Source organism: Methylobacterium sp. Leaf85 (assembly GCF_001422125.1).
Taxonomy (GTDB): domain Bacteria; phylum Pseudomonadota; class Alphaproteobacteria; order Rhizobiales; family Beijerinckiaceae; genus Methylobacterium; species Methylobacterium bullatum.
Map to the genome: position 1 here is coordinate 1 of NZ_LMME01000004.1, position 54,203 is coordinate 54,203.

At 68.6% G+C, this 54,203-nt stretch carries 58 protein-coding genes (1 of these 58 running past the window's edge); 16 read left to right on the forward strand and 42 right to left on the reverse strand.

Features of this window, described 5'->3' with window-relative positions; all coding sequences use genetic code 11:
* The 5 genes from ASF08_RS04140 to ASF08_RS04155 form a co-directional block, all read right to left on the reverse strand.
* Positions 1 to 167: CsbD family protein (locus ASF08_RS04140; protein ID WP_056142052.1), on the reverse strand; the 167-nt coding region annotated here is incomplete at its 3' end.
* A gap of 77 nt (positions 168 to 244) precedes the next feature.
* Positions 245 to 1,051, reverse strand: a complete 807-nt coding sequence (locus tag ASF08_RS04145) for a hypothetical protein (protein WP_056141732.1) — start codon at positions 1,049 to 1,051, stop codon at positions 245 to 247.
* A gap of 173 nt (positions 1,052 to 1,224) precedes the next feature.
* A complete protein-coding gene (locus ASF08_RS04150; RefSeq protein WP_056141733.1) occupies positions 1,225 to 1,728 on the reverse strand; it encodes a CsbD family protein in 504 nt (167 codons plus the stop codon).
* A gap of 94 nt (positions 1,729 to 1,822) precedes the next feature.
* A complete protein-coding gene (locus ASF08_RS24515) occupies positions 1,823 to 1,984 on the reverse strand; it encodes a CsbD family protein (RefSeq protein ID WP_147831283.1) in 162 nt (53 codons plus the stop codon).
* Positions 1,985 to 2,077: 93 nt separating this feature from the next.
* A complete protein-coding gene (locus ASF08_RS04155) occupies positions 2,078 to 3,538 on the reverse strand; it encodes a helix-turn-helix transcriptional regulator (protein WP_056141736.1) in 1,461 nt (486 codons plus the stop codon).
* Positions 3,539 to 3,788: 250 nt separating this feature from the next.
* Between ASF08_RS04155 and ASF08_RS04160 the strand changes: the two genes are divergently transcribed.
* Positions 3,789 to 4,415, forward strand: coding sequence for a sigma-70 family RNA polymerase sigma factor (locus ASF08_RS04160; RefSeq protein WP_018043755.1), 627 nt, complete (start codon positions 3,789 to 3,791; stop codon positions 4,413 to 4,415).
* A 40-nt stretch (positions 4,416 to 4,455) separates the two neighbouring features.
* On the opposite strand, the gene ASF08_RS04165 is transcribed toward ASF08_RS04160, so the two are convergent.
* The 4 genes from ASF08_RS04165 to ASF08_RS04180 all read right to left on the reverse strand — a co-directional run bounded on the left by ASF08_RS04165 (position 4,456) and on the right by ASF08_RS04180 (position 9,629).
* Positions 4,456 to 5,220: a sensor histidine kinase gene (locus ASF08_RS04165; protein WP_056141739.1), complete on the reverse strand. Its 765-nt coding sequence runs from the start codon at positions 5,218 to 5,220 to the stop codon at positions 4,456 to 4,458.
* A gap of 40 nt (positions 5,221 to 5,260) precedes the next feature.
* Positions 5,261 to 6,004 carry a Crp/Fnr family transcriptional regulator gene (locus ASF08_RS04170; RefSeq protein WP_056141743.1) on the reverse strand — a complete coding sequence of 248 codons (744 nt, stop codon included), beginning with the start codon at positions 6,002 to 6,004 and terminating at the stop codon, positions 5,261 to 5,263.
* A 222-nt stretch (positions 6,005 to 6,226) separates the two neighbouring features.
* Positions 6,227 to 9,073, reverse strand: coding sequence for a PAS domain S-box protein (locus tag ASF08_RS04175; RefSeq protein ID WP_056141748.1), 2,847 nt, complete (start codon positions 9,071 to 9,073; stop codon positions 6,227 to 6,229).
* Positions 9,074 to 9,212: 139 nt separating this feature from the next.
* Positions 9,213 to 9,629, reverse strand: coding sequence for a response regulator (locus ASF08_RS04180; protein ID WP_018043759.1), 417 nt, complete (start codon positions 9,627 to 9,629; stop codon positions 9,213 to 9,215).
* A gap of 419 nt (positions 9,630 to 10,048) precedes the next feature.
* Between ASF08_RS04180 and dinB the strand changes: the two genes are divergently transcribed.
* Positions 10,049 to 11,140 (forward strand): DNA polymerase IV, encoded by a 1,092-nt coding sequence (dinB, locus tag ASF08_RS04185; protein WP_018043760.1) that lies wholly within the window; start codon positions 10,049 to 10,051, stop codon positions 11,138 to 11,140.
* A 132-nt stretch (positions 11,141 to 11,272) separates the two neighbouring features.
* Positions 11,273 to 11,659: a phage holin family protein gene (locus ASF08_RS04190; protein ID WP_056141751.1), complete on the forward strand. Its 387-nt coding sequence runs from the start codon at positions 11,273 to 11,275 to the stop codon at positions 11,657 to 11,659.
* A 46-nt stretch (positions 11,660 to 11,705) separates the two neighbouring features.
* On the opposite strand, the gene ASF08_RS04195 is transcribed toward ASF08_RS04190, so the two are convergent.
* The gene (locus ASF08_RS04195; protein ID WP_056141755.1) at positions 11,706 to 12,335 is read right to left on the reverse strand and encodes a 2,3-bisphosphoglycerate-dependent phosphoglycerate mutase; all 630 of its coding nucleotides are present in this window, start codon (positions 12,333 to 12,335) and stop codon (positions 11,706 to 11,708) included.
* 46 nt (positions 12,336 to 12,381) lie between these two features.
* Positions 12,382 to 13,494 (reverse strand): ribosome small subunit-dependent GTPase A, encoded by a 1,113-nt coding sequence (gene rsgA / locus ASF08_RS04200; RefSeq protein ID WP_244474448.1) that lies wholly within the window; start codon positions 13,492 to 13,494, stop codon positions 12,382 to 12,384.
* A gap of 33 nt (positions 13,495 to 13,527) precedes the next feature.
* On the opposite strand from rsgA, the gene ASF08_RS04205 reads away from it, so the two are divergent.
* Positions 13,528 to 13,824 (forward strand): hypothetical protein, encoded by a 297-nt coding sequence (locus ASF08_RS04205; RefSeq protein WP_244474449.1) that lies wholly within the window; start codon positions 13,528 to 13,530, stop codon positions 13,822 to 13,824.
* Positions 13,825 to 13,869: 45 nt separating this feature from the next.
* On the opposite strand, the gene ASF08_RS04210 is transcribed toward ASF08_RS04205, so the two are convergent.
* Entirely contained in the window at positions 13,870 to 14,136 is a 267-nt protein-coding gene (locus ASF08_RS04210; RefSeq protein WP_043764324.1) for a hypothetical protein, read from the reverse strand.
* A gap of 235 nt (positions 14,137 to 14,371) precedes the next feature.
* On the opposite strand from ASF08_RS04210, the gene ASF08_RS25630 reads away from it, so the two are divergent.
* On the forward strand, positions 14,372 to 14,680 hold the full coding sequence (locus tag ASF08_RS25630; RefSeq protein WP_244474450.1) for a hypothetical protein: 309 nt from the start codon (positions 14,372 to 14,374) through the stop codon (positions 14,678 to 14,680).
* 258 nt (positions 14,681 to 14,938) lie between these two features.
* Here the strand turns inward: ASF08_RS25630 and ASF08_RS04220 are convergent, their stop codons facing one another.
* From ASF08_RS04220 to ASF08_RS25280, 5 genes are all read right to left on the reverse strand, one after another.
* Positions 14,939 to 15,199: a hypothetical protein gene (locus ASF08_RS04220; protein WP_056141763.1), complete on the reverse strand. Its 261-nt coding sequence runs from the start codon at positions 15,197 to 15,199 to the stop codon at positions 14,939 to 14,941.
* 359 nt (positions 15,200 to 15,558) lie between these two features.
* Positions 15,559 to 16,440: an aldo/keto reductase family oxidoreductase gene (locus ASF08_RS04225; protein WP_056141767.1), complete on the reverse strand. Its 882-nt coding sequence runs from the start codon at positions 16,438 to 16,440 to the stop codon at positions 15,559 to 15,561.
* 286 nt (positions 16,441 to 16,726) lie between these two features.
* Positions 16,727 to 17,830 carry a helix-turn-helix transcriptional regulator gene (locus tag ASF08_RS04230; RefSeq protein WP_056141770.1) on the reverse strand — a complete coding sequence of 368 codons (1,104 nt, stop codon included), beginning with the start codon at positions 17,828 to 17,830 and terminating at the stop codon, positions 16,727 to 16,729.
* A 389-nt stretch (positions 17,831 to 18,219) separates the two neighbouring features.
* Positions 18,220 to 18,498 carry a hypothetical protein gene (locus ASF08_RS04235; protein ID WP_147831263.1) on the reverse strand — a complete coding sequence of 93 codons (279 nt, stop codon included), beginning with the start codon at positions 18,496 to 18,498 and terminating at the stop codon, positions 18,220 to 18,222.
* A gap of 163 nt (positions 18,499 to 18,661) precedes the next feature.
* Entirely contained in the window at positions 18,662 to 18,814 is a 153-nt protein-coding gene (locus ASF08_RS25280; protein ID WP_200931826.1) for a hypothetical protein, read from the reverse strand.
* A 72-nt stretch (positions 18,815 to 18,886) separates the two neighbouring features.
* Between ASF08_RS25280 and ASF08_RS24520 the strand changes: the two genes are divergently transcribed.
* Positions 18,887 to 19,273: a hypothetical protein gene (locus tag ASF08_RS24520; protein ID WP_156629453.1), complete on the forward strand. Its 387-nt coding sequence runs from the start codon at positions 18,887 to 18,889 to the stop codon at positions 19,271 to 19,273.
* A 111-nt stretch (positions 19,274 to 19,384) separates the two neighbouring features.
* On the opposite strand, the gene pqqA is transcribed toward ASF08_RS24520, so the two are convergent.
* The 3 genes from pqqA to ASF08_RS24525 all read right to left on the reverse strand — a co-directional run bounded on the left by pqqA (position 19,385) and on the right by ASF08_RS24525 (position 20,755).
* A complete protein-coding gene (pqqA, locus tag ASF08_RS04245; RefSeq protein ID WP_018043773.1) occupies positions 19,385 to 19,474 on the reverse strand; it encodes a pyrroloquinoline quinone precursor peptide PqqA in 90 nt (29 codons plus the stop codon).
* A gap of 183 nt (positions 19,475 to 19,657) precedes the next feature.
* The gene (locus ASF08_RS04250; RefSeq protein ID WP_056142058.1) at positions 19,658 to 20,473 is read right to left on the reverse strand and encodes a shikimate 5-dehydrogenase; all 816 of its coding nucleotides are present in this window, start codon (positions 20,471 to 20,473) and stop codon (positions 19,658 to 19,660) included.
* A 99-nt stretch (positions 20,474 to 20,572) separates the two neighbouring features.
* On the reverse strand, positions 20,573 to 20,755 hold the full coding sequence (locus ASF08_RS24525) for a hypothetical protein (RefSeq protein ID WP_147831259.1): 183 nt from the start codon (positions 20,753 to 20,755) through the stop codon (positions 20,573 to 20,575).
* A gap of 525 nt (positions 20,756 to 21,280) precedes the next feature.
* Here ASF08_RS24525 and ASF08_RS04255 point away from each other — a divergent pair.
* The gene (locus ASF08_RS04255) at positions 21,281 to 21,784 is read left to right on the forward strand and encodes a YciE/YciF ferroxidase family protein (RefSeq protein ID WP_018043776.1); all 504 of its coding nucleotides are present in this window, start codon (positions 21,281 to 21,283) and stop codon (positions 21,782 to 21,784) included.
* A gap of 42 nt (positions 21,785 to 21,826) precedes the next feature.
* On the opposite strand, the gene ASF08_RS04260 is transcribed toward ASF08_RS04255, so the two are convergent.
* The 4 genes from ASF08_RS04260 to ASF08_RS04275 all read right to left on the reverse strand — a co-directional run bounded on the left by ASF08_RS04260 (position 21,827) and on the right by ASF08_RS04275 (position 26,389).
* Positions 21,827 to 23,155: an LLM class flavin-dependent oxidoreductase gene (locus ASF08_RS04260; RefSeq protein WP_018043777.1), complete on the reverse strand. Its 1,329-nt coding sequence runs from the start codon at positions 23,153 to 23,155 to the stop codon at positions 21,827 to 21,829.
* 117 nt (positions 23,156 to 23,272) lie between these two features.
* Positions 23,273 to 24,382 (reverse strand): GNAT family N-acetyltransferase, encoded by a 1,110-nt coding sequence (locus ASF08_RS04265; RefSeq protein WP_244474451.1) that lies wholly within the window; start codon positions 24,380 to 24,382, stop codon positions 23,273 to 23,275.
* Between the two features lie 77 nt (positions 24,383 to 24,459).
* The gene (locus ASF08_RS04270; protein ID WP_056141782.1) at positions 24,460 to 25,392 is read right to left on the reverse strand and encodes a hypothetical protein; all 933 of its coding nucleotides are present in this window, start codon (positions 25,390 to 25,392) and stop codon (positions 24,460 to 24,462) included.
* Between the two features lie 169 nt (positions 25,393 to 25,561).
* Positions 25,562 to 26,389 (reverse strand): hypothetical protein, encoded by an 828-nt coding sequence (locus ASF08_RS04275; protein ID WP_056141785.1) that lies wholly within the window; start codon positions 26,387 to 26,389, stop codon positions 25,562 to 25,564.
* Between the two features lie 339 nt (positions 26,390 to 26,728).
* Between ASF08_RS04275 and ASF08_RS04280 the strand changes: the two genes are divergently transcribed.
* Positions 26,729 to 27,841 (forward strand): hypothetical protein, encoded by a 1,113-nt coding sequence (locus ASF08_RS04280; protein ID WP_244474452.1) that lies wholly within the window; start codon positions 26,729 to 26,731, stop codon positions 27,839 to 27,841.
* A gap of 57 nt (positions 27,842 to 27,898) precedes the next feature.
* On the forward strand, positions 27,899 to 28,060 hold the full coding sequence (locus tag ASF08_RS24530; RefSeq protein WP_018043782.1) for a hypothetical protein: 162 nt from the start codon (positions 27,899 to 27,901) through the stop codon (positions 28,058 to 28,060).
* A gap of 26 nt (positions 28,061 to 28,086) precedes the next feature.
* On the opposite strand, the gene ASF08_RS04285 is transcribed toward ASF08_RS24530, so the two are convergent.
* Genes ASF08_RS04285 through ASF08_RS04295 form a run of 3 tightly spaced genes read right to left on the reverse strand, consistent with a single transcriptional unit; the run spans position 28,087 to position 31,479 of the window.
* A complete protein-coding gene (locus tag ASF08_RS04285) occupies positions 28,087 to 29,424 on the reverse strand; it encodes an O-antigen ligase family protein (protein WP_056141791.1) in 1,338 nt (445 codons plus the stop codon).
* 13 nt (positions 29,425 to 29,437) lie between these two features.
* Entirely contained in the window at positions 29,438 to 30,400 is a 963-nt protein-coding gene (locus ASF08_RS04290) for a glycosyltransferase family 2 protein (RefSeq protein WP_056141795.1), read from the reverse strand.
* Positions 30,400 to 31,479 (reverse strand): endo-1,4-beta-xylanase, encoded by a 1,080-nt coding sequence (locus tag ASF08_RS04295; protein WP_056141799.1) that lies wholly within the window; start codon positions 31,477 to 31,479, stop codon positions 30,400 to 30,402. The genes ASF08_RS04290 and ASF08_RS04295 overlap by 1 nt, the downstream gene beginning before the upstream one ends.
* A gap of 268 nt (positions 31,480 to 31,747) precedes the next feature.
* Between ASF08_RS04295 and ASF08_RS04300 the strand changes: the two genes are divergently transcribed.
* The 6 genes from ASF08_RS04300 to ASF08_RS04325 all read left to right on the forward strand — a co-directional run bounded on the left by ASF08_RS04300 (position 31,748) and on the right by ASF08_RS04325 (position 38,675).
* Positions 31,748 to 33,079, forward strand: a complete 1,332-nt coding sequence (locus ASF08_RS04300) for a lipopolysaccharide biosynthesis protein (RefSeq protein ID WP_056141802.1) — start codon at positions 31,748 to 31,750, stop codon at positions 33,077 to 33,079.
* 100 nt (positions 33,080 to 33,179) lie between these two features.
* Complete coding sequence (locus ASF08_RS04305; RefSeq protein ID WP_244474453.1) at positions 33,180 to 34,160, forward strand: DUF6492 family protein; 981 nt, start codon at positions 33,180 to 33,182, stop codon at positions 34,158 to 34,160.
* A 239-nt stretch (positions 34,161 to 34,399) separates the two neighbouring features.
* Positions 34,400 to 34,627: a hypothetical protein gene (locus tag ASF08_RS25285; protein ID WP_056141808.1), complete on the forward strand. Its 228-nt coding sequence runs from the start codon at positions 34,400 to 34,402 to the stop codon at positions 34,625 to 34,627.
* On the forward strand, positions 34,624 to 35,502 hold the full coding sequence (locus ASF08_RS04315) for a polysaccharide deacetylase family protein (protein WP_056141810.1): 879 nt from the start codon (positions 34,624 to 34,626) through the stop codon (positions 35,500 to 35,502). The genes ASF08_RS25285 and ASF08_RS04315 overlap by 4 nt, the downstream gene beginning before the upstream one ends.
* Positions 35,503 to 35,826: 324 nt before the next feature.
* Entirely contained in the window at positions 35,827 to 37,797 is a 1,971-nt protein-coding gene (locus tag ASF08_RS04320) for a GumC family protein (RefSeq protein ID WP_056141813.1), read from the forward strand.
* On the forward strand, positions 37,794 to 38,675 hold the full coding sequence (locus ASF08_RS04325) for a WecB/TagA/CpsF family glycosyltransferase (RefSeq protein ID WP_056141816.1): 882 nt from the start codon (positions 37,794 to 37,796) through the stop codon (positions 38,673 to 38,675). Before ASF08_RS04320 ends, ASF08_RS04325 begins: the two co-directional genes overlap by 4 nt.
* Positions 38,676 to 38,689: 14 nt before the next feature.
* On the opposite strand, the gene ASF08_RS04330 is transcribed toward ASF08_RS04325, so the two are convergent.
* The 3 genes from ASF08_RS04330 to eno all read right to left on the reverse strand — a co-directional run bounded on the left by ASF08_RS04330 (position 38,690) and on the right by eno (position 41,327).
* On the reverse strand, positions 38,690 to 39,346 hold the full coding sequence (locus tag ASF08_RS04330) for a DUF1345 domain-containing protein (protein WP_018043792.1): 657 nt from the start codon (positions 39,344 to 39,346) through the stop codon (positions 38,690 to 38,692).
* A 110-nt stretch (positions 39,347 to 39,456) separates the two neighbouring features.
* On the reverse strand, positions 39,457 to 39,873 hold the full coding sequence (locus ASF08_RS04335; protein WP_018043793.1) for a thiol-disulfide oxidoreductase DCC family protein: 417 nt from the start codon (positions 39,871 to 39,873) through the stop codon (positions 39,457 to 39,459).
* 164 nt (positions 39,874 to 40,037) lie between these two features.
* Positions 40,038 to 41,327: a phosphopyruvate hydratase gene (eno, locus tag ASF08_RS04340; RefSeq protein WP_056141819.1), complete on the reverse strand. Its 1,290-nt coding sequence runs from the start codon at positions 41,325 to 41,327 to the stop codon at positions 40,038 to 40,040.
* Positions 41,328 to 41,681: 354 nt separating this feature from the next.
* Between eno and queF the strand changes: the two genes are divergently transcribed.
* Complete coding sequence (gene queF / locus ASF08_RS04345) at positions 41,682 to 42,149, forward strand: preQ(1) synthase (RefSeq protein WP_018043795.1); 468 nt, start codon at positions 41,682 to 41,684, stop codon at positions 42,147 to 42,149.
* Between the two features lie 24 nt (positions 42,150 to 42,173).
* On the opposite strand, the gene ASF08_RS04350 is transcribed toward queF, so the two are convergent.
* The 12 genes from ASF08_RS04350 to ASF08_RS04405 form a co-directional block, all read right to left on the reverse strand.
* Complete coding sequence (locus ASF08_RS04350; RefSeq protein ID WP_056141820.1) at positions 42,174 to 42,692, reverse strand: hypothetical protein; 519 nt, start codon at positions 42,690 to 42,692, stop codon at positions 42,174 to 42,176.
* Positions 42,693 to 42,845: 153 nt separating this feature from the next.
* Complete coding sequence (locus tag ASF08_RS04355; protein WP_018043797.1) at positions 42,846 to 43,199, reverse strand: hypothetical protein; 354 nt, start codon at positions 43,197 to 43,199, stop codon at positions 42,846 to 42,848.
* Positions 43,200 to 43,303: 104 nt separating this feature from the next.
* A complete protein-coding gene (gene kdsA / locus ASF08_RS04360) occupies positions 43,304 to 44,161 on the reverse strand; it encodes a 3-deoxy-8-phosphooctulonate synthase (RefSeq protein WP_056141823.1) in 858 nt (285 codons plus the stop codon).
* 10 nt (positions 44,162 to 44,171) lie between these two features.
* Positions 44,172 to 44,717 (reverse strand): hypothetical protein, encoded by a 546-nt coding sequence (locus ASF08_RS04365; protein ID WP_056141826.1) that lies wholly within the window; start codon positions 44,715 to 44,717, stop codon positions 44,172 to 44,174.
* A 42-nt stretch (positions 44,718 to 44,759) separates the two neighbouring features.
* Positions 44,760 to 45,233, reverse strand: a complete 474-nt coding sequence (locus tag ASF08_RS04370; protein ID WP_056141829.1) for a hypothetical protein — start codon at positions 45,231 to 45,233, stop codon at positions 44,760 to 44,762.
* Positions 45,234 to 45,477: 244 nt separating this feature from the next.
* Positions 45,478 to 47,019: a Do family serine endopeptidase gene (locus ASF08_RS04375; protein ID WP_056141832.1), complete on the reverse strand. Its 1,542-nt coding sequence runs from the start codon at positions 47,017 to 47,019 to the stop codon at positions 45,478 to 45,480.
* A gap of 93 nt (positions 47,020 to 47,112) precedes the next feature.
* A complete protein-coding gene (locus tag ASF08_RS04380) occupies positions 47,113 to 47,835 on the reverse strand; it encodes a DUF2459 domain-containing protein (RefSeq protein WP_056141834.1) in 723 nt (240 codons plus the stop codon).
* On the reverse strand, positions 47,832 to 50,567 hold the full coding sequence (locus tag ASF08_RS04385) for a valine--tRNA ligase (RefSeq protein ID WP_056141838.1): 2,736 nt from the start codon (positions 50,565 to 50,567) through the stop codon (positions 47,832 to 47,834). Before ASF08_RS04385 ends, ASF08_RS04380 begins: the two co-directional genes overlap by 4 nt.
* Before the next feature lie 97 nt (positions 50,568 to 50,664).
* The gene (locus ASF08_RS04390; protein WP_198290817.1) at positions 50,665 to 51,267 is read right to left on the reverse strand and encodes a PopZ family protein; all 603 of its coding nucleotides are present in this window, start codon (positions 51,265 to 51,267) and stop codon (positions 50,665 to 50,667) included.
* Between the two features lie 135 nt (positions 51,268 to 51,402).
* Positions 51,403 to 52,797, reverse strand: a complete 1,395-nt coding sequence (locus ASF08_RS04395) for a TolC family outer membrane protein (RefSeq protein ID WP_056141841.1) — start codon at positions 52,795 to 52,797, stop codon at positions 51,403 to 51,405.
* 291 nt (positions 52,798 to 53,088) lie between these two features.
* On the reverse strand, positions 53,089 to 53,751 hold the full coding sequence (locus ASF08_RS04400; RefSeq protein WP_056141844.1) for a protein-L-isoaspartate O-methyltransferase family protein: 663 nt from the start codon (positions 53,749 to 53,751) through the stop codon (positions 53,089 to 53,091).
* Between the two features lie 192 nt (positions 53,752 to 53,943).
* Positions 53,944 to 54,203 carry the final stretch of a fructosamine kinase family protein gene (locus tag ASF08_RS04405; RefSeq protein WP_056141846.1) on the reverse strand. Its footprint extends 541 nt past the window's final position, so only the last 260 of its 801 coding nucleotides appear in the window; its start codon lies beyond the right edge, outside the window; the stop codon is at positions 53,944 to 53,946.

Sequence of the window (54,203 nt, forward strand, 5' to 3'; positions counted from 1 at the left end):
ACACCGTCCTTGGCCTCGCCGACGGTGCGCTGGGCCTCGCCCTTGAGTTCCTGGGCCTTGCCCTCGGCGACGAGCTTGTCGTTGCCGGTGACCTTGCCGACACCCTCCTTGAGGTTGCCGACGGCTTCGTTGGCGAGACCCTTCAGCTTGTCTGTGGTGCTGCTCATGGGATGGCTCCTTGGGTTCGGGGTGATCGTCGAAAGGGAAGGTCCGGCCGGTCGCGGTGACCGGCCGGCGATCCGGCTCAGACGCGGCGGGCGTCGTAGCGATCGGTGAGGGTGGCGAGGGTCGGAGCGCCGAGRCGGCCGCCGAAGAAGCCGGCGAGCGCGCCGAGGATCAGGGCGAGCGCGCCGTAGAAGGCGCCCTGGGTGGCSGCGGACTTGGCGGCCACSGCCGCGGCCTCGGCCTTCTGCTTGGCGCTGGCGACGGTCTCTTCGTACTGCTTCCTGTAGTCCTGGATCTGGGTCTTGGCCTGGTCGACCGGGATGCCCTGGGCCTTGGCCAGCGCGTCGGCGGCGCGGTTCTCGGCCTGGGCCTTCTGGGCGGGATCCCCSGTGAACAGGGCGCGGATGGCTGCCACGGCGGCRTCCTTGGCGGCCTGCGGGTCCTGGCCGGCCGCCTGCTGACGRACGCTCTGCTCGATGCCGTCCAGCGGGTTGGTGATCTTGGACAGCGACGGGGCTGCGGCCTGCGCGGCGGTCTGCACGGTACCGCCGACGAGGGAGCCGGCGCCGCCGAGCGTGCTGGTCACGCCCGAGAAGGCGCCGCCGATGAGGCCGCCGGCCGCGGAGGTGAGAAGATAGAGCACCACGAGGGTGGTCACCGCCCAGGAGACCAGGCCGTGCAGGCCGGCGGCGCCCGTCACGGGCTTGCCCGACAGGCGTCCGGCGATGAAGCCGCCCGCGAGAGCGGCGACGATGCCCGAGACGATGAACCAGACACCGGCGCCGAGCGACAGGGTCGAGGCGGCCGGGTTGTCGGCGGCGTTCGCTCCGACGCTGGACAGGCCGATGCCGACGCCGACCATGTTGAGGACGACCTGGGTCACCAGCGGCCGAGGCCGTGGTGGATGAAGTCGCGAGAAGGGGGGAAGTGGACACGATACTGATACTCCGGGTCGTCGGTCGTCCGAGAAGGTCGGTCGTTCGAGGGGGGCTGGTGGAACTCAGGGGGCCGACCGCGCAGTTCCGGCGCGGTCGGCCCGATCGATCGCGGCTTTGCGGATCAGTCGCGCCGGTGGATGAGCAGGCCGATTCCGTAGCCGAGGAGGCCGGCCACGAGCAGGGCGGCCACCGGATGCTCGGCGATCCGGTCGGTGGCCTCGCGTCCGCCCTGGCGCTGGTACCGGCCACCGTTCTCGTAGGCGTCCTCGGCCCGGTCGTAGGCCTCGCGGCCGGCACCGCGGACGGAGCGCTCGGCGCGGTCGTAGGTATCGGCGGCCGCTCCCTGGGCGCGGCGCGCGCGGTCCTCGACGTCGTCCGACCCGATCAGGCTGCCGACCGTGTCGCGAACCCTGCCGCCGATGTCGCGGGCGGTGTCGGCGACGTGCTCGGCCGCGTCGCGGACGGTGTCCTTGGCTTGTCCGTAAAGGTTCTCGGCGGCGCCCTGCGCTTCGCGCGCACGGCCCTCTGCCGAATCCCGCTTCGAGCCGGTGAGGTCGCCCACCGTGCCCTGCACCTTGCCGCCGAGCTCCTTGGCGGCGCCTGTGATGCGATCCGCATCGACCATGATGTCTCTCCTGATGTTGTCGCGCCGATATTCTTGTCGCGAACGGTGTTCGTGAGGTGCGACGTGACGCCCGAGCTGCGACGTGTCACCCGAGCTACGACTTGGGGGTGGTCTTTGGTTTCACGTCGGGCGTCGGTGATTTCTGCTGAGACCTACCCTCGGCTTCGACTTTGGGGTCGCCGACCAACTTTCCGATGGCCTCCTTCACCGAGCCCTTGAGCTTGTCGGAAGTGTCGGTCGTCTTTTGCGCGCTCACGGGGTGCTCCAATGCCTCAGCGATTGACACCGTCCCTCAAGTGGCCCGCCGGTTCCGGGCGGCAATGATGCAGATATACTGGTTATGAGGTTTTTATTTGCTGGTTTCGGATAGCGGGAACCCGTTGTCGCGGCCCCAGACGATGGCCTCGGAGCGCTTGTGCACGTCGAGTTTCCGGTAAAGCGACGCCGAGTGGTTGCGCACCGTGTTCCTGGACAGGTTGAGACGCCTGGCGATGGCGTCGTCCCCGAGCCCTCGGCAGACGAGGTCGAGGATCTGCCGCTCGCGGACCGTGAGGTTCGGGACGATGCCGTCCTCGTGCTCGCTCGCCGGCCGGCGCAGGTTGGCGAGCTTCTCGATCAGCCCGCGGCTGAACCACGAGGTGTCGGCCATCACCGCCTCGATGGCCTCGGACAGTTCGCGCTCCGTGCGCTTGCGCTCGGTGATGTCCTGAAGGACCACGAGGGCGAACGTCCGGTCGCCGATCTCGACGCGCTCGGCCGATACCAGGCAGTCGACATCGGTGCCGTCCTCGTGGCGCAGGCATACTTCCAGGCCGAGCACGTAACCGGTGCGCGCCACCGCCGTCTCGAACCTGATCCGTGCGACATCGTGGACCCAGAGCCGGAGATCGGCCGGCGAGCGCCCGGACACCGTGTCTGCGCCATAGCCGAAGACCCGGGTGAAGGCCTCGTTCGCACCGGTGATGGAGAAGTCTTCGACGCGCGCCAGCAGGGTCGGGACCGGGGCCATGTGGAACGCCTTGGCGAAGCGCTCCTCGCTCCGGCGCAGGGCCGTCTCCGCCTTCCTTCGCAGGTCCAGGTCGGCGAAGGTGAACAGCATGCAGGGCTCGTCGCCCCAGTCGATGGGCTGGCCGGCGACGATGACGTAGCGCGATCCGCCATCCGGCAAATCGAGGCAGGCTTCCATCTGCGGGATGGTGCCCCCGCTGTTCAGGCGTGAGATCGCCAGGTCCCGGCTACGGGCTCCGGCCAGCACGTCGACCTCGTAGACGCTGTGGCCGATCACGGCGTCGCGGGTGTAGCCGGTCATCTCCAGGAAGCCGTCGTTCGCCTTGACGTGGCGCAGGTCCGAGAGCCGGCAGATCACGGCCGGCGCGGGGTTGGCGTCGAAGGTGGTCTCGAACCGTTCCTCGGCCTCGAACTGCCCCGATACGTCCTTCAGGATGAGGGCGAGGCAGCTCGGGTTGCCGTCGCGGTCCGTGGCCACGAGGCTGCGCAGGGAATGGACGAAGTCGACATCGGGCTGGTCGGTCCGCGTCACCTCGACGATGACGTCGTGGAAGCGCTCGCCCGAGACGACCCGTTCCATCGGATACTGGTTCGGGGTGTGGTCGTTGCGGTAGCGCAGGGCGAAACGCTCGCGGTAGGCGTCCACCGTCCCGCCGAGCTCCCCGACGGTCTCGGCCCCGTGCATCGCGAGCGCGGCCTCGTTGGCGTAGGCGATGGTCTGGTCGGGCTCGACCAGGATCACGCCCTCGCTGAGGCCGGCGACGATCTGCCGAAGCTCATGCCTGTCGACGCCGAGTGTCACCTGCGACCGCCTTCCTGACTGCTGGGATGGAACCGAGCCGTAACAGGGGACGACCAGCGACGGTTCCGGATCGCGCAAGATATTATCTGGTATATCTGTATCATTGACGTGAACGCGAGCGATCAGCCACAACCAGACACGCATATTCCACCGTAGAGGGGCGGACACACCCGGTCGTTGTCCGGAAAAAGGACGAATCCTCCCTATGCATGTCAGTATAATCTCCGAAGAACCTTCGCCGAGCGAGGGATTGCCTCGTCATGTCCAGGACCAGATCGGACGGCGACTGGACGAACTCATTCCCAGCGCCAGCGCGGTCGACACCGATACGCGCCTCGGCCGGGTCCTGCTTCGACTGAGGGCCGCCCTGCTCGACGCGGAGGCGGAACGCCAGATCACCAAAGCGTTCGGCGACGACCTCATCGCCCTCGTGCCGCGCCTGCGCCGCTTCGCCCTCCTTCGTACCGGCAACACCGCGGAGGCCGACGACATGGTGCAGGCGACCTTGATGCGGGCCTGGGAACACCGGTCCCGCTTCAAGGACGGCACCAACCTCGTCGCGTGGTTGTTCACGATCCTGCGCAACGCCCACCTGAACCAGCGCAAGCGCCTGCGCCGCGAGATCGAGGACGTCGACGGGGCCATCGCGGGGGCCTTGTCCTCGCCCCCCGACCAGGAGCACCGGGTCGCGCTCGTCGCGTTGCAGGGCGCCCTGGACGCCCTCCCCGCGGAGCAGCGCGAGACCTTGCTGCTGGTGACGGTGGACGGGCTCCGGCACGAGGAAGCGGCCGCCATCCTCGGCTGTCCGGTCGGTACCGTGAAGAGCCGGGTGAGCCGGGCGCGCGAGCACCTCGCGACGGCTCTGGGCCTGTCGTGACGGCGCAGGTGCCCGCCGCCGAGGAGAAGAACGCCGCGCCCTACCGGCGCGAGGCGTCTTTCCATGGCCCGCCCGGCGGGTTTCGCAGAATCCGGGGCACGTCTGCGAAACCCGCGTCGAGTTGGCCGTCCGGCGGGTGGAGGAGCGGCGAGGCGTGGCCGGTCCCGGCATGCAAGGTCCGGCTGGTGAGGGGCAGCGCCAGGCGGAAATGCAGGCCGTCGGGCGCGAAGGTGAGGCTCGTCGCGGCCTTCAGGTTGTAGGCCAGCATCTCTTCCAGCACGACCGTGCCGAATCCCCTGCGACGAGGCTCGTCCTCGTTCAGGGGCACGCCACGCTCCAGCCAGTCGAAGACGAGGTGGGGGGCGCCCTCCCGTTCCTCGATCCGCCAGATCACCGTGAGGCGGCCCGTCGGCGTGGCCAGGGCTCCGAACTTGAGGGCGTTCGTCGAGAGTTCGTGCAGGGCGAGGGCGAGGGGCTCGGCCGCGCGCAGATGCAGCCTCAGATCCGGTCCGTCCACACACGTGCGCCCATCCTGGTAGGCGAGCGCGCTCGTGAGCTCGTCGGTGACGAGGCGGTCGAGATCGACCCCGGCCGTGGGGTTCTGGATGATGACGTTCTGCACCCGTGCCAAGGCGGCCAGCCGCCCGTCGAGATGCGCGGTGTAGTCCTCCAGGCTCTCGCTGAATTCCGCCGAGCGCCGGGCGATCAGCCGCATCGTCGCCAGGGTGTTGCGCACCCGGTGCTGCAGCTCGGCCAGCAGCGCCACCCGTTCCTCGGCGCCCGTCGGGTCTGATCCCATCGTCATCGCAGTTCCACGGGGTGCTTGAGGGGAAACCGGTTCGGCATCACACCGATCCGTCGGCATCGAAGTGACGACCTTCGCGGTCGATGTGCAGGTAGTTCGGGTTGAACAGCGATGCCCTCTGCAGGGCATCGAAGTCGGGAATGGTCAGGCGCCCGCCCTTGAGCACGATCAGGCCGGCACGCCGCAAGTCCTGGAGCGTGCGGTTGATGTGCACGTTCGAGAGACCCAGGGCATCCGCCAGTTCCACCTGGGTCAGGGGGAGCTCATAGCTGGGGCCATCCGTCAGACCGACCCCGCGCAGACGCAGGAACAGTTCGCAGAAAAGGTGGCCGAGGCGCTCCAGGGCGGTGCGCTGGCCGAGGTTGACGGTCCATTCGCGCTGAACCGCCACCGTCACCAGGGTGTTCCACCACAACGCCTTCGTCACCCGCGCATTGTCGTTGGCCACCTGCTCCAGCGCGGCGCGCGAGATCTCGGCCAGTCTGACGGGGGTGAGGGCCACGATGGAATGGTCCATCTCGCGCAGGAGGTAGACGTGGCTGTCGCAGAGGTCGCCGGGCACGAAGAGGGAGATGATCTGGCGCCGGCCATCGTCGAGATGCTTGTAGCGGCACGCCCATCCGTCCAGGATCAGGTTGATGTGATGAGGATCGTCACCCTCGCTGATGATGTCGGCGTGCTTCGCAATGGTCCGCCTTTTGCAGGCCGCGTTCTCCAAGGCCTGCCGGTCGTCGCAGGAGAGCTTCGTGAACTGCTCAAGCTTGCGGATGAAGTAGTGCGGCATTCTTTCTTCCTCGCACATAGGGCACGAATAGGGAATTGTCATTGCAGGGTCATTCACCTGCATTAAAGGCTCGATCCTCGCCGGTTAACCTCATCGGATGGAGGGGTAATAGCTTGCGGAGGGCGGTGCCGGCCGTCGCGTGGTGTTGCGATCGCCGCCGCCCCGTCCGGGGCTCCACTTTCGAGGCGTCTCCTGGCGGCGCATGCGAGCGGGCCGGCCTCCTCATCCTCCGGGATCGGCCGGCTCCGGACTCCGCCGTGAGGCGGCTTTGGTTCTCTCCCGGATCGTGTGTCCCGACACGGGCAGTGCGATGGTGCAGTGGACGCCGTCCGGTTCCATCACGAAGGTCGTTCTGGCGCCGAGCTGGTAGGGCAGCGCCCGCTCGATCAGTTCGCGCCCCGAGCCCCTCCCCTGCGGCGGGCCATCCCGCGCCGGCATCCGCACGCCGCGCTCGCGCCAATCCACATGCAGCCAGGGAGCCCGCTCCGGCTCCGCGAGCTCCACGTGCCAGCGGATCTCGAGATGCGCCTGCGGTTGGGCCAGGGCGCCGTATTTCAGCGCGTTCGTCGCCAGTTCGTGCAGGGCCAGCGCGAAGATCTGCACCGTCGACGAGCGCAGCGCCACCGCCTTCGGTCCGCTCAGGCTGACCCGCGACGCCTCGCCGTCGAGCGCCGCCACTTCGCTTCGGATCAGCTCGTCGAAGCTGACCCGCTCGCCCTCCCCGAGGCGGGACAGCAACCCCTGCACGCGGGCGAGGGCCGCCAGACGCGTGCCGTAGCGCTCCCGGAAGTCGTCGAGGCCGCTGCTGTTGCGCAGGGTCTTGTCCGCCGTGGCGCGCACCACGCCCATGAGGTTGCGGGTGCGGTGCTGCAACTCCGCCACGAGCACGCTCATATGCTCGGCGGTCTCCTTCTCCTCGGTGATGTCCCGGCCGACGCCGCCGATCCAGCACACCGCGCCGGCGGCGTCGCGCATGGGGAAGCCGGTGTCCCGTATCCAGCGGATGCCGCCGTCGCTGGGCCGCCCGACGCGATACTCGAAGGTGACACGCTCGCCCGCCCGGACGCGATGCAGGCTCTCCACCGCCCGTTCGCGATCGTCCGGCACGATCATCTCGGCCCAGCTCACCAGGTGGTCGCCGGCGAGGGCCGAGGTGCGGTCGAGGCCGTAGATCGTCTCGAAGGCCGGGGTGAGATAGATCCACTGGAAGGTCGCGGCATCGCGCATCCAGAGGACGTCGGACGAGGCCTCGCCGAACTGGCTGAGGCGCTCCTCGCTCTCGCGCAACGCCGTCTCGGCGTTCCTGCGCGCCGTCACGTCGCTGGCCGCCCCCAGCCACTCCCTGATCTCGCCGGTGTCGGTGAGGGTCGGGACCGCCCGTGACACGCACCAGCCCAGCGAACCGTCGCTGCGGATCACCGCATGTTCCAGCTCGAAGATCGATCTCGTCGCCATCGCCCGGTCGATGGCGGCACGGACCTCCGCCTGATCGTCGGGACGGATGTAGCGGTCGAGCCAGGTCCTGCTCGGCTGGTCCGAGACGTTTTTGAAGGCGCGCCCCTCCAGCCGCTGCAACTCGGACCAGTCCGGGGTCATCCGGTAGACCACGTCCGAGCTGGCCGTGACGAAGGCACGGAACCGCTCCTCGCTCTCGCGCAGCGCCGCCTCGGCGCGCTTGCGAGGCTGGATGTCCTTGAACAGGAGGGCAACCTGCCGCTGTTCGGCGGTGCCGACGCGGAAGGCATAGACCTCGTACCAGCGCCCGAGGGCGATCGCCCGGCGTTCGAACCGTTCCGCCACGCCGTTCCGCGCGATCCGGCCGAACGTCTCGAACCAGTTCGCCTCCAGCTCGGGGAGCAGGTCTCGCATCGTCCGCCCGGTGGCGTCGCCGAGCCCGGTCTGCTGATCGAAGGCAGGGTTGACGGAAAGGAACCGGTAATCGACCGGCCGCTGCCGGTCGTCGAACATCATCTCGACGATGCAGACGCCCTCGTCGATGGAGTTGAACAGGTGGCGGTACTTCGCCTCGCTCTCCTCCAGCTTCGCGTGCGCCTCCTTCCAGGCGGTCATCTCCCTGGTGGTGGTCGCCACGCCGTCGCCGAGCTTCACCACCGATTGATGGAACCAGCCGTCGCATCGCCCGTGCGCATGGCAACGCTCGGCGACCGAGGGCAGGCCCGTCTCCACGACCTGCCGGAAGACGTCGAAGATGCCGTCCCGAACCACGCCCGGACTGCGTTCGACCAGGCTTTGCCCCCTCACCTCGCCAAGGGTCCGTTCCGCGGTGTGGTTGTTCAGCCGCCAGCGGAAATCGACGATCTCGCCCGAAGCGTCCCGGACGGCCTCGAAGACCTGGATCATGTCCATGGAGCTGTCCAGCGTGGTCTGGAGCAGGTCGCGGCTCCGCTGCAGCCCGGCCGTGCGCTCCCTCACCTCCCGCTCCAGGTCGGCACGATGCCACGCTTCCGTTCCGCGCAGCCCCTGGGGCCGCGCCTCATCGAGGGCACGGGTCATGATGCAGGCGGCGGAGGCAAAGTGCGTCAGCCGCGTGAGCAGCCTGAGATCCTCGCCGTCGAAGGTGCGATCGAGGTCATGCGTGCCGACCCAGAGCGTACCGACCGGCTCGTCGCCGGCATGGAACGGCACCAGCAGGAGCTCCTGGATGGGCGGCTCGACAGAGGCGGCCGCGAGGCGGGCATGCGGGCGCGAGAACAGCAGGGGGGTGTTGCGGGTCACCGCCAGGCCGCAGGGGCTTTCGGCGAAGGGGATGGTGCCGCCGCGATGCGCGGCCCATGATCCAGCGATCGCGGCCCGGCGGACGCGTTTCGGGGCCTCTCCCGGTTCGAGGATGCTGATCCCGGCCGACCCGGCCAGGCCCATCCCGACGAGGAGGTCCGCGATGCGCTGCAGGACGGTGTCCGGGCTGACGGCCAGCTCCCGGGCCAGTTCGGCCAGCGCATGGGCTTGCGCCTCGTAGTCGGGAGGGCGTACGGGACGCGCCACCAACGCGTCGGTGATCGACACCTCATCCAGGCCCGCGAACCCAACCGGCACCACCGTCGGTGTCATGTCTTTCGACGCTCGCCGTTCTCTCGCCGTCGCACCGGTCGAGCGTGCCGAACACAGGGTGACTTCTACTCTCGCGCAAGGATTCGATCAAATTCCCGCGCGAATGACCGTCGATGTCTTATCCGGAGCCGAGCGAATTCTATCCGGCCGCGTCCGTCCGTGAGGCCCTGTCGTCGAGGATGATGTCGAGCGCGTGCAACACCGCCGCGGTATCCATCGGCTTTTCCAGCAGCCGGACCGACGCGAAGCGGCCGAGGATCGTCGCCTGATCGTAGCCGGTGGTGAACAGGAACGGGACGCCGAGGGCGAGGAGCGCATCGGCCACCGGATACACGTCCTCGCCTCCGAGGTTCACATCCAGGATGGCCGCGTTGGGCGGGGACGGCCCATTGAGGAGGTCGAGGGCGCCCTCCACGGTGGCGATGGGACCGAGCACCTCCGCTTCGGCCTCGGCCAAGCCCCGCGCCAGTTCATCGGCCAGGAAGTACTCGTCTTCCACCACCAGGACGCGTCGTCCCCGGAGCGCCTGCCTGGAGTGCTTCACGAAACTCCCCATCACGATCGGTTCCCGCTCGAAGGACGACGGCGCAGCGGGAGTTCCGGAAGAGACGCTTCGTGAGATACTCGGCATGGTCGTTCACCCGTATCCGGTCCGAGAGGGGCAGCGCCAGGGTGCAGGGGAATGCCGTCCTCCTTCATCATGGTGGTCGTTCCGGCGCCGAGCCGGCCGGCGCGTGCTCGACATGCAGCCGGGGACGACGGCCCGGCTCCGGCCGTTCCCCGCGAGGCACGGGAGAACCGGGAGGCATCCTGCGCCCCATCACGGGAAAGTCCAGACCACGGCGCCAGCCCCGGCCGGGTTGACCCGGCCCCCTGAAACCGCGAGGAACAAAGACCGAACACAGCGCCTTCCCCACGATGACTGCTCAACGACGCCCGCTCATTGCCCGCGCACCGATGTGACAGCCCGATCCGATGTCGAGCCCCGGCGACGATACCCCCGTCCGCAAGATCATCCATATCGACATGGACGCGTTCTACGCGTCCGTGGAGCAGCGGGACGATCCGGCCCTGCGAGGCCGGCCCCTCGCGGTCGGCGGGTCGCGCGAGCGGGGCGTGGTGGCCGCCGCCAGCTACGAGGCGCGGGTCTTCGGGGTCCGCTCGGCCATGCCCTCGGTCACCGCCCGGCGCCTGTGCCCCGATCTCCTCTTCGTCAAGCCGCGCTTCGAGGTCTACCGGGCGATCTCGGAGGAGATCCGTGCGGTGTTCGCCGAGCATACCGCGATCATCGAGCCGGTGGCCCTCGACGAGGCCTATCTCGACGTCACCGAGAACCTGCAGGGGCTGGCCACCGCCACCGAGGTGGCGCGGGTGATCCGGGCCGAGATCCTCGCGCGGACCGGCCTCGTGGCCTCGGCCGGCGTCTCCTACAACAAGTTCCTCGCCAAGGTCGCCTCGGACTTCCGCAAGCCCGACGCGCTGTTCGTGATCACGCCCGCGATGGGGCCGGGCTTCGTCGAGGATCTGGCCATCGGCCGGTTCCATGGCGTCGGCCCCGTCACGGAGGCGAAGATGAAGCGCCTCGGCATCCTCACCGGCCGCGACCTGAAGGCCCGTTCCCTGGAAGAGCTGCAGGCGGCCTTCGGCAGTTCGGCGGCCTATTATCATTCGGTGGCGCGCGGCATCGACGAGCGGCAGGTGCGTGCCCACCGCATCCGCAAATCGGTGGGGGCGGAGACCACCTTCTCGGAGGACCTCACCGAGTTCGACGCCATGGCGGAGCGATTGACGCCGCTGATCGACAAGGTCTGGACCTCCTGCACCGCCAAGGGCGTCTCGGGGCGCACCGTCACGCTGAAGGTGAAGTTCTCGGATTTCGTCCAGATCACCCGGGCGCAGTCCTTCGAGGCCCCGGTCGCCGGCCGCGATGCGATGATGCACATGGCGCTGGGATTGCTGCGCACGGTGTTCCCGCTCCGCCGCAGCGTTCGCCTGCTCGGTGTCTCCCTGTCGGGCCTTCAGCAGGGCGAGACGGAGGGACCGCGCCAGCTCGGGCTCGCGATCTGATGGCAGGTACCGGGCAGGCAGGTACCGGGTAGGAATGTGCGGCGATTGCCGCGCAACCCCGGCGGCCCTATCTGGCTTGTCTGCGCACGGACCCGCCGGGCCTGATCGGACCACGTCGATGAGAGGGGATGCATGAGCCGCCGGGATGACAAGAGCCTCCTGCTCCTCGTCGGCGATGCGATCGGGCAAACCCAGATCCTCCTCTCCAAGCACCTCGCCCTGTTTCAGGCCGAGGTCGGATCGGCGGTCGGGCAGGTGGCGCGTCCGCTCATCCTGTTCCTGATGGCGGCCCTCTTCGTCCTGATCGGATTGTTCGTGCTCCTTGTGGCGATCGTCAAAGGGCTGGCGCTCCTCATCGGGTCGGAGGCGATCGCGTCGCTGATCGTCGGCGGTGCCTTCGCCGCCGTGGCGCTCGCCCTCTTCGCCTTCGGGTATCGGCTGATGTCCCTTTCGAACCTGGAGCCGATGCGGACGCGGCGCCAGCTCGCGCGCGATCGGGACGCCCTGAGAGCCCGCTGACGCCGATCCACAGGCGCGCCTCTCCGCCTGCCGGTCCACTCGTGACTCAGGCGGAGATCGCGCGCTTCTCCACCACCCTGCCCCGCTCGTCGAGGCGATAGGCCAGGGTCTGGGCCGTGGCGAGATGCACGTCGGCGACCGCGTCGGCACTGATCCCGTCGAGATGCATGATGAGCGCCCGCAGCGAATTGCCGTGCGCCACCAGCAGAACCTGCTGGCCCGCGAGGACCCGGGATTCGATCTCGTCCCGATAATAGGGAAGCAGCCGGTCGGCGGTCATCGCCAGGCTCTCGCCGCCCGGCGGCACCGCATCGTAGGATTTGCGCCAGGCACGGACCTGCGCGACCCCCCAGCGCTCCTGCGATTCCCGCTTGTTCAGCCCGGCGAGCTCGCCGTAATCGCGCTCGTTCAGCGCCGCGCTCCGGTGGACGGCAAGGTCGGGCTGCCCGAGTTCCGACAGGATGAGGCTCAAGGTGCGCCGGGCCCGCGTCAGCTCGCTGGTGAAGGCGATGTCGAAGGAGAGCCCGACCTCCTTCATGCGGCGCCCGCAGCTCCGCGCCTCGCCGACGCCCCGTTCCGTCAGGTCGGGATCGCGGATGCCGGAGAAGAGGTCGCGCTCGTTGTCGAGGCTCTGCCCGTGGCGGACGATGACGAGGGTTCGGTCGGGAAAGGGCATTCGGGGAGCGATGTCCGCAGGAGGTCGGGTGAAGGCGGGATGAGGGTCAGCGCCGACGGCTGCCGCGCGGCCCGGTGACCACCGGGGTGTTGGTCCGGTTCTCGTCGAGGAGCTTGCGCCACCGGGTCAGGCGTTCGGGATCGAGCGCACCCTCCGCCACGGCGGCCTGAACCGCGCAGCCGGGCTCGTGGGCATGGGTGCAGTCGCGGAACCGGCAGGAGGGCGCCAGCTCGACGATCTCGGCGAACAGCGTGTCGATGCCCTCCGCCGCGTCGCTCACATGCAGCGTGCGCATCCCCGGCGTATCGATGACCCAGCCGCCGCCGGCGATGGCGTGGAGCGAGCGCGACGTGGTGGTGTGGCGCCCCTTGGCGTCGTGTTCGCGGATCCCGCCGGTCTCCTGGGGGAGGTCCTGGTCCGGGCCGGCGAGCGTGTTGACCAGGGTCGATTTGCCCACCCCCGATGAGCCGACGACCGCCACGGTCAGACCCTCGCCGCACCAGGGGGCAAGCTGCGTCACGGCGTCCGGAAGGCGCGGATTGACCGTGACGACGGCGAGGTCGCGCTGCAGGCCCGCGGCCTGCCGCCGGTAGGTTTCGGCATCGGGCGCCATGTCGGCCTTGGTGAGGACGATGACGGGATTCGTGCCCCCCTGGTTGGCGAGCGCCAGGTAGCGCTCCAGCCGGGCGATGTTGAAATCGGCGTTGCACGACGTGACGACGAAGAGGGTATCGACATTGGCGGCCGCCAGCTGCAGCGGGCCTCCGCCTTCGTTGCGTCGCTGCAGCACGCTCCTGCGCGACAGGAGGCGGCACATCGTCCCGGTCTCGGGCTCGACCAGCACCCAATCGCCCACGGCGAAATCGCCGGTCTGGGTATGGACCGGAAGCACGAGCCCCACCGGCCCCGTGAGGGACAGGGCGGTCAGCCGGGAGCGGTGGACCGTCGCGATCCGCATGGGCACGAGACCGGCCTCGGCCGGTTCACGTTGCTCCTCGAAGAAGTCGGACCATCCGAGACGGGTGGGCCGCAGGGGATGGGAATGGCTGGGATCATCGGTCACCGGCCAGCCATGACAGGGCCTTGGCGGATTGACCAGCGCCCCACCCGTCTTCCGGTACCCCTCCCCTTGCTCCCCGGCGGCAAGGTACCCGATCATCGGGGCATCGGATTCGAAGGAATGGGGGTGGCGATGTCGAAGCTCGATGAGAAGCGCGAGGAGATCGCGGCTTTGATCGCGTCGGAACTCGGTCTCGGCGATCCGGCCGGACTGAGCGAGGCCGACCGCGCGGCCGTCGATCGCCAGACCTCGGAGACGATCGAGGGCTGCGCCCTCGACACGGATGAGCCGGCCGATTGCGAGGAGGCGGGCACGCCGCTTCGGCGGCGGCTGCGGGAGTACCGCGCCCTGCTGGAGTTGCGGACCGACGAGGCGGATGCCCGGCTCGCCGAAGAGGGCGAGGTGTTCGGCCGCGAGGACGATGCCTGAATCTTTTCGCACCCGACCCGGCGGAATCGGGGCGCTGCCCTTCGCCTATGTCCGCGAGGGAAGTCCGTTCGCGACGGCCCCGCCCGACGTATCGAGCTTGGCCCGGCACCCGACCGCGTAGACATTGGGCGGCCGGCTGCCGACCTCGCGCTGCCAGCGGCAGGTTTGCGTCAGCCTCAGATAGACGTCCAGGATAGAGGCGTGATCGCCGAATCGCTCGCGCAGGCGGGCGACACGGTAGACGCCCCGGCGCTCGCAGGGGCCGCAGGCGATGACGAGGTGCGAGGCCCTCACGTCGCAGAGGCGCTCCATGTCAGGCCACCGAACCGGGAAATAAGCCCCGCGCGCGCCTCGAGGCAAACCTTCTTGGATAGAGCGAACAGCCGTCGAGCAGAGGTGTGAATCCAGTAGCCTTGCCTGTCGGGCAGGCCTCGACGGCACGGGCGAGAGGGCCACAGGCGATCCGCGCCATAGGGGTCGACAGCATGGTGGACACTCCGCGAGTAAGAACATATAGTGAACATAGAGTTCAAGCGCGGAGGTCAAGATGCAGACGGCCGACCTGTGGATATCGGGGAATCTCACTCCCGCCGGCCTGCCCTCGGGCATGGCGAGGCGGGCGAGTGCCGGTTCGGCGGCCAGCGCGCCGTCGCCCCGCACGAGCGGAGACCGGACCATGCATTTCGACGTGCTGGAGGAGCGGGTCGGGCGCTGGGGCTGGTCCCTGCGCGACGCCTATGGCCAGGAGGTCGCCCATTCTCCGATGCCGTATCCGAGCCGGGTCCAGGCCTCGGCGGCGGCCTTGGCTTTTTCCCAGCTCGTGGCCTACGCCGGCAAGCAGATGCGCCGGCCCTGAGGCCGGACGGCGAAGGTCTGCCGGGACTGGCTTCCCACGCGGTTCATTCGGGCGAACGGGGAATCGGCTCCTTCCCCACAGCGGATGTCGCTGCATGGGAAGAAGCCGATCCGGATCGTGATCCGGGACGACGCGCTACGAGCTCGCCAGGATATCGGCGGAGCCAACGATGGTCGCTGCGAACATCACCGATGCAACGCCGACCATGACGTAGGAAAAGACTGTCGGCATCGATGCCAAGGCGCTGTCCCGACCGGTTCAGCAGCGGCTGCCGCCGGACGTCTGGCCGTATTGCATGACCTCGCGGGTCTGCTGGTTGGCGTTGCCCTCGGCGGCCGAACTCATCGGACAACCGAACGACGAGGGTGCTCGACGATCGGCCCGGATCGAATGGGTGGTGTCGACGTCATAGGGGGTGAACGCGGTGTAACGCGAAGGGCGCTCCATCGCCGTCGTGGGCGCGATCGAGGCCAGGCCCATGACGAGGGCGGTCGAGAGAGCGGCAATGGAAGTCTTCATGTGAGCAACGGCTTTCTTGTCTCGTGAAGCCGCCGCGTCTTGGCTGCTTCTTCTGCTTGAAGCCAATATGAAGTAATAACGTCCTCTCTGGCGTGCCGGCACGCACGCGACGCCGTGGATTAAAGGTGACGGATAGGTCGGGCGGGTGAATTATAACAAATACCAGTGCCATGTGCTTTGGGTCGACAAGCACATGGCGGGGTGTTGTTCTCATAATCCCGGCCTGTCGCGGGAATGAGTGTCGCAGGGCCATTCGTGACGGACGTGCCTGTGCCGACAGCCCGATATCGAGACAGGCCGCCCCGGTCGCGTCGATGCGGGACGCTCAATCACCCAAGCGCCTCCCCTTCCCCGCCGCGTCAGCCTTCCACGGGGCGGGGGGCGATGCGATCGAGCGCCGCCATCGTGTCGTCGGACAGGTCGAAATCCGTCGCGGCCAGGTTTTCGCGCAGGTGCTCCACCGACGACGTGCCGGGGATCAGCAGGATGTTGGGAGAACGGCGCAGGAGCCAGGCCAGCGCCACCTGCATGGGCGTCGCGCCGAGCCCTTCGGCGATCTGGTTCAGGGCCGCCGACTGGATCGGGCTGAAGCCGCCGAGCGGGAAGAACGGGACATAGGCGGTGCCGGATGCGGCCAGGTCGTCGATCAGTGCGTCATCGCCCCGATGCACCAGGTTGTACTGGTTCTGGACACAGACGATCGTCGCGATGGACCGGCTCTCCGCCACCTGCCGCGCCGTCACGTTGCTCAGCCCGATCCGGCGGACGAGCCCCTGGCGCTGGAGATCGGTGAGCACGGAGAGCGGCGCTTCGATGGAGCCTTCGGCCGGCCCATGCACGTCGAGCATGATCCGCAGGTTGACCACGTCGAGAGCCTCGACGCCGAGGTTGCGCAGGTTGTCGTGGACGGCGCCCGTGAGGTCCTCGGCCGAGAAGGCCGGGTTCCAGGACGCGTCGGCTCCGCGCCTGGCTCCGATCTTGGTGACGATCACGAGGTCGTCGGGATAGGGGTGGAGCGCTTCGCGGATGATCTCGTTGGTGACGTGCGGTCCGTAGAAGTCGCTGGTGTCGATATGGTCGACGCCGCGCGCGACCGCTTCGCGCAGCACCGCGATGGCCCCGGCCCGATCCTTCGGCGGCCCGAAGACACCGGGACCCGCCAATTGCATCGCGCCGTAGCCCAGGCGCTTCACCGTGCGGTCTCCGAGGGCGTAGGTCCCGGCTCGTGCGATATCGGTCATGCATCTCGCTCCTGTGTGACGAGCGGGATCGTAGAACCTCGTGATCGGCGTGGTAATACGCCCTCATCCGCACGGGGGGCGCGACAGGGCGAACGGGTCGCGGGACGGCGTCGCAGCCTCGCGAGATCCACCATTGGCCAAAGGCTCTCGGCCGCCAAGATCGGGGAGGCGGTTCGTCTTCGGGCTAGAGCTGCGCCCGACCACGTTGGGTCGGGACACATCTCTAGGCCTTTGTCTTGCCGCGCTCTTTTTCGCCGAACCGGCATCCACTTCGACGGAGAGCGCTCTAGAGCCCGAAATGCCGGCTCAGGACGATCATCAGTTCGGTCTGACTGCCCGTGTCGGTCTTGACGAAGATCTTCTTCAGATGCGTCCGTGTCGTATGGATCGACATGCCGAGCCTGTCCGCGCATTCCCCGGTGCTGTGGCCGGCGAGCAGGGTGTGGCACAACTCGGCTTCCCGAGGCGTGAGCCCGTACGATGTCTTGAGGACATCGGCGTCGAGGTCCCCGCTTTCGTTGAGATCCGTGATCGTGAGGATCGCCCGGCAGCCATCGAAATATTCCAGGCCGGCCTTGCGGAGCGGCTGGGCCCGTAGGGTGAGGGGCCGCTTGGCCACCCTGCGGACGACGACCGGCGCCCGGGACAGGGAAACATCCTGCGGATCGGACCAGAGGGCGGCGGCGACATGGGCGCGAAGCCGGGCGGTCGCCTGCGCATCGGAGGGGATCACGAGTTCTCCCATGCGCACATTCAGATCGGGTCCGAACAGACGTTCCGCGCTGCTGCTCGCCCGCAGCACCCGTCCCGTTCTGTCGAGGAGCAGGCTCGGGCTGCGGACCGTTTCCAGGGCGTCGGCGATGCCCGTGAGGCGCGCCTCGCCGAGGCTATGGGCCAGTTGCGCGGCCCGGTTAAGGGGGGCGATGAGGCGCCGCAAGGCGATCTGGTCGTCCAACGTGTAGGGCCCCTGCTGGATGGTCCGCTGCATCATCATCACCCAGGCATCGTCGCCCGCCTGGACCATCAGTCCGGCGGACCATTGAAAGCCGTGGCTGTGCAAGTAATCGGCATAGAACGGTTCGGACCGCATCGCGTCAGGCGTGGCATAGTCCTGGTCGACGAACAGGCCGGTCCTGAGGAGCTTGGGCACGCCTCTCGAGCGGTAGTCGTTCTTCGACCAGCCGCCGCGAAAGTATCCGTCGGCCAAGGCATCGAGACTGGCGCTCATCGGCAGGCCGGGCACGCGGCCCTTCAACGGGATCGCGACGACCCCCCTCGCGTCCGTCGCGGTCGCGATCCTGGCGACCGCCTTGTCCCAGTCATGCGACTGAAGCGCGGAGGTGACGAGCGAGTCTTCGATGTCCTGCAAAGTCTCGTCGTCGAGGTCCATCTCAGTCCTTCAGCGACACGATACGCTCCCGCGCAATGCCGCACACTATCGACGATAATCAGGACTAACCTGCCCAGATCGGATTTGAAAGACCGACCAGTTTTTTCGCATGGAAAGAATAATATTATCCGTCGAGACAGTATAGGTCGGTCGGATATAACGGTCGTCCGGCGTTCATTATTGAGCCAGGACCCTATCCGGGTCGACTGCCGGATCGTCGTTCGCTGAGATTTCTCATCGTGCGATCGACGAACGATGCGCGCGAAGGCATGGGCGCGAAGGCATGGGCGAACGCGTCGAACGGAATCCATCCGGCCCTATCCGTGCCGCCCGCACCGCCATCGTCGAGGGGATCGGGCCAAGGGCGGCGCCTCGGTTTGTCGCCGCGATCAGGCCGGCTCGTAGGCCGTCGCCGACAGTCCGGTGCTCTCCGACGCCGTGTCCTGCGAGGGGGCACCCAAGGGGCCGGCATGAAGCCGGGCGATCAGCCGTGCCATGTCCTCGGGCATGTCGGCGGCGCAGTCGAGGCCGAAGGCGCGGTCGAGGGCTGGCATCGTGCTGCGCAGGAAAGCGTGGGACGCCTCCGCGCCGGGGCGGGGCGGGGCCGACGTCGTGGACGGAATGTGCAGGACGGGCGTGCCGAGGGTGGTTGTGGGTAGAGCGAGCATGGCTTCCACGGGGGTGCGCGACGCGCCTTGCGCGATCCCTCCGCCGGGCATTCGCGGCGGCCTGTCTCGTAAGGCCGCTCAAGCTAGACCGTACTGGTTGAACCGTAGCTGAAGGGCGCCCGCCGCCTCTGCCGCGATCCTGTCGCCGGTGCCGACAACGGGATCAGATGTAGTGCCGGAAGACGACCTGGCTCTGGGGTTCCTTCGTCTTGCCGCGCTCGGATACGTCGACCGTGGGGCGGCTCTGGATCAGGGATGCCGGCATCACCAGGGTGACGAGGGCGAGCAGCCAGCGGAAGGGACGGGCAACGGTCATGTCGGGTTCCTGGGCTGAGTCGCGGTCGGATCGTCACCTTGAGATCATGCGCCTATGGCGGCTGAATGGTTCATGGCTGGCCGCGATCCGTTTCGCTGTGCCGGCGCGCACATCGGCTCCGCCTCCCCGGGACGGCCCCGTCTTCAGCGGCGGTGCCGCCACGGACGAGGGGGCGAGCGCGATGGACCGCCGCCGGACCTCGTCTCCATCGCGCCGCAACCCGAGCAATTGGGTCCGACACGGATGCAGGCCCTGGTGGCGACGGCCATCGGCCGGGGAAGCTCGCCCCGGGAAGGCGCGGAATCCCTCGCGATCCGCGAGGGCATCGTGCCGGTTCACCTGAAGGCGATCTTCTGCAGGCTCGGCCTCAGGCGCCAGAGCGAACTCGCCATCATCGTGGCTCGCCTGGATGCCATCCTGAGCGGGCGGCGGGAGCGCGAGGGCGGCACCGAGCGCTGAGCGGCTCAGGTCTTAGAGGTACTGAAAACGCAAAAAGCCGCCCGGAGGCGGCTCGTCGCGGAGAGGTGACTCTCATGTCATGCGCTGGAAGCTCGAACGCTTCCGGCTGCTTCAGTTGAAGGTGTCGATCTCAGCCGACTCGTAGCTGGTGACTTCCATGCCGACACACACTTCCTGAACGACGGGGGCAGTCCAAGCCATGATGTTTCTCCTGCGTTGCAAGTCTTCTTTAGAAGACATCTCGATTGCGCGGGCTCACCGCGCTTGAGAGATACCTATTGCCCGCCCCCCGCCAAAGCAAGCCGAAAGACGGAAATATCCTGCAGGATTCCCTTAGTTTTCTCTCATGGAACGGAGCATGAGCTCTCTCGAGCGGAGAGCGCGTCAGGTTCGGGCGAAGGCCGCAGCGTCGGCGACCTGGTCCTCGCCCGGAATCCGCCCGGTATACAGGACGAACTGCTCCAGGGCCTGCAGCACCACGACCTCGTGGCCGGTGATGAGGCGCTTCCCCACGTCTTCGGCCGCGCGCAGGAAGGGCGTCATCGAGGGCAGCGCCACCACGTCGAAGGCGATGGTGCTGGCGGCGATCTGAGGGGCGGGGAAGGCGAGGGCATCGGCCTCCGGGCCTTCCATGCCGAGGGGCGTGACGTTGATGAGGAGTGGGGCCTGCGCCTCGCCGATCTCGGCGCGCCAGGCATAGCCATGGCTGTCCGCCAGGGCCCGCCCGGCCGGCTCGTTGCGGGCCACGACCGTGCCGTTCGGGAAGCCCGCATCGCGCAGGGCCGCGACGACGGCCTTGGCCATGCCGCCGGAGCCGCGCAGGAGGAACGGCGTAAGCGGATCGACCTCGTGCTTTTCGAGGAGCAGGCGGATGGCGATGTAATCGGTGTTGTAGCCGGTGAGGCACCCGGCCTCGTTCACCACCGTGTTGACGCTGTCGATGGCCGCCGCCGAGGCTTCGAGGCGATCGAGAAGCGGGATCACGGCCTCCTTGAACGGCATCGAGACGGCGCAGCCTCGGATGCCCAGCGCCCGTATGCCGCCGATCGCGGCGGGCAGGTCGGTGGTGGTGAAGGCCTTGTAGACATAGTCGAGCCCCATGAGCTCGTAGAGCCGGTTGTGGAAGCGCGACCCGAAATGGCCCGGTCGTCCCGACAGGGACATGCACAGCGTGGTCTCGCGTCCGATCGGCGGCTTCATCGCGGTCTCCGGCTGGCCGAAGGCGCGGTGCGTCCCGCGTTCCGGCACCGGAGCGATACCATGTCCCGTGATGTGTGGTCCCGTGATGCGTGGCGCCCGTCAGAGCTTCCGGCTGCGGCCATCCTCAAGGATCGCCTCGGCATGGTACCAGCTGTCGCCGAAATCCATCCTTGGCAACGCCGTCGGCTGCGACATGCGCCCTGCGAGCTCCACCACGGCGTTGACGCCCTTCCGCATGCCCGTCGAATAGGCACGTGCGGGTGATGCGTTCTTTCTGGGCACGAAAGTGAAGATTTCGGCCGAATTCCGAGGTGGGCTCAAAGTCATGGTTCGACGTCTCCGATGGCTGCTGGGCGTTCATGCCCCCGACGTCTCGTGATGATATGAGCGGTGTCTGATATTTGCACCGGCTAAACGTACGAAAAACAGTACATGCCGGTAATTCGAGCATGCCTTAATTTGTTTCATGCGTCGAACGATGGTGCACTGCCGCGGTTCGGCTCCTCAGGCGCTCCCCTGCCCCGGGCCGATCCGGTTCTCCGGCCCGGCGCAAGACGTCCGTGAGAGGGGCGCGGTCCATCGCCGCGGCGAGACGAATCCCGACCTCCGCCGCCTCATGTCGTCCGGAACCATCGCAGCGTGAATCTCTTGATCCGTCCTAGCAAGCGCGCGACGAAATCATGATGTCACCTGGATCGAGCTTTGCCGTGCACAAATAATTGCGGGGTCACGATGCAGGCCATCGTCGATGAAAGCGCGCCGCGGCCTGTCCGATGCGTCACGAATTCACTCACGGAGGAACGAGCCATGGGCATTTTCACCAAGGACATCCAGACTCTCGACGACCTGTTCGTGCACACCCTGCAGGACATCTATTACGCCGAGAATCAGATCACCAAGGCGCTGCCGAAGATGATCGCCAAGGCGACCGCTCCCGAACTCAAGAGCGGGTTCGAGAAGCACCTCAAGGAAACCGAAGGCCAGATCGAGCGCCTGGAGAGAGTCTTCAAGATGCATGGCCATACGCCGAAGGCGGTGACCTGCCCGGCCATCGACGGCATCATCAAGGAGACCAACGAGGTTTCCGGAGAGATCGGCGACAAGCAGGTTCTCGATGCCGCCCTCATCGCCTCCGCCCAGGCGGTGGAGCATTACGAGATCACGCGCTACGGCACCCTCGTGGCCTGGGCCAAGCAGCTCGGCCGGGACGATTGCGCCGGCGTGCTGCAGCAGACCCTGGACGAGGAGCGCGCCACCGACGAGCGCCTAACACGTTTGGCCGAGAGCCAGGTCAACCGCCGCGCCGCCTGACCCGAGAACGCCGCCCTCCCTGGTCGGAGGGCGGCCCGTCCGTCAGGCCGGGAAGAACTGGTTGGCCGGGCGCGGCAGGCCGAGATGGTCGCGCAAGGTCGTGCCTTCGTATTCGGTGCGGAACAGGCCCCGCCGCTGGAGTTCCGGCACCAGGGTATCGACCACGTCGTCGAGGCCTTCCGGCACGAAGGGGAACATGACGTTGAAGCCGTCGCAGGCCCGCGTCACGAGCCATTCCTCCATCTGGTCGGCCACCTCGGCCGGCGTCCCCACCATGGTGAGCCCGCCATAGCCGCCGACCCGCTGGGCGAGTTCGCGCACCGTGGCCCCGGTCTTCCGGGCATAGCCGACGATCTGGGCCTGGGCGCTCTTGCTGGCATTGGTCTCCGGGAGATCGGGCAGGGGCGCGTCGAGGTCGAAGCCCGAGGCATCGACGCCGAGGCGCACCGAGAGGTTGGCGATGCCGCTGTCCGTGGGCACGAGCGCATCGAGCCGGGCCTTCTTGGCCTCGGCTTCGTCGCGTGTCTCGCCGAGGACGATGAAGGCGCCGGGCAGGATCTTGAGATGGTCGGGATCACGGCCGGCGGCGGGCATCCTGCCTTTCACGTCGGCGTAGAACTCCTGGGCGGCGGCGAGTTTCGAGCCGGCGCCGAACACCATCTCGGCGGTCTCGGCGGCGATCTGGCGTCCGGCCTCCGATGCCCCCGCCTGCACGATCACCGGCCAGCCCTGGACGGGGCGGGCGATGTTGAGCGGCCCCTTCACCTTCAGGAACTCGCCGGCATGGTCGAGGACATGGAGTTTGTCGGGGTCGAAATAGACCCCCTCCTCCACGTCGCGGATGAAGGCGTCGTCGGCCCAGGAATCCCACAGGCCGGTGACAACGTCGAAGAACTCCCGCGCGCGGGCATACCGGACCGCATGGTCGAGATGGGCGTCCCGGCCGAAATTCAGGGCCTCGTCCGGGTTGCCGGAGGTGACGAGGTTCCAGCCGGCGCGACCGTTGGAGATATGGTCGAGGGAGGCGAATTTCCGGGCCACATGATAGGGCTCGTTATAGGTCGTGGAGGCCGTGGCGATGAGCCCGATCCGTTCGGTGACGGCGGCGAGGGCCGGCAGCAGGGTCATCGGGTCGAAGGAGGTCACGGTGGCGCTGCGCTTCAGCGCGGCCATGGGCATGTTCATCACCGCCAGATGGTCGGCCATGAAGAACGCATCGAACTTGGCCGCCTCCAGGCGCTGGGCGAAGCGCTTGAGATGGGGAAAGCTGAAATTCGCGTCCGGATATCCGCCGGGATAGCGCCACCACGCGGTGTGGATGCCGATCGGCCGCATGAAGGCGCCGAGATGCAGGCGACGAGGTTGGCTCATGCGGGGCTGTCTCCGTCCGGCCGATGAAAGCACGGTGTTGGAATACAGCAGCGGCGGGAGAAAAGGGTTCTGGTTTTTGCCGAGCTAGGCAACGACCATGCTGGGAAGCCGCCGCCCTCACGAGCGGCGCTTGCGCCAGAGCAGGATGCCCCGGCAGGCGATGTCCCGCACCCGCCTGTCGAGGGCGGGATAGCGGCGCAGGGTCGCGACCAGCCTCGCCCGCGCCGCGCCCGTCAGGCCGCGCCAGCCGAGCGGCGCGACGAGGTCCACCAGCGGCAGCGGCTCGACCCCGAAACGACGTTTGTAATCGTAGTCGCCGATGCTGAAATCGAACGAGCGGCAGCCCTCTCGGTGAAGGGCCTCCATGGTCTTGTCGATCACGAGGCGGCCCGGCGAGCAGTTCGACCACCCCTCCCCGGCATTGCTGATGCGGATCATGACGTAGGTGTCGGCATCGCGGATGCCGAGCAGCGCGGCAACGACCTCGTCTCCCGCCATCAGGGCGCTGACGACGGCATAGCCGCGGCCGAGCCCTCGTCCGACGAGGCGACGGTAGAAGGCGTCGAACTCGGCCTCGTCGAGGCGGTAATCGGCGCCGAGGCTGCGCATGCGCGCCTCCTGCTGGCGCGCCATCACCTCCAGGACCCGCTGGGCCTCGTCCTGGTCGGTGACGATGCGGAAACCCGTCTCGGGCTCGCGGGAGAACACCCGCCAGCTTCGCTCCAGCTCCTTGCGCACGGTCTTGGCGAGGCTGCGATGATAGGCCTCCCAATCCTCGCCCGTCCTGACCTCGTTGCCGTTGAGCGGGCACGGGCACACGCCCCTGAGGAGGGACAGCGGATTGGGCCCGTCGGCCAAGGTCGTCGGCATCTTGCGCAGGGAGAGAAGGTCGGCGCGGGGCAGCGCGGAGCGGATCGCCCGCCATAGCTCCAGGGCGCCGGCATGGTCCCTCGGGGCTGCGGGGCCGAGGAGCGGCGCGTTGTAATCGGTGAGGCCGAGATCGGCGAAGGCGATGATGCGGCGGGTCCCCGTCTCGTCGATCACGAGGGGAAGATGCAGCGCGAGCGCGCTCGTCGCCCTGTCCCGCGCCGTGACCAGGAGGGGCGTCAGCCCCGCGCGGGCGTGGAGCGATTCGTACCAGGTCTCGATCCAGGCCGGATCCTGGAACGGCGTCGGCGCACCGGTCCATCCGGGCACGCACTCCGTCCAGTCGGATGCGATCGCCACATCGTAGCTCCGCGCTCCGGACGCGCCGGTTCCCGATGGCGCGATGCCCCGGCGATGGGCCGGGAGCGCCGTCCCGCTCACGCCGGAGCGGAGAGTTCGAGGATCTGGCCCGGACGGGCCGCATCGAGGCGGAAATCGACGGCGCGGCGGGCCGCGCGCTCCTTCTTCACCCAGGCGCCGTCACGCAGCAGCTTCTGCATCACCGCCTTCGACCAGTAGCCCGGCCCGGTGATGGCGTGGCTCGCCGGTTCGCGGCCGAAGCGATGGCGCAGCATGCCGTTGGCGAGGTTGACGATCTGCTTGCGGCGGATCGGTTCGTCCACGAAGGAGACCGTCATCGACACGTTGAGGCAGTCGAGGTTCTCGACCCGGTGCGGCGCGTTGAGGGGCCAGCTCAGCATCTGGCCGGGCGACAGCTCCATCACCTGGGCATGGGCGTCGTACCAGGGGGCGTAGGGCATATCGACCTCCACATCGAACAGGGCGATGTCCTCGAGATGCCTCGGCGTCACGAAGGGCGGGGTCGAGGGATAGACGTAGACCCGCTTGGCGCCGATGATCTGCCACAGGTGCTGCCCCGGCAGGTCGGCATGATAATAGACCTGGGCGTTGGGCGACGAGATCAGGATGCCGCAGGTGGATTTCGCCGGCGAGAAGCCGGGAACGCGCCGGGCCAGCTCCTCGAACATGGCGTCGAGCGTGTCGCGGTAGCGCCGGTCGACGGTCTCGACATTGCGCAGGTTGAGCCACATCCGCCCCTGGGCGATGGACTCGATCACCTGCGCACCGGGAAGTCCCCCGGTTTCGCCCTCGCGCCAGAACTTGCGCTGACCGGGCGCACCCATATGGACGAGGCTGTACCGGTCGCGCGGATAGGTGTCGATCAGGTCGGCCAGGGCCTCCCGCGAGAACAGGGGGGATTGGTGCAGCCGATGCTGGAGCCGCAGGGGCTGGTGGCCCCAGAGGGCGCTGTGAGTTTCGTCCCAGGAGGTGAAGATCGGGTCGTTCATGGCTACGGTCAATCCGTATCGTGTCCCGCTGCTCTTCAGACGAGGTGGGTCGGTCCCCCTGCGGGACAGGGGCGATCCATTTCCGGACATCATATCCGACTGAGATGGAATCTTTGCATTCGCGGTGCCGCCGGGACAGGATTTCCGCGCGGGCCGCGTGAATACGTCGTCATGGCACTGCGGATCCTGCCGGGGGCGATGCCGGCCCCTCCCCGCCGACGAGCATGGCCGCGATCCTGCGGACGGCGGAGGACAACCCGGCTCCATGCCGGGGGGCCAGCCGGTCGGGCAGCCTGTCCCCCATCGCGCGCCAGAGATGGTGGCGTTGGTCGTAGGGCGTCGTGTCGAGGAGCCACCGGTGGGTGGACGGTCCGTTGGTGGGGCGCTGGCGCGTGACTGCCGCCTCGGCCGCCATCACCCAATCGGCGAGGGACACGAGGTCCGCATCCGACGCATCGGTCCCGAGCGCGCACCACAACAGGCCGAGCCCATAGAACGGCAGTTCCGTCCCCTCGTCGGCGACGAGGCGGGGTGTCAGCCAGGCGAGGAACGCCGTTCCCGCGTCGTCCAGCTTCTCCACGACGGCGTTCTCCGCGCGGGATCGCGGAAGCCGACCCAGAGCGTGAAGGCTGTCGAGCAGGCTGGCCAGCGTCTGGCTCTGCCCGTCCAGATCCCGGTTGTCCGGCTCGCCCATCGCCCGGAGGAGCGCCGCGCAGGCGAAGGCGCGCCGCCAGTGCCGTTTTACCTCAGCGGCCTCATGGGCCGGCTCATCCCAGCGCGTGAGTTCCAGCACCTCCCGCGGCCACCACGAAAGGCGCGCGAGCGTGCCGTCCCGGATCAAGGTCCGGAGGGCGGCGAGGTGCGCGTCGGCATTCTGCCCGTAATCGGCCCGCGCGATGACGACCCGGTCATCCTCCGAGAGTATGCCGGCGAGGAGCCGGAACAGTGCATCGGCATCGGGCGCAACGGTTGCCGGCGGGGGCGAAAGCGCGATCATGACCGTGTCAGCTTAGCAGGTCGGGCGACATCGGTCTCACGGGCATGGCATGATGCGGGCCGGGGCGGCGTCTCCTGCCTCCGCGATCTGCCTGACGCGGACCAAACAGGCACGGGACCCCGTGGGGAGGGCAGACGGTCGAAGGCTCGCCGGTTCGAGGTCGTTCGGGCGAAAGCCTTTCGCAAGCGACGGTCTGCTAAGCAGGTTCGCATCGGCAAGCCAACGCTTCACCTCGCTTAGGCCTTTGAAGTGTCGCAGGTTTTGGAACGCAAAACCGGTGACTGCTTTTGCCGAACCTGCTTAGCCCCCCGGCCACATATTCTTCCGGAATCTCGCCGCATGACGCAACGCCCTGGACCGGGAGACACGAAGGCACCCTCCCCTTGCCTCCATCTCATGGGAACGGGGCATCCGCCCTGCGGCGTCGGCGATTTCGCGGGCCAGCTGGTGGAGGCGCTCGGGCTTCAGGGACAGCCTCAGGAGACCCTCGTGCTCGCGCCGGGCCGCGTGCCGCTCGGCCAGATCTGGCGCGCCGTGGGGAAGAGCCGCGCGGTCGTCGCCAACCTGCCCGTGGTCGCCTGGAAGCGGGCGTTCTCCGGGCCGCCTTCCGCTTTCGCCATCGCGCTCCTGCGAGGCCGGCGACGGGTCGCGATCCTGCACGAATGGGGCAGCCTGCACCGCCTGCGCCGTCTCGTGCTGAGGCCGCTTCTCCTCCTCGCGGACACGATCGTCCTCCTGTCGCCCCAGGTCCGGGAGGAGCTCGCCGCCGATCCGGTGATCGGCTGTCTCGCCCGGCGGGCGGTGATGATGCCCCTGCCCCCGAACATCACGCGGCCCGAAATCAGCGTGCCGAGCGCCCTGTCCGAGCGGATGCGCGCCGCCCGCGAGCAGGGCCGTCTCGTGGTCGGTCATTTCGGCTCGATCTATCCGGGCAAGCAGCCGGAGGCGATCCTCGACATCGCCGCCAGCCTGAAGGCCCGCGGCGCCGACCCGCTCGTCGTCTTCATCGGTTCGTTCATCCGCGCCTCGGACGGGATCGAGGAGATTTTCCGGGCCAAGGTCGCGGCGCTCGGCCTCGCCGAGACCGTCGTGGTCTCCGGCTACGTCGCCTCGCCGGAGGAGCTGTTCGGCCTGTTCGACGAGGTCGATGCCTTCGTCTACGTCCTCCCCGAGGGGCTCACCGCGCGCCGCGCCAGCATCCTGGCCTGCGTCCAGGCCGGACGCCCGGTCATCGTCACCGAGCCGGCCCGCGCGGACGAGTTCGATCACCATCCGCGCTTCCGTGCGCTCCTGTCCGGCGGGGCCATCGTCCTCGCCCCGGGCGGCGCCGGACCGGAGGCCTATGCCGATCTCGCCCTGGCCGCGTCGGCACGGCCGACTCTGCCCCCCGCCCTCGATCGCCGGGTCTGGTTCGCCGATGCCGCCAGCAGCCTGAGGGATGCCCTCGGCTGACGGTCCGGGGTGCGAACCTTGCCCTTTCGCAGCGTTCGAAGGGCAAGGAGACGCGTCATGACCCAATCTGACCCAAGCGGCGTTCCGGAAACGAGCAGGTCCGGCTGGTCCGGACACTGGGCGGTCGGCGGGCTGGTCGTCGGCTGCGTGGCGACCGTGCTCTGGTGCGGCCTGCTGATGACCCTCGGCGGCTGGGCCGTCGGAATCATCGAGTTCTGAGGGCGCCATCCCGAACGTGGGGCGTCTCACGCGCTGCGGAAACGGGCGAGGTAGCGCAGACCGAAGACGGAGATCAGGAAGGTGACCCAGACCGGGTCTCCTCCATCGAAGAAGAAGCTCTCCATGCAGGAGAGCAGCAGGCCGAACAGCCAGACCTGCACGAACATCGTCACCAGCGGGTCGGCCCGGCCGTTCGCCTCGATCCTCATCACGTCCCGCAGGGGGGCGGCGACGAAGATCGCAAGAACGAGAACGAGGCCGGGCAGTCCCAGGGTGACGGCGGTGTCGAGATAGCTGTTGTGGCTGTGCGAGGCGTATCCGGCCCAGCTCGACCCGTCATCGGACGCCGCGCGCACGGTGACGTTGTTCCAGAATGCCGAGAAGCCGTAGCCGGTGAGCGGACGCGCCGTGAGGGCCGCGATGGCGAACTGCCACACATCGGTCCGACCGGTGAAGGTGGAATCCACGGGCAGAGCCCGCACGACGGCGGCGAGGGGCTCGCTCACCACCGTACCGACGCTGAACAGGTTGATCGTGAAGAGCGGAACCAGAGTGAGGAGGATTCGGCCCGCGAACGAACGGATGACGCCGAACAGCCCCGTGATCGCCAGCACCGCCACCAGGAGCGCCGTCGCGCTCTTGCCTTCCGAGCCGAGGAGGAACAGCACCGACAGGGCGACGATGACGAGGCCCACCGTCGCGAGCCCCGAACGCGCCACGGCGATGCCGATGAAGACCAGCATGGCCATGACCGCCGCCGCACTGTTCTTATGGCCGAACACGCCGCGCCAATTGCCCGCGAGCATGGGCTCCCCCACGTCCTTCGCCTGATGGATGGCGAGGTCCGGTACGAGCAGCATGCCGAGATAGCAGGCGCCCAGCAGCAGCAAGGAGGCGATGGCGAGGAGGTTGCGCAGATCGGTCCTCGACCGCGCCAGCAGGGGCAGGCAGGCGGCTGCCAGCATCACGGAGCCCGCGAGGGTCAGGCGCTTGGCCGACGTCACGGGATCCTGCGACAGCACGACGTTCACGGCGAGCCAGGCTCCGAGCGCCAGGAACCAGGGCGAGGCGAAGCCGCGCAAGGCTTTGGCGTGAGCCGGGAGCGTCAGGGCGAGGCACAGCAGCGCGAACAGGCCGAAGCTCGCATAGGTGAGCCCCTCCCGCCCCGTGGCGAGTTCCAGGACGTCCGGATTGCTGAGATCCTGGAACGGTTTGAGCGAGATCCAGCTGAGCAGCAGGACAGCGAGGAAGAGCACCTTGCGCGCGATGAGGATGGCGGGCGTGTCCGCGAGTACCGCCTGCAGGCGGCGCCATCCGCCGGGCGCGGCCTCCGATGCCGGCACTCCGATCGCCCCCGTCTTCATCGACCCGCCTCCCTCATTTTCCGCGCGTCCGCAGGCGCGGAGTGCTGGCGCGGTAGGGCTGCGGCTCGATGCCCAGGGCCGCGAAGCAGCGTCCGAGGGCCACGAGGATCGGGTGCAGGGCGATGGTGGGTTCCCGTGTCCGCACCAGATTGAGGATGGCACGTCCGAACGAGACCCCGAAGATGGCGAAGGATTTGCCGGCCAGGGTCACGAGGCCCAGACTGCCCTGCGCATGCTTGCGCTCGATCCGGTAATTGATGGCGCCGATCCGCAGGCCGCGTGCGGCGAGCCATCCCGTCCGCGTGCGGGCGAGAGGCACCGTCTCGGTGATGACCGCATCCGCCTCCCAGTAGAAGGTCACGCCGGAGCGGCGGGCACGGGTGAAGAAGTCGGTGTCGCCGCCGCCGAGGAAATTGTAGCTCGTGTCGAAGGGCGGAGCTCCCATCAGCGCGAAGGTGCGCCGCGTGATCAGGCAATTGCCGCTGCCGTAGATCATCGGAACCGGCCCGCTCTTGTCATAGGCGGGGGCGAAGGCGGGGTGGGTGTCGAGGCCGGGCCGTGTTCCCGGTTGGAAGCGGGGGATCACCGGGCCGCCGACGATGCCGGCTCCCGTGCGTTGCGCCGTGGCCACCATGCGCTCCAGCCAGTCGGGCTGTGCCAGCTCGTCGTCGTCGATCATCAGGAAATAACGGGTGTCGGGATAGGCCGCGAGGGCAGTGGTGAAGGCACGGTTGATCGCCGAGCAATTGCCCTGGCGCTGCTCGACCACGCATTGGCCCTGGAGCGGTCCCTTCGCGAACACCGCTTCGGCGGCCGCCAAGCCGGCCTGCGACGCGCCGTCGTTGTCCACCACCACGACGGCGAAGCGGAGGCCGGTCCGCTGGCGCGCCAGGGAGGCGAGGGTCTGGACGAGGTGCTCCGGCCGTTTGAAGGTCGGGACGCAGACCACCGCGTCGAAAGGATTGGCGCGCGCCATTACGACGCGCTTCCGGTGAAGCGCTCAATCACATTCATCAGCGGCTTGGGCCTCAGATCGGAATCCAGGGGGAGCGGCCGGTTCGCCGTGCCGTCGGGACGGGTGAAGTATATCGGGACCCAGGTATAACGATCCGTAATACCCCAGGTAAGGACCTCGCTCGGTGGTATCACCTCATCCACGATCCGGAGGAAGTCGGCCGCTTTCCGCGCGATGATCTCGTCGCGGATGGCGACGTCCGTCGGCAGGCCGACATCGATCACGTCGAGCTCGGTGATCAGGACGTCGAGCTTCATCGCCGCGATCTCCCGCAGGAAGCCCTGAAGGCCGTCCCGGTCGATCTCCCGGTCGGCGAACAGGTGCGCTTGCAGGCCGATGGCGTGGATCGGGATGCCCCGGTCGAGAAGGGAGCGCGCGATGGCGAGGATGCCGGCGCGCCGCATGGCGAAGCGCGGGCCGACATACTCGATGTCGTATTCGTTGAGGACGAGCCGGGCCGCGGGATCGGCCGCGTGGGCGGCCTTGAAGGCGATCGGGATGTATTCTGCCCCGAGAGTCTTCGTCCAGACGAAGGAGCGCAGGTCCTGCGGCGAGGCCGGATCGTCGGGCATCGGCTCGTTCACCACGTCCCACGAACCGATGAAGCCGCGATAGCGGGACACCACAGTCTCGATATGGCCGGTCAGCACCCATTCCGCCTCGACCCGGCTGGTGATCGCCTCCGCCCAGGCCGGCATTCCGCCATACCAGGCCAGGGTATGGCCGCGCAGGCCGAGCCCGTTGCGGCGGGCGAAGGTGGCGATCCGGTCGGCGTCGCCGAAATCGAACGTCTCCCGGTTCGGCCGCAGGACCGGCCATTTCAGGGCGCCCTCCGGCACCAGCAGGCGGCACCTCTCCGCGAGGGCGGCACCGTAGCCGGCATCCGCCATGAGCGCGTCCCCCCGGACGGCGGCGCCGAACGGGATCGTCTTTCGCGGAGCGGCGAGGACCGGACGGTCGTGCAGGATGCCTCCCGCGCCAAGCACGCCGCCCAGGGCTCCCTTGAGGATGGACCGGCGATGGGGAAAGCCCTGTCTCATGCCGAAACCTCGCGACGGGTGGGAAACGTCCAAAACGGCACACTCCGCCGGGGCATGGCGAAGGATTTTGCAAGTTCGGGTCCGCACATGAGATAATAGACGTCCCGATACGTTCGATCGGTGCGGCATGCCGTCCGCCGCCCGGCGATCGAACCATGCACCTTAGCGCCAGAACTCGACGGCGCCTCGTTCCGACCCGCCCGCCTCGGGCGAGGCCGGCCCTCCTCCTGCCCCGTTTCGTGGCACGGGCTCTGCGGATGCATCGGCCATGACCGCCCAATCGTCCCGAAATCCGACACCCGGCGCGGGACGCCGCCTCGGGAGCCTACGCCTCGCGCCGTTGCGCCTCGTGGCCGGCGCATGGTCGACCCACCGCACCGTGCTGATCGGCTACGGCCAGCTCCTGGCCGGCGCCGGCGGGCGCCTCGCGCTCCAGATGATCTACTTCCTGGTTCTCGCCAACACGCTGAGCCTCGCGGAGATGGGCGTCTTCGCCTCCGTCTCGGCGGCGGGCGTGATGATCGGCTGTCTGGCGGGCTTCGGCTTCCAATCCTTCGTGATGCGCTCTGCCGCCGGCCGGCGCTCGTCGATGGGCGGATATCTCGCCGTCTACTATGCCTGTTTCGGGCTCGCCTTGCCGATCATGCTCGGCCTCTCGCTGGCCCTCTACGTCCTGCTGTTCCGCAACGTGATCGCCCTGCCCGGCTATCTCGCGATCATCGTGGTCGAGGTGGCGCTGTGGCGCCAGATCGAGCTCCTCGTACAGGTCAACAACGGACTCGGCCGCTACGCCGCCGCGGCCACCGTGGTGTCGCTTCCGGTGGGATTTCGCGCCGCCGCCGCCGTGGCGTTCTGGGCCGCGGGCGGTGGCGATGCCGAGACCTGGGCGCTCTACTATCTCGTCGGCAACGCGGTCTCGGTGACCGTCCTCGCCTTTCTCTTCCATCCGCGCACGCGGATGCGGTTCCGCGCGGTGCTGCTCAAGGGCCGGCTGCGCGACGGGCTCCTCTACGCCGCCTCCTACTTCATGTTCCTGGCCCAGGGCGAGATCGACAAGCTCATCGTCCTGACGCTGGCCGGCGAGCGCATGGCGGGCATCTACGCCATCTCGATGCGACTCATCGATCTCACCGGCGTGCCGCTGCGGCCGATGTTCATGATGTATTCGCGCAAGCTCATCCAGGCCGGCCGCGCCACCCGCGCGTCCTTGCGCGAATGCCTGAAGGTGGAGGCGATGGTGGCTTGCGTCTCGACGGGCGCCCTCGTCTTCATGGTCGCCGTCCTCTACATCCGGCCCGACCTTCTCGGCCCGAACGTCTCGGCGGCCTACGGCATGCTCACCGTCATCGTCGCCGTGCCGGCGGTGCGCAATCTCCTCGAATTTCAGGGCGAACTGTTCTTCGCCTTCGGCCGACTGGGGGTGCGCGCGGGCGTCACCACCGCCCTCATCGCCTTCAAGGCGCTGGCCTTCGTCCTGCTCCTCACGGCTTTTCCCGACCCGGCGCAGTGGAGTCTGTGGCTGAACGCGATCTATGTCGCGATCTACGCGTTCTCCTTCCTGACCCTCTACGGGCTTTTATGGCGGAACACGGCACCGTGATCGCGACACCCCGAGACAGGCGCCCTCCGATGACGGAATCCTTCACCCTTCCCGGCGCAGGGTCCCCCCGATGAGGGGCGGCGGATCGAAGGAGATGGGCATGAAGGCCGAGACCGGAGACCGTGCCTTCGCATCCGCGGGGCAGGACCGGGCCGAGCAGGATCGGGCCGAGACGGTGGGCCTGATCACACTCAGCCACCGGGGCGATCTGGAACGATGCGCCCTGCTGTTCGAGAGCATCGATCGGCACGCGGCGTCGCGCGGCTGCCATTACGTCCTCGTCGACGAGAGGGACGTGGCGTTGTTCGCGCGCTTTGCACGTCCCGACCGGCGGATCCTGCCGCAGTCGCAGTTCCTGCCCTGGTGGATCAAGCCGATCCCGTTCCTGCGTCGGCGCCGGCTCCGCTACTGGCTCACGCCGTTCGGTAAGCCGGTCAGCGGCTGGCACATCCAGCAGATCGTCAAGATCGAGGCCACGCGCAGGCTGCCGGAGGCGCGCTACTGCCTGATCGATTCCGACGTCTGCTTCTTCCGGGACTTCGACCTCGCCGCGCTGGCCGAGCCCAATCCGACGCCGTTCCACGTCCATCCCGGCGGCGTCGTGGCCAACCGGCCGCGCCACATCCAATGGATCGGCACCGCGAGCCGGCTCCTCGGCACCAAGCCCCAGAGTGTGCCCGCCGACGATTACATCGACCAGATCATCATCTGGGACCAGGCGACGGCGCGCGCGATGACCGACCGGATCGAGGCGGTGACCGGCCATGGCTGGGTCGCCGCCCTGTGCCGGGACCGTCATTTCTCCGAATACATGATCTACGGCACCTTCGTCGCCAACACGCCCTGGGCCATGGAGCGGCACGCGGTGACGGCGCAGAGCTTCTGCCGGACCCATTGGGACGACGATGCCCTGAGCGGGGCCGACATCCTCGCGATGCTGGACGCCGCCACCCCGACGGAGCGGGCCTTCTGCATCCAGTCCTTCGGATCGACGCCGCTCGCCACCATCCGTGCGAGTCTCGACGCGTTCCGTGCCGGGGATGGAGCGGAGCGCCCCGATCGGCGGACGGAAGCGGCATGAGGCGGCCCCCCCGCGCCTAGACTTGCCGAGGCCGGGCGCTCGCGGGGGAATTAAGGACGGAGACGATCGGCACGCGTGCGAATACGTTTCCGCGCGCCCGGTACTTGGAAAAGTAAGATTTGCCGTGTCATGTGCGAGAGCACGGTCGACGCACTTTACCGGAAGGCGGATCCCCTCCCATGCTCCCGCAGAAGTCCTCGCTCCCGTCTCGCCCCATCAAGACGGAATAGAGACGACGCATGCAGGCCATGGCACGGGACGACACAGCCACGATGGCGCGACAGGTCGCGTTGGGCGATCTCCACCACGATACGGAGATGCCGGCCGGCGAGGCCGGGTTCGGCGCGGAGACGCGGGTGCGCCGTCCTCGGCCGGCCAACCTCGCGGCGGGACGGCGCATCAACCCGAGGCGCGGAGACGATCATCTCGTGCTGCGAAAGCGGTCCGGGCATCCGACGCCGCAATGACCCCCGACGCCATCCTCGATCGCGACGCGACCGAACTCAAGGCCCGGCTCTCGCTGCGGGCGCGGCTCTCGCATCGTCTGTCGCGGCATGTCCCGACCGCGCCCGCGCTCCCCCGCCTGTCCGGCCCGATGGTGAGCATCACCTTCGACGACGTGCCGGACACGGCCTGCAGCACAGGGGCCGCCCTCCTCGACGCCCATGGCGCCAAGGGCACGTTCTACGTCTCCCGCACCCTCCTCGGCACCGCCACCGAGCATTGGCGGGTCGCCGGGGTCGAGGCCTTGGCGGAGATCCATCGCCGCGGGCACGAGATCGGCTGCCACACCCATGACCACAGCCTCGTTCCCACCCTCGACGCGCGGGACTTCGCCGCGGATATGGGGCGCAACCGGGACGCATTCGCCGCCCTCCTGCCCGGACTGACGTTGGAGAACTTCGCCTTTCCCTACGGGTATGCGTCACTGGCCGCAAAGCGCGTGCTGAGCCGGACCTACGGGTCGGGCCGCAGCATCATGCCGGGCGTGAATACCGGCCGCATCGACCGCTACTTCCTGCGCGCGAACCCACTCTTCGACCGCTACCTCGACACGGGTCTCCTCGCCCGCCTGATGGAGGAGGCGGTGGCCCGCAACGGCTGGGTCATCTTCTTCGGTCACGACGTCGCCGAGGGAGCGAGCCCCTATGGCTGCTCCCCCGGCCTGCTGGAGGCCACCCTCGCGGCCGCCGGCCGGCGCGGCATTCCGGTGGTCTCGATCGCGCAAGGGATGGCGCGGGCGCGTGGTGTCGCCGCGGAGCTGTGCCCCATGGAGGAGGCATCCCGTTCGTCGAGCGAGGTCTCGGTGCGGCTCGCGGAGGGCGGCTCGCGCGACCCGTGATCCCGACCGCATCCGGGGGGCTTTCCGTCCCGTCCGGCGTGGTGACGACACCATGTCGTCAAGACGTCGCATCCGTTTCGGTCGGGCCGCGTAAAGACGTGATTCATCATCGTTTCGCGTCGTGACGCATTCATTGATGGTCGACTGAGAATTTAATCTAATCTGGACTCGCGGTTGCTATTCCCTCGTGCATTCCGCCGCGCACTCCGCGAAGTGTGCCGGCTCGGGACAGGAGCGGATGGAAACGGGATCGTCCAGTCGGCAATCCCGGTGCGCGCCGGACCCCGTTTTCCGTCGAAATTACGCGATGTTGGGAGGCGATTGATGTTGGTCTACGACGATCCCCCGGCATCCGGCAGGCCTGGTACGGCCGAGCCGGAGCGGAGCGCGTATCGCCTGTCCGTCGGAGGCGTGTTCTCGGCCCTGCGCCGTCGTATCGTCTGGATCCTCGCCTGCGCCCTCGTTCTGGCGGGTCTCGGCCTCGCCGTGGGAAAGATGCTGACCCCGCGCTACACCGCCGAGGCGCAGATCTACATCGACCCGCGCGACCTGAACCTGGTCTCCCGCGAGCTGACCACCGGCGGCCAGGATTCCAACGCCTATCAGAGCGTGGTGGAGAGCCAGACCCGCCTCATCACCTCCAGCAGCGTGTTGCGCCGGGCCGTCGATGCCACCGGCCTCACCACGGACGACGAGTTCGCGGGCGCGTCCGGCGGAATGGTGTCGAAGATCGCCGCCGCCCTGGGCCTCGGGAGCCCGGACGCGCCGCCGGATGCCGAGGGCGACGCGAATGCGGCGATCGCCCTGCTGCAGCAGCGCCTCTCCGTGCGCCGGACGGGCCGGACCTACGTGATCGACGTCTCGGTCTGGTCTCGGGACGCGGCGAAGGCCGCCCGCCTCGCCAATGCCGTCGTGGCGGCCTACCTCGCCGAGGATGCCGCCAGCCGGACGGAGGCGGCCAACCGCGCCAATTCCGGCCTCACCGCGCGCCTCGGCGAGTTGCGCAACGCCCTCAACGCCGCCGAGAACCGGGTTCAGGCCTACCGGGCCGAGACCGGGCTCGTGGGCACCCGCGACGCCCTCGTCAGCGATCAGCAACTGACGCAGATCAACGCGCAACTCGCCGCCGCCCGCGCGCGTGTCGTAGAGGCGCAGGCCCGCGTCGAGCAGAGCCAGCGCATCGCCCGCGCCGGTCTGGATGCCGGGGCGACGGACGATGTCCTCGCTTCGCAGACCGTGGCCGGTCTGCGCGGCCAATACGCGGAACTCACCCGTCGACAGGCCGAACTCACCAACGAACTCGGGCCACGCCATCCCGCCGTCACCTCCATGGTCAAGCAGGTCGCCCAGGCGCGGCGCTCCATCGACCAGGAGGTCGCCCGCTTCGCCCAGGCGGCCCAGACCGACCTCGCCAAGGCGCGGGCCACCGCATCGGCCCTGGAGAAGAACTTTGACCAGGCCAAGGGCCGCACGGTCGGTCTCGCCCAGGCCTCCATCCGCCTGCGCGAGCTCGAGCGGGAGGCCGAGGCCAGCCGCTCGGTCTACGAGGCCTTCCTCACCCGCTCGCGCGAGACCGGCCAGCAGGCCTATCTCGACATGGGCAATGCCCGTGTCGTCTCCGCGGCGACGAAGCCGATCATGCGCAGCTTCCCGCCGCCGGCGCGCACGCTGATGGTGATGGGCCTCCTGGCGGGCCTCGGCCTCGGCGCGTTCCTCGCCCTGCTCGACGACTGGGCGCGTTTCGGCCGGCCGGAGCGCGTGTCGAGGCCGGCCCGGGCCTTCGCGGCAGCGCGGGCTCCCGAGCAGACGCAAGCCAAGGAGGCCCCGCCGGCCAGGGAAGTGCCGCGGGCCAAGCACGCTCCCGAGCCGACCCGCATGCCCGAGCCGGCCCCGCGGACCCGTTCGGTCGAGGCGCCGGTCCCGCCGCGTGCCCCCAGGGACAGCCGAAACCCCGCGACCCCCCGCGCCTTCCGCGCGGCCGATCTCCCCACACCCCGGCGATCGCCCATGGCCTTCTTTCGCGGCGGAGCGAAGGAGGCGGATAGCAAGCCGGCCGTCGAACCCGTAGCGCGAGCGGAGCCGGCACGTCCCGTGGAGCCGGCACGTCCGGTCAGATCCCATATCCGTCCCGAGCCCGAATCCCGCGCCGAACTCAAGCCGCCCCACGAACCGGAACAGGCCGTGACACCGTCGTTCGACAATCCCGCCTCGGCCAAGCGTCCCGCGGGGAAGCGCGCCTCGACCACATCGTTCAGCGTCTCGGGCGCCGCTGCCCTGGTGGGAGGGGGACGATGACGACGCCGTCCCGGGCGGTCCTCGGGCAGGTTCCCGTGACCTTTCTCGGCGGGATGTCGATCGCGGCTCTGGGAATGCAGGAGACCGTGGATAGGATGGCCGAGGCCGTGCGCCTCCATCCGAGACCCGGAACGCCCCTCTATTTAACCTCGGCCAACGGTGAGGTGATGTCGCGGCACGCACGGGATGCCGAGTTCGCGCGGCTGGTGGACATGGCCGATCTCATCAGTGCCGACGGACAGCCGATGGTGACGCTGTCACGCGTCGTCGGCGACCGGGCCCTGCCCGTGCGGGTCGCCACCACCGACCTCTATCACGAGGTCGCCCGCAAGGCCGCCGCGGAGGGCCTGACCTTCTATCTCTACGGCGCCACGGAGGACGAGAACCGCGCGGCGGTGGCGACGACGCAGCGCCTGTATCCGGCGCTGCGCATCGTCGGTCATCACCACGGCTACCTCGCGGGCGACGCGCTGACGGACAAGATCGCGGAGATCGACGCCCTGGCGCCGGACATTCTCTGGATCGCCCTGGGGGTACCGCGCGAGCAGGCCTTCGTGCGGGATCACGGTCCGCTCCTGCGCAACGTCGCCCTGATCAAGACCTCGGGCGGCCTGTTCAACTTCCTCTCCGGAAGCCGCAGCCGGGCACCGGCCTGGGTCCAGCGGGTCGGGTTCGAATGGCTCTGGCGGCTGGTGCAGGAACCCCGGCGCCTGTTCTGGCGATACTGTCTCACCAATCCCCACTCCCTCTACCTCATGCTCACGCGCAGCGGCGACCGTCGGCGCACGCGGCAAGGCGAGGGCAAGACCGGCGAGGCGATGGTGCTGGCGGAGCCCGAGAAGGACGATCTCGTCGGGAGACGGGCGAAGGGAGCCTGACCCCTCCTCCGCGTTCAATGCTGCGCGAAGCCTGCGGCCATGTTCACCGCCAGGGCCAGGACGCTGGTGTTGAAGAGGTAGGCGTAGACGGTCTGTGCCGTCACGATCCGGCGGAAGGTCTTGCTGGTGATGTCGGTATCCGAGGTCTGTGACGTCGCCCCGATGGTGACGGAGAAGTAGAGGAAGTCCCAGAAATCCGGATCCTCGTTCCCCGGAAAATCCAAGCCGCCGCGGTGCCGGCCCGTCTCGACCTCGCCGTAGTAGAGGTGAGTGTAATGCACGGTGAAGATCACCTGCACGAAGACCCAGGCGCAGAGCATCGTCATGACCGCCAGGGTGAAGTGGGCGAGGCGCGGCGCATCCGGCTCCCGCCCTCCGATCACCAGCATCGCCACGGCGCCGCAACTCGCGAGCCCTGCCAGGATGGCGAAGAGCGAGATCACCGGAGCGCTGTCGTCGAGCCGCGAGGCCTCCCGGCGCAGGGCGTCCTGCGACAGGGACGAGGTCCGCCAGATCACCAGGGCGGTGTAGACGACGACGCCGACGCACCAGCCGACGAGGAGGCGCGTCCAGATCGAGGCGAAGGGCAGGGCCACCGACAGCACCACCGCGAACACGATCGCCCCGAGAAGCCGCGGGCGCAGCAGGAAGGCCTGGAAGGGGTTCTGCATCGATGGGCCTCGCGCTCCGGCCCCCGGCTATAACGCCGGATCGCGCCGAGCGGTCATCGCATCCCCGTGAGAAGAGGTGCGCTCACTGGGACCCGGCGGATGGCCCGGTATCACGCCTTGGGTGGGCGGCAGGCGGTGTCGCAGGAGGTCCCCGAGAAGCGGGAGAACAGCCTGGCGAGATGAGGGCGCAGGGGCAGGAACCCGCGATAGGCGGCCTCGGCCAGGATCGGCATGCCGGGCAGACTCGCGAGGGTCGCGAGCCAGCCCCAGCCGGGCAACTCGCGCCAGAGCCGGATGAAGCCCGACGCCCCGGAGGCGAGGCGGCCCTGATCGTCCCGGACGTGGAAACGCGCCCGCGCGGCTTCGCGGCTGAGATCGGGGCCGAGCGTGGCGGGGGCGTCGTCGCCGCTGACGTCGACGAAGGCGAGGCGTTCGGCCCCGCGGCTACGCCGGTAGGTCCGGATCTCGGCGGAACAGAGCGGACAGGCCCCGTCGTAATAGACGGTCAGTGCGGCGGGTGGGGTCATGGTGGGCGGTACCGTCCCTCATCATCGGCTCCAGAGAGGAAGACCGTGTCCGGGGACAACGCCGATACACGCGAAACGGCCACAGCCTCGATGGAAGCGGAGGTGTGGCCGTCTTTCCATGTGATGACGGAGAGGCACCCGTGTTTCGGGACGCCCCCCGCGGGTCAGCGGGCGGCGAAGGCCTTGAGCGCGGCCTTGCCGGCGTAGCGACCCTGCGCGCCGAGGCCTTCCTCGATGCGGATGAGCTGGTTGTACTTGGCCAATCTGTCCGAGCGGGCGAGCGAGCCGGTCTTGATCTGTCCGCAATTGGTGGCGACGGCGAGATCCGCGATGGTGGAATCCTCGGTCTCGCCCGAACGATGCGACATCACGGCGGTGTAGCCGGCGCGCTGCGCCATATCGACGGCGGCCAGCGTCTCGGTGAGGGTGCCGATCTGGTTGACCTTCACCAGGATCGAGTTGGCGGTGTTCTCCGCGATGCCGCGCGACAGGCGGGTGACGTTGGTGACGAACAGGTCGTCGCCCACGAGCTGGCAGCGGTTGCCGACCTTCTCGGTCAGGAGCTTCCAGCCGGCCCAGTCGTCCTCGGACATGCCGTCCTCGATGGACAGGATCGGGTAGGAATCCACGAGCTTGGCGAGGTAACCGACCTGGGCCTCGATCGAGCGGGTCTGGCCCTCGCCCTCGTAATGGTAGGCGCCGTCCTTGAAGAACTCCGTGGCGGCGCAGTCCAGCGCCAGCACGATGTCGGTGCCGGGCTTGAAGCCGGCCGCCTGGATCGATTCCATCACGAAGTCGAGCCCGGCCTCGGCCGAGGGGAGGTTGGGGGCGAAACCGCCCTCGTCGCCGACATTGGTGTTGTGGCCGGCCTTCTTGAGCGCGCCCTTGAGGGTGTGGAACACCTCGGCGCCCATGCGCACCGCCTCGGCGAGCGAGGAGGCGCCCACCGGCATGATCATGAATTCTTGGAAGTCGATCGGGTTGTCGGCATGCGCGCCGCCGTTGATGATGTTCATCATCGGCACCGGCAGCACCCGCCCCTGGGTTCCGCCGACGTAGCGGTAGAGCGGCAGGCCGGCGGTCTCGGCGGCGGCCTTGGCCACGGCGAGCGAGACGCCGAGGATGGCGTTGGCGCCCAGCCGCGCCTTGTTGGGGGTGCCGTCGAGCTCGATCATCGCCTCGTCGACGGCGATCTGGTCCTCGGCATCCATGCCGCCGATGGCGTCGAGGATGTCGCCGCGGACCGCGGCCACCGCCTTGCGCACGCCCTTGCCGCCGTAGCGTCCCTTGTCGCCGTCGCGCAGTTCCATCGCCTCGTGGGCGCCGGTGGAGGCGCCCGACGGCACGGCGGCACGGCCGAAGGAGCCGTCCTCCAGCAGGACGTCCACCTCGATGGTCGGGTTGCCCCGGCTGTCGAGGATCTCGCGGGCGGCGATGTTGGTGATCGCGGTCATGCGTGCCCCTAGCTCTCAAGATGTGGTGCGGCGGGCGCTCGCCCGAGCCGTCATGATCCCGCGGGAACCCCTCGACCGAGGGATGAGCCAGCGGAACCGGTCTGATCCAGGGCAGGCTTATCCGTCAACACGCCGCCTCCGGCAAGCGTCCCCCTGTGCGCGGAGGGCTTCGGACCGTGACAAATCTTTGCGGAGCGCGCGAGAATTTCTGAAGCGGTCCGTTCGGGCCATCCCGCGAGGCCATGCGGCGGGCGAAGGGCCGGACTTCGCCGGCCGCGTCTACGCCATTGATTTCATACGGGGAATCGAGCCGACACGTTCCCTTGCCGCGACCGGTGCGCTATAGCGGCGGACATGACCAGCCCGCCCCCCTCCTCCGACGGCCTGCAACTCGGCCAGGCCACCCCCCTGCCCGCCTCTCCGGAGGCGGCGCGCCTGGACCGGGTGCCGAATCCGCATCCCAAGACCGATTACCTGGCGCGTTTCACCGCGCCGGAATTCACATCGATCTGCCCGGTCACCGGCCAGCCCGATTTCGGCATCCTGATGATCGACTACGTGCCCGACCTCTGGCTCGTGGAATCGAAATCGCTGAAGCTCTATCTCGGCGCGTTCCGCAATCACGGCGCCTTCCACGAGGATTGCACCGTGGGCATCGGCCTCACCCTCGTCGACCTGCTCAAGCCCCGGTACTTCCGCATCGGCGGCTACTGGAACGCGCGCGGCGGCATCCCCATCGACGTGTTCTGGCAGACCGGCGAGCCGCCGAAAGCCATCTGGCTGCCGGACCAGGGGATCGCGCCCTATCGCGGCCGCGGCTGAGCCTCGGCGAAGCCGCATCCTGCCTCACCGATCTTCGGCGACGGCGCGGACGATCTCGTCGATCAGGCGTTCCTGTGCCTCGGTGGGACCTTGATGGACCTCCGCGACCGTCCGGAGCATGTCGGCGAAATGGTCTCGCTCCGCGAAACTCAGGGCATCGTGCAGGATTGGCGCCAGGACCTTGATGGCCAGCGTCGTATCGGGAGCCTGCGCGGCGGCGTGGCGGACGAACACCATCCGGGCATCGAGGTCGTCCCCGGCCTCCACGATGCCGCGCATCTGCGCCGTGATGACGGTCTCCTGCTCGGGCGTCGGTACGCCACGGAGACGGGCGACCATTTCCATCAGGACGCCGGCCGCATCGGCGGGATGGCGGAGGGAGCGCAGGGGTGCGGAGCGGATCTGCCGTTCGCTCGCCATCCGGCGGCGGGTGCCGCGCCAGTCTCGCACTGCGTTGTCGATATGCTCCATCCCGTTTCCGTACTTGATCCAATAGACCAGTCCGGCGACGAGGGCGCCAAAGACGGCTGCGATGATCGGCATTGCGCGGGTCCCCACCTGTTCGAAACGGGGCCTCCATGCAACCGTGCGGCCCATCCCGCAACCACCCGGCCCTGCGGCCGGGATCGGAACACAAAAAAAGACGGCCGGTAAAAACCGGCCGCCCTTCTCGCACGAGGTTTCGGGTGTGTCGGCTCAGTAGCCGTAGCCGTAGGCGGGCCGACCATAAGCCGGGCGGCCATAACCGTTGTTGTAATAGGAATCCCGCGCGGCTCCGGCCGCGATGGCGCCGGCTGCCAGGCCCGCGATGCCCAGGCCGACTGCGGCACCGGTTCCGATGCCACGACGATGGCCACCACCGTAGGCGTAACCGCGGTTGCCATACCCACGATGTCCATAACCGCGATGGCCGTAGCCACCGTGGGCGTAACCACCATGGCCGCCGCGACCATAGCCATGACCGTGTCCGGGGCGGGCTTCCGCCGCCGTTCCGGCAGCCATGGCGCCGAGGGAAAGGGTGACGGCCGTGATCAGTGCGAACTTGCGCATGGGGCTCCTCAAATCGTTGTCACATTCAAGTGATGACAACGGGATGAAGACGGGTTGGTTCCATTGTCATGGCCGTACGAACGAGTCCAGGTGACGAGTCTCGGTCAGCGGCTGGACTTCGCCAGGCGATCGAAAGCCTGCAAGGTCTCCAGTAACGCCGGCATCGCCCGGAGAGGAACCATGTTGGGGCCGTCCGACGGAGCATGATCCGGATCGGGATGGGTCTCGATGAACAGGCCGGCGACCCCCACCGCCACGGCGGCGCGGGCCAGCACCGCCACGAACTCGCGCTGCCCGCCGGAGGTGGCACCCTGCCCGCCCGGCTGCTGCACCGAATGGGTCGCGTCGAACACGACGGGGGCACCGTGCGTGACCTGTGCCATGATCGGCAGGCTGCGCATGTCGGAGACCAGCGTATTGTAGCCGAAGGAGGCGCCGCGCTCGGTGACGAGGACGTTCGGGTTGCCGGCATTCGTCACCTTGGCGGCCACGTGTGCCATGTCCCAGGGGGCGAGGAACTGGCCCTTCTTCACGTTCACCACGCGGCCCGTGGCGGCGGCCGCCAGGAGCAGGTCGGTCTGCCGGCACAGGAAGGCCGGGATCTGGAGGATGTCGATGACCTCCGCCGCCGGCGCGCACTGGGCCACCTCATGGACGTCGGTGAGGACGGGAAGACCGAAGCGCTCCTTGATCTCGGCGAAGATCGGCAGCGCCCCGGCGAGGCCGAGACCGCGCGCGGTGGAGCCCGAGGTCCGGTTGGCCTTGTCGAACGAGCCCTTGAACACGAGGCCGATCCCGAGGCGGTCGGTCATGCCCTTGAGCGCGTCGGCGATCTCGATGGCGTGGTCGCGGCTCTCGAGCTGGCACGGGCCGGCGATGAGCGCGAAGGGCAGATGGTTGGCGAAGGCGGTGGACCCCGCCATCACGACGGGACCGGCGGGTGAGCGAGCGGGTTCGGACATGGCGCCCGGTCTAGCCCGACTGGGCCCCGTCGAAAAGGCCGGCGCGACGGCGAAGGACCGCCCGACGATGCCGGGTGAGCATGCAGCGCGTGATGTCCGGCGCCGGGCCGCCAAGGCCGAGCGCGTCGGCGAGCCCCTGCCCGCTCGTCTCGCATCGCAGGGCCGCATTCCCTGCCCGTCCCGCCTGCGGCATTCCCGTGAGGCGGGAATCCCGATGAAGCGTGCGGGCCAGGATCTCGACCATGCCGGCCTTCGCGCCGGTCAGCCCTTCCGCCGCCAGCCCGATCAGGACGAAATAGGCGCCGGCCGGCTCATGGTCGCGCGACCCGAACGCCATCCGCGCCGGCGCCCGGCAATCGAGGCTCATGCGATCGGCATCCTCGGCGCGGAACACGGCGAGCGACGCCTCGCGCCCGGCGAGCGACGCCCCGGTGGCCCGGATCATCCGCGCGGTGAGCCGGTCGCAGGATTCCGTCGCCCTCGCCGGATCCGGTGCCGAGGACAGGAGGATGGCGGTCAGGAGGCAGGCGATGGATGGGAGGGATCGGGCTTTCATGGGCCCGATCCTAAAGCAGGCCGCCGCTCGAGCCCAACGATCTCAGCGTCGCGTTCCGATCGATCCCGTCACATCCGGGGGACAGGCCTCGTGGGCGTGCGAGCGGAGGACCCGGCGCAGTCGTAACGGATAGGCGCCCGTCTCGTCTTCCACCGTGCCCACCAGCGCATCCGTCGCCAGCGTTCCACGGAACGCGACATGGCCCCGTTCGCCGCCGACCAGGAACGACAAGGTCTTGGTGTCGTCGTCGAGGGTGAGGCTCTCGGCCTGCGCCGACTGGGATGCGGTCTCGTAGACCAGGACGTCGCCGGTGGGAGAGCGCCTGAGCGTGATCCGCCGCCCTGCCCGCTCGCCGCTCTCGGTGGCCGTGCAGAGATCCGCGAAGACGAAGGTGCCCGTGGCCCAGACCGGTTTCGCCGCCACGGACTTGGCGCGGGCAGGCCCTGTCGCCGCCATCGTCGAGGCGAGGGCCGCAAGCGGCAGGCCGGCCATCAACATCCGCTTCAGAACCTGCATCGGATTCTCCCCCCTCCGTGCTCGCATCAGGAGACCCGCAGCCTCGCTCCGTCATGTCTCTGGATTGCGACAGGATCCGGCCTCGGCGTGCGCGAAGGCACCCCGGCGCTCGAAGCAAGATTCGGTCCCGTCGGCCTTGGATGCCGTCACGCGAAGCGCCGGCCCGAACGAACGGGCCGGCGCTGATGGAAAGGTAGTCTGCGAGGCGGCCGGACTTGTCACCGTCGGGCCGCCGAGCGGGTGTTCAGCCGGCCTTGTTGAGGGCCACGGCGACGAAGCGGGTCACGCCCTTGGTGCTCTTGACCCGCATCAGCACCGCCTTGCGGCCGCTGGCCTCGGCCGCCTTGATGCGCTCGGCGATCTCCGAGGGCTTCGAGACGCTGGAGCCGGCCACATCGAGGATGATGTCGCCCTGCTCGATGCCCTTGGCCGCGGCGGGGCCGTCGGGGTCGACATCCATCACCGCGACGCCCTCGTCGCCGGCACCGACCTGCGCGGCCGGGGCGAGGCTGAGGCCCAGGCGCGGCTGGCCGTCGCTCGTCGAGCTGCTGCGGTTGTCGTTGCCCGCCTTCGGGTCGTTCGGCAGGGCGCCGAGCTCAACCGTGGCGGTGTCGGACTTGCCAGCCCGCAGATAGGCGAGCTCCACCTTGGCGCCGGGCTTCAGGCCGGCGATGCGGCGGGACAATTCGCGGGCATCGTTCACCGACGCGCCGTTGACCGATTCGATCACGTCGCCGGATTTGAGGCCGGCCTTGGCCGCCGGTGTGCCGGGTTCGGCGTGGTCCACGAGGGCGCCCTTGGCCTTGTCGAGGCCGAGGCCGTCGGCGATGTCCTTCGTCACCGGCTGGACCTGGACGCCCAGATAGCCGCGGGCCACCTTGCCGTCCGCTCGGAGCTGATCGACCACCGCCTGCACGGTCTCGGCGGGAATCGCGAAAGCGAGACCCACGCTGCCGCCCGAGGGGGAGGCGATGGCGGTGTTCACGCCCACCACCTCGCCGCCGACATTGAAGGTCGGGCCGCCGGAATTACCCTTGTTGATGGGCGCGTCGATCTGGAGGAAGTCGTCATAGGGGCCGGCGCCGATGTCGCGGCCACGGGCCGAGACGATGCCGGCGGTCACCGTGCCGCCGAGGCCGAACGGGTTGCCGATGGCCACCACCCAATCGCCGACGCGGGGCGCGGTCTTGCCCAGCGAGACATAGGGGAAAGTGCCACCTTCGGTGATCTTGAGCAGCGCGAGGTCGGTCTTCGGGTCCTTGCCGATGACCTTGGCGTCGAGGGTGCGGTTGTCGTCGAGCGTGACCTGCACGGTCTTGGCCTTGTCGACCACGTGGTTGTTGGTGACGACGTAGCCGTCGGCCGAGATGATGAAGCCCGAGCCCATGGCGCCGCGCTGGCCCTGACGCTTGGGCGAGGGACCGCCGAAGCCCTGGCCCTGGCCCTGCCCCGGGCCGCCCTGGCCGAAGCGCTTGAAGAACTCGCGCAGCTGCGGCGGAACCTGCTGGCCCTGGCCCTGCCCGGGGCCGTCATCGTCGTCCATGCCGGCGCTGTCGTCGAGCTTCACCTTCACGGCGACCACGCCGGGCTTCACCTTGTCGACCACGCTGGCGAAGGAGCCGGGCGGATGGTCCGGCACGTCGATGGGGTTCTTGGACAGGGCCTGGGCATAGGCCGGGGTGGAGGGCTGGGTCAGGCCGACGCCGGCCGCGCCGGTCGCCACCAGGGCGATGGCGGCGACGGAGGCGAGGGCGTTGCGGCGCAGGCGAGAGGTGGACGAGATCATGGACTGGGCTCTCCGGAAAGGTCGTGTCCCCGCTGAGCGGGGCCATGACCCACTGTGTAGAGACCTCAGCCTGACCCGCCCGTGTCGCCGAGATTACGGTTTGGACAGGTTGGGAGGAGGGAGCGCCCTCGCCCCCGCGCGCCATCTCAGATCCAGCAACAATCCCGCCGGGTGCGTGTCGAGGACCGGCGTGATCGGCAGGCCGGCGGCGTTGAGGAGGCGGGCGGCCCAGTGGTTGCAGACGTTGGCGGCGCTGAAGCGGCCCTGCCCTTCGTAGAACAGGCTCGGCCCGTAGAGGCCGGGGCCACCCTCGATGGGGAGGTTGTCGTCGAGGCGGAAGCTCGCGTCGAGGCGGGCGAGCAGACGGGCGAGGCCGGCCTTCGAGACCCGGATGGGGACGATGTCCGAATGCGGGAAGCTCGTGCGGGTATCGTCTTCGAGGCCCACCACCTGGACGACGCCCTCGCGGCCGCCGGGGGTGAACAGGGCTTCGAGGGCGAGGCGCAGGTCGAACTGCGCCAGGGTCGGCGTCGCCCGGTAGAAGCGGGCCTCGCCCCAGCCGAACTCGATCCCCGGATAGGCCCGGAAGCGGGTGGCGATGTGGCGGAGCGCCGTGCCGGCGCCCTCCCCGGTGAGGGCCTCGCGCGGGATCACGAGACCCGAATGCCAGCCGTGGCTGACGAGTTCGATTTTTTCTGAGTCGTCGTCGGGGGCGGGATAGAGAGCGGGGTCGCCGGGCCTCGCCGTGACGATCGCGGCGAGGACGAGGAGGGCCAACAGGCCGGCGAGGCCCTGGCCCAGCCGGCGCAGGATCACGCGTCGGACAACCGCGCCAGGGCTTCCCGGATCTTCTCAAGCCGTGCGGCTTCCGCGTCGCGGCGCTCGCGCTGCTCGTCCACCACCTCGTCGGGCGCGCGGGCGAGGAAATCGGCATTGCCGAGCTTGGCCTCGATCTTCCCGATTTCGGAGGCCGCCTTCACCGCCTCCTTGTTCAGGCGGGCGACCTCGGCCTTGAGGTCGACGATGCCCTCCAGGGGCAGCGCCGCCACCGAACCGCGCACCAGCAGCTGGACCGCGTTCTTCGGCGCAGTCTCGGCGAAGGAAATGTCCGACAGGCGGGCGAGGCGCAGGAGCGTGTCCTGCCACTGCGTTGCCCGCGCCCGCAGGGCTTCGTCGGCGCCGACGATGACCAGGGGAATCTGGGCGCCGGCCGGCACGTTGGTCTCCGAGCGGGCGGAGCGGATCTCGGAGACGAGGTCCACCACCCAGCCGATCTCGGCTTCGGCCCGAGCATCCGCCAGCCCCGACAGGTCGGGCCAGGGCGCCAGGGCCAGGAGCCCACGCTCGGCGATGCCCTCGCCCTTGATCGCCCAGAGCTCCTCGGTGAGGAACGGCATGAACGGGTGCAGCAGCTTGGCGATCTGGTCGATCAGGAACGCCACCGTGGCCTGCGTCTCGGCCTTGAGGCCGGCTTCCACGCTCTCGCCCTGAAGCACCGGCTTGGCCAGTTCGAGATACCAATCACAAAAGATGTTCCAGACGAAGCGGTAGGCGGCCGCCGCCGCATCGTTGAAGCGATAGGCGTCGAGTGCCGCCGTCACCTCGGCCACGGCGCGCGCGGCCTCGCCCAGGGCCCAGCGGTTCAGGGTCTCGGTGGCGTCTTCCGGGCGGTAATCGGCGCGGAGCACGCAGCCGTTCATCTCGGCGAAGCGCGAGGCGTTCCAGAGCTTGGTCGCGAAGTTGCGGTAGCCCTCGACGCGGTTCACCGCGAGCTTGATGTCCCTGCCCTGCGCGGCCATGGCGGCCAGGGTGAAACGGAGGGCATCGGCGCCGTACTGGTCGATGAGGCCGAGGGGATCGACGACGTTGCCCTTCGACTTCGACATCTTGGCGCCCGACGCGTCGCGCACCAGGGTGTGGAGATAGACCGTGGCGAACGGCACCCGGTCGGTGACGTGGAGGCCGAGCATCATCATCCGGGCGACCCAGAAGAAGATGATGTCCTTGCCGGTGACCAGGGTGTCGGTCGGATAGTAGCGGTCGAGCTCCGGCGTCGCATCGGGCCAGCCCAGCGTCGAGAACGGCCACAGGGCGGAGGAGAACCACGTGTCGAGGACATCCTCGTCACGGCGCAGAGCAACGGCGCGTCCGTGCTTCGCATCGGCCTGTGCCTGCGCCTCGACCTCGCTGGAGGCCACGAAGATGCCGCCCTCGTCGTCGTACCAGACCGGGATCTGGTGGCCCCACCAGAGTTGGCGCGAGATGCACCAGGGCTCGATGTTCTCCAGCCACTGGAAGAAGGTCCGCTCGTAATTCTCCGGAACGAACCTGGTCTGCCCGTCGCGTACCGCCTGGAGGGCGCGCTCGGCCAGGGGCTTCACGTTCACGTACCATTGGTCCGTGAGGTAGGGCTCGATGACGACGTTCGAACGGTCGCCATGCGGCACCGCATGGGTGTTGGGCTCGGTGAGTCGCAGCCGCTCGCGCGCCTCCATCAGGGCGACGACGCGCTTCCTCGCCTCGAACCGGTCGAGGCCGTGCAGGGCCAGGGCCTCCGGCTCCGGGTTCGAGTCCTTCAGGAAAGCCGCATTCCCGTCGAGGGTTATGCGCGCTTCCGGATCCATGATGTTAATCGGCGTGCAGCCGGCCCGCTTGCCCACCTCGAAATCGTTGAAGTCGTGCGCGGGCGTGATCTTGACGGCACCCGTGCCCTTCTCCGGGTCCGAATAGGTGTCGGCGACGATGGGGATGAGGCGGCCGACCAGCGGCAGCCGCACGTACTTGCCGACGAGATGGGTGTAGCGCTCGTCGTCCGGATGGACCGCCACCGCCGTGTCGCCCAGCATGGTCTCGGGCCGGGTGGTGGCCACCGTGATGACCGCGCCGGTCTCGTTTCCGGCCTCGTCGACGATCGGATAATCGAAGTGCCAGAGATGGCCCTTCACCTCGACCTGCAGCACTTCGAGATCCGAGATTGCGGTCTGGAACTTCGGATCCCAGTTCACGAGCCGCTTGTCGCGGTAGATCAGCCCCTGCGCGTGGAGATCGACGAACGTTTTCGTCACGGCCCGGACCATCTGGTCGTCGGGCTGGCCGGACAGGCCCATGGTGAAGCGCTCGCGCGTCCAGTCGCAGGAGGCGCCCAGGCGCTTCAACTGGTTGACGATGGCCCCGCCGGACTCCGCTTTCCATGCCCAGACCTTCTCGACGAAGGCCTCGCGGCCGAGCTCGCGCCGGCCCGGCTCCTTCGCCTCGGCGAGGCGGCGCTCCACCACCATCTGGGTCGCGATGCCCGCATGGTCCGTGCCCGGCTGCCACAGCACGTCGCGCCCGCGCATGCGCTCGAACCGGCAGAGGATGTCCTGCAGGGTGTTGTTGAGGGCGTGGCCCATATGCAAGCTGCCGGTGACGTTCGGCGGCGGGATCACCATGGTGAAGGGCCGGGCGTCCGCGCGCTCGGGCCGGCCGGCCTTGAAGGCGTCACCCGCCTCCCAGGCGGACGCGATGCGCGCCTCGACGGCGGCGGGATCGAAGGTCTTGTCCATCATGGGCTTGCGTCGGGCCAGTTCGTGCGGGGCGGGTGTCAGCCCGCGTGTTGGCCCGCTTTCACCCCGTCACGCCCCCCGCGTCAACATCGCAGGGCGGTCAGCGGCCCCGCGCCACGCGCTCGATCTCGGCGCGGACGAGGCGTTCGACCATGCCCGGCAGGTTGTCGTCGAGCCAGGATTGCAGCATCGGCCGGAGCATGTCCTGCACCATGTCCTCGATGGTCCGGGCATTCTGGCTCACCCTCGTACCGGCGAGAAGCTGGAACGCATGGCCGACGCTGGCATCGGTGATGTCGGACACGAGGCGCTGCTTCAGGCTCTCGCGCGGGGCCTCCACCGGCTCGGGGCGGGGGGCGGCGCGGGGCGGCTCGGGCTGACGCACCACCGGTGGCGGCGGCAGGGGCTCCGGTTCGGGCTCGTCGTCGTCGAAGGAGATCGAATCGAAATCGATCTGGCCGCTCTCGGCGAAGTCGATCTCCGGTTCCTCGATGGGAGCGGGCTGGGGCTTGCGCGGCTGTGCGACCTCGGCGAGGTCGAGCACGTCGTCGTTCTCCGGCAGCGGCGGGGGAGAGCGTACCGGCGCGACCACCTCCGCCTTGGCGTTCTGGTCGTCGGCGATGATCCGGCGGATGGACGCCAGGATCTCCTCCATGGAGGGTTCCGGGGCCTTGTCCGGCGCCTTGGGGCTCGCTGCACTCATCCGGACGACGCTCGGTCACATGGTTAAAGAAGTATTTCGGTCACTCTGAGTATTTCACCACGGGTGCCGGAAACAAGCACCGGCCGGGCGCAAGGCACAGGATAACACCGGTGCCTCGCGGGTTCCTCGCGACCGTCAGCGCCCGTCGGGCGTGCGCACGCCGTACCAGAGGTCCTTGACCTGGTCGAAATGCTCCTTCGGGCTGTAGGCCACCACCGGGATCGACGTGAAGCGCACGGTCAGGCGGCCCACGGTCTGGACCACGCCATAGGAGTTCACCACACGGTCGCGCTGGGCGAGGATGAGGTTCACGCGCGAGTTCAGGAGTTCCTGCTGGGCGTTCAGGACGTCGAGGGTGGTACGCTGGCCGACGCGGGCTTCCTCGCGCACGCCGTTCAACGCCACTTCGTTGGCCTGAACCTGGGCCTGCGAGGCGATGACCTGCGCCTTGGCCGCTTCCAGCCGGCCCCAGGCGGTGACGATGGCCGAACGGACCTGGTCGCGGATGTCCTCGACGTTGATGCGGGCCTGGCCGACCAGCTCCTTGGCCTGACGGATCTGCGAATAGGTCTGGCCGCCCTCGTAGAGCGGAACCGAGATGCGGCCGACGATGGAGGCGGTCACGCCGTTATCGCCCGGGAACTGCGTGTCGTAGCGTTGCTGGACGCTGCCCTGGAGGGCGGCGCTCGGAGCGAGCGCGCCTTCGAAGATCTTCACCTGCGCCTCGGCCACGTCCACCGCGTGCATCGAGGACAGGATCTGCGGGTGCTCCTTCAGGCCGATGGAGATGGCGCTGTCGAGGTTCGGCGGCACGAACCGGTCGAGGGGCCGTCCCGGCGCGAGCTGGCGCGGCTCGACGCCGATGATGCGCCGATAGGTGCCGATGCTGGCGCGCAGATTGGCCTCCGCGCCGCTGACGTCGGAGCGCGCGCCGGCGAGGCGGGCCTCGGCCTGGGCCACGTCGGTCCGGGTGACCTCGCCGACATTGAAGCGGTCGCGGGTCTGGCGCAGCTGCTCTTCGAGCACCTCGACGTTGTTGCGGCGAAGCTCCAGGGTCGCCGTGTCGCTCAGGACCGACATGTAGATCTGGGCGGCGTTGAACAGGGTCGTCATCTCGGTGGAGCGCAGCGATTCGCGCGTCCCGAGCACGTCCGATTCGGCGCGGCGGGTCTGGTTGTCGGTCTGGAAGCCGTTGAACAGGGTCTGGTTGATGGTCAGCCCGGCGCCGCCGGGCTTCGTCACCTGGTTGAGGGAGATGCCGCTCACGCGGCCCTGGCTCTGGGTGAGGCCGATATCGGCGTCGAGGCTCACGGTGGGACGGTAGCCGGCCTTGGCCTGCGCGACGTTCTCGTCGGTGGCGCGCAGTCCCGCCCGCGAAGCGTTCAGCGCCGGGTTGGCGCCATAGGCACGGGCCAGCGCGCTATCCAGCGTCTCGGCCACGGCCGGAGAGGCGGCGGCGAGCGTCAGCGCGGCGAAGCCACCCAGCCGTAGCCGGAAGCTTTTCGCAAGTTTGCGTTGTCTCACGTCCATCTGCCCTTGCGGTTTCTCGATGAACCGGTCGGCTGTTCATCACAGCCATAGCGCCTAGGGTGCCATCCGGATTGCCCGCCTCACAGGTCAGCTTAGCGGAGGTTGTGCTTCAGGGCATCGGCGGAGAGGGATTAGGCAGGAGATTGATGGCGCAGTGCCGCATAAAAGCGACACCTGCCCTCCCCGCCACGCTGGTTCGCATGGGCAGGCCAACGCTTTACCCTCGCTCAGGCCTTTGAAGAGTCGCGGGTTTCGGGACGCGAAACCGGCGACCGCTTTTGCCGAGCCCGCTCAGAAGGAAAAGCTGGATTCCGGACTGAAGGCCGACAGGGCGGGCAGCGACGCATCGAAGAGCGGACGCGCGCCGAACGCGTCCCCGGTCCGGATGAACAGGGTGGCCTTCGCGGCCTTGTCGCGGCCCAGCACGCAGGCGAGGCGTCCGCCATCCTTCAGCTGGTCGAGGAGGGATTGGGGCCGCGTCTCGACGCGGCCATTGACGAGGATGGCGTCGAACGGTCCCGCCTTCGCCGCGCCCGCCGGCAGGGGGCCGCGAACGATCTCGATTCCGTCCGTTGCCGACAGGCGGCTCTCCGCCTCGGCGGCGAGGGCGTCGTCGGATTCGAGGGCGACCACCCGCACCCCGAGCTGCCGCATGATGGCGGCGGCGTAGCCGTAGCCGGTGGCGACGTCGAGGGCGACCTTCCCCGGCGCGAGCTGCAGCGCCTGAATCATGCGGGCGAGAAGCATCGGCGCCGGGATAACGCGATCCGTCGCCGGGTCCTGCCCGGTGATGCGCAGGGATTGGTCGATATAGGCGAAGTCCTCGCGGCCCTGCGGGACGAAGCGCTCGCGCGGCACGGCTTCGAAAGCGTCGAGGACCGGAATGTCGTTGACGTCGAAGGTCCGCAACTGACAATCCACCATGAGGCGTCGCGCCTGCGCGTAATCGAGCATGGGTCTCGTCTTCCCTCGCCGCATCGACCGTAGGCGCCCCTCCGCCTCATCCGGACATTCGGAAGGGGCCGGACACCAGCGCCGAAGCTTGCCGGGTTGTCGGGGATCGGCCCTGAAAACGCAAGGTTCGCGGCGCGGTTCGTGTCGCGCGACATGCGCCGCGCTTCCGGTCCGATGGGACGCACTGAGGTTTCAGCAGCCGGTGGCGTCGAGCAGCGCCTCGACCATGGAGCGGTAGCCCGATCCGAACAGGCGCAGATGCACCAGCGCCGGCCACAGCCGGTAGATCGCCCTACGCTCCGCCATGCCCGGTTCGGCCTCGCCATACGCCTCGCGGAAGGCGGGGCCGGGCGCGCCGAACAGGGACAGCATCGCGAGGTCAACCTCGGCATGGCCGTGATAGCAGGCGGGGTCGATGAGCCCGGAAACGCGGCCGCCATCGGTGAGGATGT

What these genes read in the sequence shown, in the direction of transcription:
- ASF08_RS25280 (WP_200931826.1), bottom strand. Translation starts at nt 18,814, where the DNA reads ATGACCGTTGCCCGTCCCTTCCGCTGGCTGCTCGCCCTCGTCACCCTG.
- ASF08_RS04150 (WP_056141733.1), bottom strand. Translation starts at nt 1,728, where the DNA reads ATGGTCGATGCGGATCGCATCACAGGCGCCGCCAAGGAGCTCGGCGGC.
- ASF08_RS25285 (WP_056141808.1), top strand. Translation starts at nt 34,400, where the DNA reads ATGCAGGCCATGGCACGGGACGACACAGCCACGATGGCGCGACAGGTC.
- ASF08_RS04280 (WP_244474452.1), top strand. Translation starts at nt 26,729, where the DNA reads ATGACGCAACGCCCTGGACCGGGAGACACGAAGGCACCCTCCCCTTGC.
- ASF08_RS24520 (WP_156629453.1), top strand. Translation starts at nt 18,887, where the DNA reads ATGGCTGGCCGCGATCCGTTTCGCTGTGCCGGCGCGCACATCGGCTCC.
- ASF08_RS24530 (WP_018043782.1), top strand. Translation starts at nt 27,899, where the DNA reads ATGACCCAATCTGACCCAAGCGGCGTTCCGGAAACGAGCAGGTCCGGC.
- ASF08_RS04225 (WP_056141767.1), bottom strand. Translation starts at nt 16,440, where the DNA reads ATGACCGATATCGCACGAGCCGGGACCTACGCCCTCGGAGACCGCACG.
- rsgA (WP_244474448.1), bottom strand. Translation starts at nt 13,494, where the DNA reads ATGATCGGGTACCTTGCCGCCGGGGAGCAAGGGGAGGGGTACCGGAAG.
- ASF08_RS04305 (WP_244474453.1), top strand. Translation starts at nt 33,180, where the DNA reads ATGAAGGCCGAGACCGGAGACCGTGCCTTCGCATCCGCGGGGCAGGAC.
- ASF08_RS04210 (WP_043764324.1), bottom strand. Translation starts at nt 14,136, where the DNA reads ATGGAGCGCCTCTGCGACGTGAGGGCCTCGCACCTCGTCATCGCCTGC.
- ASF08_RS04165 (WP_056141739.1), bottom strand. Translation starts at nt 5,220, where the DNA reads ATGACGATGGGATCAGACCCGACGGGCGCCGAGGAACGGGTGGCGCTG.
- ASF08_RS25630 (WP_244474450.1), top strand. Translation starts at nt 14,372, where the DNA reads ATGCAGACGGCCGACCTGTGGATATCGGGGAATCTCACTCCCGCCGGC.
- ASF08_RS04190 (WP_056141751.1), top strand. Translation starts at nt 11,273, where the DNA reads ATGAGCCGCCGGGATGACAAGAGCCTCCTGCTCCTCGTCGGCGATGCG.
- ASF08_RS04195 (WP_056141755.1), bottom strand. Translation starts at nt 12,335, where the DNA reads ATGCCCTTTCCCGACCGAACCCTCGTCATCGTCCGCCACGGGCAGAGC.
- ASF08_RS04180 (WP_018043759.1), bottom strand. Translation starts at nt 9,629, where the DNA reads ATGGGGAGTTTCGTGAAGCACTCCAGGCAGGCGCTCCGGGGACGACGC.
- ASF08_RS04275 (WP_056141785.1), bottom strand. Translation starts at nt 26,389, where the DNA reads ATGATCGCGCTTTCGCCCCCGCCGGCAACCGTTGCGCCCGATGCCGAT.
- ASF08_RS04290 (WP_056141795.1), bottom strand. Translation starts at nt 30,400, where the DNA reads ATGGCGCGCGCCAATCCTTTCGACGCGGTGGTCTGCGTCCCGACCTTC.
- ASF08_RS04285 (WP_056141791.1), bottom strand. Translation starts at nt 29,424, where the DNA reads ATGAAGACGGGGGCGATCGGAGTGCCGGCATCGGAGGCCGCGCCCGGC.
- ASF08_RS04255 (WP_018043776.1), top strand. Translation starts at nt 21,281, where the DNA reads ATGGGCATTTTCACCAAGGACATCCAGACTCTCGACGACCTGTTCGTG.
- ASF08_RS04365 (WP_056141826.1), bottom strand. Translation starts at nt 44,717, where the DNA reads ATGAAAGCCCGATCCCTCCCATCCATCGCCTGCCTCCTGACCGCCATC.
- ASF08_RS04400 (WP_056141844.1), bottom strand. Translation starts at nt 53,751, where the DNA reads ATGCTCGATTACGCGCAGGCGCGACGCCTCATGGTGGATTGTCAGTTG.
- ASF08_RS04385 (WP_056141838.1), bottom strand. Translation starts at nt 50,567, where the DNA reads ATGATGGACAAGACCTTCGATCCCGCCGCCGTCGAGGCGCGCATCGCG.
- ASF08_RS04395 (WP_056141841.1), bottom strand. Translation starts at nt 52,797, where the DNA reads ATGGACGTGAGACAACGCAAACTTGCGAAAAGCTTCCGGCTACGGCTG.
- ASF08_RS04390 (WP_198290817.1), bottom strand. Translation starts at nt 51,267, where the DNA reads ATGAGTGCAGCGAGCCCCAAGGCGCCGGACAAGGCCCCGGAACCCTCC.
- ASF08_RS04300 (WP_056141802.1), top strand. Translation starts at nt 31,748, where the DNA reads ATGACCGCCCAATCGTCCCGAAATCCGACACCCGGCGCGGGACGCCGC.
- ASF08_RS04375 (WP_056141832.1), bottom strand. Translation starts at nt 47,019, where the DNA reads ATGATCTCGTCCACCTCTCGCCTGCGCCGCAACGCCCTCGCCTCCGTC.
- ASF08_RS04250 (WP_056142058.1), bottom strand. Translation starts at nt 20,473, where the DNA reads ATGAAGCCGCCGATCGGACGCGAGACCACGCTGTGCATGTCCCTGTCG.
- ASF08_RS04175 (WP_056141748.1), bottom strand. Translation starts at nt 9,073, where the DNA reads ATGACACCGACGGTGGTGCCGGTTGGGTTCGCGGGCCTGGATGAGGTG.
- eno (WP_056141819.1), bottom strand. Translation starts at nt 41,327, where the DNA reads ATGACCGCGATCACCAACATCGCCGCCCGCGAGATCCTCGACAGCCGG.
- ASF08_RS04205 (WP_244474449.1), top strand. Translation starts at nt 13,528, where the DNA reads ATGTCGAAGCTCGATGAGAAGCGCGAGGAGATCGCGGCTTTGATCGCG.
- pqqA (WP_018043773.1), bottom strand. Translation starts at nt 19,474, where the DNA reads ATGGCTTGGACTGCCCCCGTCGTTCAGGAAGTGTGTGTCGGCATGGAA.
- dinB (WP_018043760.1), top strand. Translation starts at nt 10,049, where the DNA reads ATGTCGAGCCCCGGCGACGATACCCCCGTCCGCAAGATCATCCATATC.
- ASF08_RS04350 (WP_056141820.1), bottom strand. Translation starts at nt 42,692, where the DNA reads ATGCCGATCATCGCAGCCGTCTTTGGCGCCCTCGTCGCCGGACTGGTC.
- ASF08_RS04325 (WP_056141816.1), top strand. Translation starts at nt 37,794, where the DNA reads ATGACGACGCCGTCCCGGGCGGTCCTCGGGCAGGTTCCCGTGACCTTT.
- ASF08_RS04270 (WP_056141782.1), bottom strand. Translation starts at nt 25,392, where the DNA reads ATGAACGACCCGATCTTCACCTCCTGGGACGAAACTCACAGCGCCCTC.
- ASF08_RS04355 (WP_018043797.1), bottom strand. Translation starts at nt 43,199, where the DNA reads ATGCGCAAGTTCGCACTGATCACGGCCGTCACCCTTTCCCTCGGCGCC.
- ASF08_RS04330 (WP_018043792.1), bottom strand. Translation starts at nt 39,346, where the DNA reads ATGCAGAACCCCTTCCAGGCCTTCCTGCTGCGCCCGCGGCTTCTCGGG.
- ASF08_RS04320 (WP_056141813.1), top strand. Translation starts at nt 35,827, where the DNA reads ATGTTGGTCTACGACGATCCCCCGGCATCCGGCAGGCCTGGTACGGCC.
- ASF08_RS04315 (WP_056141810.1), top strand. Translation starts at nt 34,624, where the DNA reads ATGACCCCCGACGCCATCCTCGATCGCGACGCGACCGAACTCAAGGCC.
- ASF08_RS04335 (WP_018043793.1), bottom strand. Translation starts at nt 39,873, where the DNA reads ATGACCCCACCCGCCGCACTGACCGTCTATTACGACGGGGCCTGTCCG.
- ASF08_RS04220 (WP_056141763.1), bottom strand. Translation starts at nt 15,199, where the DNA reads ATGAAGACTTCCATTGCCGCTCTCTCGACCGCCCTCGTCATGGGCCTG.
- ASF08_RS04170 (WP_056141743.1), bottom strand. Translation starts at nt 6,004, where the DNA reads ATGCCGCACTACTTCATCCGCAAGCTTGAGCAGTTCACGAAGCTCTCC.
- ASF08_RS04260 (WP_018043777.1), bottom strand. Translation starts at nt 23,155, where the DNA reads ATGAGCCAACCTCGTCGCCTGCATCTCGGCGCCTTCATGCGGCCGATC.
- queF (WP_018043795.1), top strand. Translation starts at nt 41,682, where the DNA reads ATGACCAGCCCGCCCCCCTCCTCCGACGGCCTGCAACTCGGCCAGGCC.
- ASF08_RS04295 (WP_056141799.1), bottom strand. Translation starts at nt 31,479, where the DNA reads ATGAGACAGGGCTTTCCCCATCGCCGGTCCATCCTCAAGGGAGCCCTG.
- kdsA (WP_056141823.1), bottom strand. Translation starts at nt 44,161, where the DNA reads ATGTCCGAACCCGCTCGCTCACCCGCCGGTCCCGTCGTGATGGCGGGG.
- ASF08_RS04230 (WP_056141770.1), bottom strand. Translation starts at nt 17,830, where the DNA reads ATGGACCTCGACGACGAGACTTTGCAGGACATCGAAGACTCGCTCGTC.
- ASF08_RS04370 (WP_056141829.1), bottom strand. Translation starts at nt 45,233, where the DNA reads ATGCAGGTTCTGAAGCGGATGTTGATGGCCGGCCTGCCGCTTGCGGCC.
- ASF08_RS04235 (WP_147831263.1), bottom strand. Translation starts at nt 18,498, where the DNA reads ATGCTCGCTCTACCCACAACCACCCTCGGCACGCCCGTCCTGCACATT.